The organism is Scandinavium sp. (assembly GCF_032012665.1).
Lineage (GTDB): Bacteria > Pseudomonadota > Gammaproteobacteria > Enterobacterales > Enterobacteriaceae > Scandinavium.
In genome coordinates this window covers 1-55364 of record NZ_DALZVG010000004.1, presented here as the reverse complement: position 1 = coordinate 55364, position 55364 = coordinate 1, and the positions used below count along the sequence as shown (strand labels likewise).

The 55364-nt window shown below is 54.9% G+C and carries 57 protein-coding genes, 2 tRNA genes, 1 other RNA gene and 1 other annotated feature (1 of these 61 running past the window's edge); of the genes, 37 read left to right on the top strand and 23 right to left on the bottom strand.

Features of this window, described 5'->3' with window-relative positions; genetic code table 11:
• From RTU33_RS05100 to pfkB, 3 genes are all read right to left on the bottom strand, one after another.
• Window positions 1-307 carry the beginning of a fructosamine kinase family protein gene (locus tag RTU33_RS05100; RefSeq protein ID WP_312625766.1) on the bottom strand. The gene continues 551 nt to the left of window position 1, outside the view, so the window shows 307 of its 858 coding nt (coding positions 1-307); it begins with the start codon at window positions 305-307; its stop codon lies beyond the left edge, outside the window.
• Window positions 308-393: 86 nt separating this feature from the next.
• Window positions 394-696: a type V toxin-antitoxin system endoribonuclease antitoxin GhoS gene (gene ghoS, locus RTU33_RS05095; protein WP_312625765.1), complete on the bottom strand. Its 303-nt coding sequence runs from the start codon at window positions 694-696 to the stop codon at window positions 394-396.
• Between the two features lie 90 nt (window positions 697-786).
• Complete coding sequence (gene pfkB / locus RTU33_RS05090; protein ID WP_312625763.1) at window positions 787-1719, bottom strand: 6-phosphofructokinase II; 933 nt, start codon at window positions 1717-1719, stop codon at window positions 787-789.
• A gap of 314 nt (window positions 1720-2033) precedes the next feature.
• On the opposite strand from pfkB, the gene RTU33_RS05085 reads away from it, so the two are divergent.
• Entirely contained in the window at window positions 2034-2792 is a 759-nt protein-coding gene (locus tag RTU33_RS05085) for a YdiY family protein (protein WP_312625761.1), read from the top strand.
• Window positions 2793-2832: 40 nt separating this feature from the next.
• Here RTU33_RS05085 and RTU33_RS05080 read toward each other — a convergent pair whose 3' ends face one another.
• On the bottom strand, window positions 2833-3363 hold the full coding sequence (locus RTU33_RS05080) for a DedA family protein (protein WP_312625760.1): 531 nt from the start codon (window positions 3361-3363) through the stop codon (window positions 2833-2835).
• A gap of 84 nt (window positions 3364-3447) precedes the next feature.
• Here RTU33_RS05080 and RTU33_RS05075 point away from each other — a divergent pair, with 84 nt between their 5' ends.
• Window positions 3448-4224, top strand: coding sequence for a 5-oxoprolinase subunit PxpA (locus RTU33_RS05075; RefSeq protein ID WP_312625759.1), 777 nt, complete (start codon window positions 3448-3450; stop codon window positions 4222-4224).
• A 111-nt stretch (window positions 4225-4335) separates the two neighbouring features.
• Here the strand turns inward: RTU33_RS05075 and RTU33_RS05070 are convergent, their stop codons facing one another.
• Window positions 4336-5058: an XRE family transcriptional regulator gene (locus RTU33_RS05070; protein ID WP_312625976.1), complete on the bottom strand. Its 723-nt coding sequence runs from the start codon at window positions 5056-5058 to the stop codon at window positions 4336-4338.
• 106 nt (window positions 5059-5164) lie between these two features.
• On the opposite strand from RTU33_RS05070, the gene RTU33_RS05065 reads away from it, so the two are divergent.
• From RTU33_RS05065 to selO, 15 genes are all read left to right on the top strand, one after another.
• Entirely contained in the window at window positions 5165-5362 is a 198-nt protein-coding gene (locus RTU33_RS05065; RefSeq protein ID WP_312625758.1) for a Cro/CI family transcriptional regulator, read from the top strand.
• Window positions 5363-5631: 269 nt separating this feature from the next.
• Window positions 5632-7560, top strand: a complete 1929-nt coding sequence (gene thrS, locus RTU33_RS05060; RefSeq protein WP_312625757.1) for a threonine--tRNA ligase — start codon at window positions 5632-5634, stop codon at window positions 7558-7560.
• Window positions 7561-7563: 3 nt separating this feature from the next.
• The gene (gene infC / locus RTU33_RS05055; protein WP_071777538.1) at window positions 7564-8106 is read left to right on the top strand and encodes a translation initiation factor IF-3; all 543 of its coding nucleotides are present in this window, start codon (window positions 7564-7566) and stop codon (window positions 8104-8106) included.
• A gap of 96 nt (window positions 8107-8202) precedes the next feature.
• Window positions 8203-8400, top strand: a complete 198-nt coding sequence (rpmI, locus tag RTU33_RS05050) for a 50S ribosomal protein L35 (RefSeq protein WP_003030583.1) — start codon at window positions 8203-8205, stop codon at window positions 8398-8400.
• A gap of 51 nt (window positions 8401-8451) precedes the next feature.
• A complete protein-coding gene (rplT, locus tag RTU33_RS05045) occupies window positions 8452-8808 on the top strand; it encodes a 50S ribosomal protein L20 (RefSeq protein WP_000124852.1) in 357 nt (118 codons plus the stop codon).
• A 130-nt stretch (window positions 8809-8938) separates the two neighbouring features.
• Window positions 8939-9062: a sequence feature (Phe leader region), on the top strand.
• Window positions 8944-8988, top strand: coding sequence for a pheST operon leader peptide PheM (gene pheM, locus RTU33_RS05040; protein WP_001386830.1), 45 nt, complete (start codon window positions 8944-8946; stop codon window positions 8986-8988). (Overlaps the previous feature by 45 nt.)
• Before the next feature lie 63 nt (window positions 9063-9125).
• Complete coding sequence (gene pheS, locus RTU33_RS05035) at window positions 9126-10109, top strand: phenylalanine--tRNA ligase subunit alpha (protein WP_312625754.1); 984 nt, start codon at window positions 9126-9128, stop codon at window positions 10107-10109.
• Between the two features lie 15 nt (window positions 10110-10124).
• Entirely contained in the window at window positions 10125-12512 is a 2388-nt protein-coding gene (gene pheT, locus RTU33_RS05030) for a phenylalanine--tRNA ligase subunit beta (protein ID WP_312625752.1), read from the top strand.
• A gap of 4 nt (window positions 12513-12516) precedes the next feature.
• A complete protein-coding gene (gene ihfA / locus RTU33_RS05025; protein WP_006820203.1) occupies window positions 12517-12816 on the top strand; it encodes an integration host factor subunit alpha in 300 nt (99 codons plus the stop codon).
• 101 nt (window positions 12817-12917) lie between these two features.
• Window positions 12918-13898 carry a vitamin B12 ABC transporter permease BtuC gene (gene btuC, locus RTU33_RS05020; protein ID WP_312625750.1) on the top strand — a complete coding sequence of 327 codons (981 nt, stop codon included), beginning with the start codon at window positions 12918-12920 and terminating at the stop codon, window positions 13896-13898.
• Window positions 13899-13926: 28 nt separating this feature from the next.
• A complete protein-coding gene (locus tag RTU33_RS05015) occupies window positions 13927-14478 on the top strand; it encodes a glutathione peroxidase (protein ID WP_312625749.1) in 552 nt (183 codons plus the stop codon).
• 1 nt (window position 14479) lies between these two features.
• Window positions 14480-15226 (top strand): vitamin B12 ABC transporter ATP-binding protein BtuD, encoded by a 747-nt coding sequence (btuD, locus tag RTU33_RS05010; RefSeq protein ID WP_312625748.1) that lies wholly within the window; start codon window positions 14480-14482, stop codon window positions 15224-15226.
• A gap of 77 nt (window positions 15227-15303) precedes the next feature.
• A complete protein-coding gene (locus tag RTU33_RS05005) occupies window positions 15304-15768 on the top strand; it encodes an NlpC/P60 family protein (RefSeq protein ID WP_312625747.1) in 465 nt (154 codons plus the stop codon).
• Window positions 15769-16045: 277 nt separating this feature from the next.
• Window positions 16046-16759, top strand: coding sequence for an EAL domain-containing protein (locus RTU33_RS05000; protein WP_312625746.1), 714 nt, complete (start codon window positions 16046-16048; stop codon window positions 16757-16759).
• A 61-nt stretch (window positions 16760-16820) separates the two neighbouring features.
• Window positions 16821-18263: a protein adenylyltransferase SelO gene (selO, locus tag RTU33_RS04995; RefSeq protein ID WP_312625745.1), complete on the top strand. Its 1443-nt coding sequence runs from the start codon at window positions 16821-16823 to the stop codon at window positions 18261-18263.
• Window positions 18264-18265: 2 nt separating this feature from the next.
• Here the strand turns inward: selO and RTU33_RS04990 are convergent, their stop codons facing one another.
• The 8 genes from RTU33_RS04990 to RTU33_RS04955 form a co-directional block, all read right to left on the bottom strand.
• A complete protein-coding gene (locus tag RTU33_RS04990; protein ID WP_312625743.1) occupies window positions 18266-19033 on the bottom strand; it encodes a heme ABC transporter ATP-binding protein in 768 nt (255 codons plus the stop codon).
• A complete protein-coding gene (locus RTU33_RS04985; RefSeq protein ID WP_312625741.1) occupies window positions 19026-20015 on the bottom strand; it encodes an iron ABC transporter permease in 990 nt (329 codons plus the stop codon). The genes RTU33_RS04990 and RTU33_RS04985 overlap by 8 nt, the downstream gene beginning before the upstream one ends.
• Entirely contained in the window at window positions 20015-20833 is an 819-nt protein-coding gene (locus RTU33_RS04980; RefSeq protein ID WP_312625740.1) for a hemin ABC transporter substrate-binding protein, read from the bottom strand. The genes RTU33_RS04985 and RTU33_RS04980 overlap by 1 nt, the downstream gene beginning before the upstream one ends.
• On the bottom strand, window positions 20830-21858 hold the full coding sequence (locus tag RTU33_RS04975) for a ChuX/HutX family heme-like substrate-binding protein (protein ID WP_312625739.1): 1029 nt from the start codon (window positions 21856-21858) through the stop codon (window positions 20830-20832). Before RTU33_RS04975 ends, RTU33_RS04980 begins: the two co-directional genes overlap by 4 nt.
• A 47-nt stretch (window positions 21859-21905) precedes the next feature.
• On the bottom strand, window positions 21906-23885 hold the full coding sequence (locus RTU33_RS04970; protein WP_312625738.1) for a TonB-dependent hemoglobin/transferrin/lactoferrin family receptor: 1980 nt from the start codon (window positions 23883-23885) through the stop codon (window positions 21906-21908).
• Window positions 23886-23966: 81 nt separating this feature from the next.
• Window positions 23967-24191 (bottom strand): hemin uptake protein HemP, encoded by a 225-nt coding sequence (gene hemP, locus RTU33_RS04965; protein ID WP_312625737.1) that lies wholly within the window; start codon window positions 24189-24191, stop codon window positions 23967-23969.
• A 190-nt stretch (window positions 24192-24381) separates the two neighbouring features.
• A complete protein-coding gene (gene aroH / locus RTU33_RS04960; protein ID WP_312625736.1) occupies window positions 24382-25428 on the bottom strand; it encodes a 3-deoxy-7-phosphoheptulonate synthase AroH in 1047 nt (348 codons plus the stop codon).
• Window positions 25429-25581: 153 nt separating this feature from the next.
• Complete coding sequence (locus RTU33_RS04955; protein WP_312625734.1) at window positions 25582-26415, bottom strand: pyruvate, water dikinase regulatory protein; 834 nt, start codon at window positions 26413-26415, stop codon at window positions 25582-25584.
• A gap of 339 nt (window positions 26416-26754) precedes the next feature.
• Here RTU33_RS04955 and ppsA point away from each other — a divergent pair, with 339 nt between their 5' ends.
• Complete coding sequence (gene ppsA, locus RTU33_RS04950) at window positions 26755-29124, top strand: phosphoenolpyruvate synthase (protein WP_312625732.1); 2370 nt, start codon at window positions 26755-26757, stop codon at window positions 29122-29124.
• 148 nt (window positions 29125-29272) lie between these two features.
• Here ppsA and rprA read toward each other — a convergent pair.
• Window positions 29273-29380: antisense sRNA RprA (gene rprA, locus RTU33_RS04945), an RNA gene on the bottom strand.
• A 193-nt stretch (window positions 29381-29573) separates the two neighbouring features.
• Entirely contained in the window at window positions 29574-30698 is a 1125-nt protein-coding gene (gene ydiK / locus RTU33_RS04940) for an AI-2E family transporter YdiK (RefSeq protein ID WP_312625731.1), read from the bottom strand.
• Between the two features lie 228 nt (window positions 30699-30926).
• Here ydiK and RTU33_RS04935 point away from each other — a divergent pair, with 228 nt between their 5' ends.
• From RTU33_RS04935 to RTU33_RS04890, 10 genes are all read left to right on the top strand, one after another.
• On the top strand, window positions 30927-33983 hold the full coding sequence (locus tag RTU33_RS04935; protein ID WP_312625730.1) for an FAD-binding and (Fe-S)-binding domain-containing protein: 3057 nt from the start codon (window positions 30927-30929) through the stop codon (window positions 33981-33983).
• Entirely contained in the window at window positions 33980-34390 is a 411-nt protein-coding gene (menI, locus tag RTU33_RS04930; RefSeq protein ID WP_312625729.1) for a 1,4-dihydroxy-2-naphthoyl-CoA hydrolase, read from the top strand. Before RTU33_RS04935 ends, menI begins: the two co-directional genes overlap by 4 nt.
• A gap of 419 nt (window positions 34391-34809) precedes the next feature.
• Entirely contained in the window at window positions 34810-35724 is a 915-nt protein-coding gene (gene lpxP, locus RTU33_RS04925; RefSeq protein ID WP_312625728.1) for a kdo(2)-lipid IV(A) palmitoleoyltransferase, read from the top strand.
• Window positions 35725-36057: 333 nt separating this feature from the next.
• On the top strand, window positions 36058-36432 hold the full coding sequence (sufA, locus tag RTU33_RS04920; RefSeq protein WP_312625727.1) for a Fe-S cluster assembly scaffold SufA: 375 nt from the start codon (window positions 36058-36060) through the stop codon (window positions 36430-36432).
• 2 nt (window positions 36433-36434) lie between these two features.
• A complete protein-coding gene (gene sufB, locus RTU33_RS04915) occupies window positions 36435-37922 on the top strand; it encodes a Fe-S cluster assembly protein SufB (protein ID WP_312625725.1) in 1488 nt (495 codons plus the stop codon).
• Between the two features lie 16 nt (window positions 37923-37938).
• Complete coding sequence (sufC, locus tag RTU33_RS04910; RefSeq protein ID WP_312625724.1) at window positions 37939-38685, top strand: Fe-S cluster assembly ATPase SufC; 747 nt, start codon at window positions 37939-37941, stop codon at window positions 38683-38685.
• A complete protein-coding gene (sufD, locus tag RTU33_RS04905) occupies window positions 38660-39931 on the top strand; it encodes a Fe-S cluster assembly protein SufD (RefSeq protein ID WP_312625723.1) in 1272 nt (423 codons plus the stop codon). Before sufC ends, sufD begins: the two co-directional genes overlap by 26 nt.
• Window positions 39928-41148, top strand: coding sequence for a cysteine desulfurase SufS (sufS, locus tag RTU33_RS04900; RefSeq protein ID WP_312625722.1), 1221 nt, complete (start codon window positions 39928-39930; stop codon window positions 41146-41148). Before sufD ends, sufS begins: the two co-directional genes overlap by 4 nt.
• A gap of 12 nt (window positions 41149-41160) precedes the next feature.
• On the top strand, window positions 41161-41577 hold the full coding sequence (gene sufE, locus RTU33_RS04895) for a cysteine desulfuration protein SufE (protein WP_312625721.1): 417 nt from the start codon (window positions 41161-41163) through the stop codon (window positions 41575-41577).
• Between the two features lie 102 nt (window positions 41578-41679).
• Window positions 41680-42684 (top strand): L,D-transpeptidase family protein, encoded by a 1005-nt coding sequence (locus tag RTU33_RS04890; protein ID WP_312625720.1) that lies wholly within the window; start codon window positions 41680-41682, stop codon window positions 42682-42684.
• Window positions 42685-42764: 80 nt separating this feature from the next.
• Here RTU33_RS04890 and lpp read toward each other — a convergent pair whose 3' ends face one another.
• Together lpp and pykF are read right to left on the bottom strand one after the other, a co-directional pair.
• Window positions 42765-43001: a murein lipoprotein Lpp gene (gene lpp / locus RTU33_RS04885; RefSeq protein ID WP_003029373.1), complete on the bottom strand. Its 237-nt coding sequence runs from the start codon at window positions 42999-43001 to the stop codon at window positions 42765-42767.
• 308 nt (window positions 43002-43309) lie between these two features.
• Window positions 43310-44722 carry a pyruvate kinase PykF gene (gene pykF, locus RTU33_RS04880; RefSeq protein ID WP_312625719.1) on the bottom strand — a complete coding sequence of 471 codons (1413 nt, stop codon included), beginning with the start codon at window positions 44720-44722 and terminating at the stop codon, window positions 43310-43312.
• A 417-nt stretch (window positions 44723-45139) separates the two neighbouring features.
• Between pykF and fumD the strand changes: the two genes are divergently transcribed.
• Window positions 45140-45352 carry a fumarate hydratase FumD gene (gene fumD, locus RTU33_RS04875; protein WP_312625718.1) on the top strand — a complete coding sequence of 71 codons (213 nt, stop codon included), beginning with the start codon at window positions 45140-45142 and terminating at the stop codon, window positions 45350-45352.
• Here fumD and RTU33_RS04870 read toward each other — a convergent pair.
• On the bottom strand, window positions 45315-46073 hold the full coding sequence (locus tag RTU33_RS04870; RefSeq protein WP_312625717.1) for an AraC family transcriptional regulator: 759 nt from the start codon (window positions 46071-46073) through the stop codon (window positions 45315-45317). The genes fumD and RTU33_RS04870 overlap by 38 nt on opposite strands.
• A 103-nt stretch (window positions 46074-46176) precedes the next feature.
• Here RTU33_RS04870 and RTU33_RS04865 point away from each other — a divergent pair, with 103 nt between their 5' ends.
• Window positions 46177-46566 (top strand): nuclear transport factor 2 family protein, encoded by a 390-nt coding sequence (locus tag RTU33_RS04865; protein WP_312625715.1) that lies wholly within the window; start codon window positions 46177-46179, stop codon window positions 46564-46566.
• Between the two features lie 156 nt (window positions 46567-46722).
• Window positions 46723-47448 (top strand): substrate-binding domain-containing protein, encoded by a 726-nt coding sequence (locus RTU33_RS04860; RefSeq protein ID WP_312625714.1) that lies wholly within the window; start codon window positions 46723-46725, stop codon window positions 47446-47448.
• Here RTU33_RS04860 and RTU33_RS04855 read toward each other — a convergent pair.
• From RTU33_RS04855 to RTU33_RS04845, 3 genes are read right to left on the bottom strand one after another with little or no spacing between them, the layout of a single operon-like run.
• Window positions 47428-48177, bottom strand: a complete 750-nt coding sequence (locus RTU33_RS04855) for an ABC transporter ATP-binding protein (protein ID WP_312625975.1) — start codon at window positions 48175-48177, stop codon at window positions 47428-47430. The two genes, RTU33_RS04860 and RTU33_RS04855, sit on opposite strands and share 21 nt — an antisense overlap.
• Entirely contained in the window at window positions 48177-49181 is a 1005-nt protein-coding gene (locus RTU33_RS04850) for an iron ABC transporter permease (protein ID WP_312625713.1), read from the bottom strand. The genes RTU33_RS04855 and RTU33_RS04850 overlap by 1 nt, the downstream gene beginning before the upstream one ends.
• Window positions 49171-50235, bottom strand: coding sequence for an ABC transporter substrate-binding protein (locus RTU33_RS04845; protein WP_312625712.1), 1065 nt, complete (start codon window positions 50233-50235; stop codon window positions 49171-49173). Before RTU33_RS04845 ends, RTU33_RS04850 begins: the two co-directional genes overlap by 11 nt.
• A 232-nt stretch (window positions 50236-50467) precedes the next feature.
• On the opposite strand from RTU33_RS04845, the gene RTU33_RS04840 reads away from it, so the two are divergent.
• From RTU33_RS04840 to RTU33_RS04815, 6 genes are all read left to right on the top strand, one after another.
• A complete protein-coding gene (locus RTU33_RS04840) occupies window positions 50468-51235 on the top strand; it encodes a basic amino acid ABC transporter substrate-binding protein (RefSeq protein WP_312625711.1) in 768 nt (255 codons plus the stop codon).
• Between the two features lie 62 nt (window positions 51236-51297).
• Window positions 51298-52062: an amino acid ABC transporter permease gene (locus RTU33_RS04835; protein ID WP_312625709.1), complete on the top strand. Its 765-nt coding sequence runs from the start codon at window positions 51298-51300 to the stop codon at window positions 52060-52062.
• On the top strand, window positions 52049-52771 hold the full coding sequence (locus RTU33_RS04830; protein ID WP_312625974.1) for an amino acid ABC transporter ATP-binding protein: 723 nt from the start codon (window positions 52049-52051) through the stop codon (window positions 52769-52771). The genes RTU33_RS04835 and RTU33_RS04830 overlap by 14 nt, the downstream gene beginning before the upstream one ends.
• An 88-nt stretch (window positions 52772-52859) precedes the next feature.
• Window positions 52860-53582, top strand: a complete 723-nt coding sequence (gene pgeF, locus RTU33_RS04825) for a peptidoglycan editing factor PgeF (RefSeq protein WP_312625707.1) — start codon at window positions 52860-52862, stop codon at window positions 53580-53582.
• Between the two features lie 200 nt (window positions 53583-53782).
• Window positions 53783-54442 carry a LuxR C-terminal-related transcriptional regulator gene (locus RTU33_RS04820; RefSeq protein ID WP_312625705.1) on the top strand — a complete coding sequence of 220 codons (660 nt, stop codon included), beginning with the start codon at window positions 53783-53785 and terminating at the stop codon, window positions 54440-54442.
• Window positions 54429-55037 carry a LuxR C-terminal-related transcriptional regulator gene (locus RTU33_RS04815; RefSeq protein WP_312625701.1) on the top strand — a complete coding sequence of 203 codons (609 nt, stop codon included), beginning with the start codon at window positions 54429-54431 and terminating at the stop codon, window positions 55035-55037. Before RTU33_RS04820 ends, RTU33_RS04815 begins: the two co-directional genes overlap by 14 nt.
• Before the next feature lie 102 nt (window positions 55038-55139).
• Here the strand turns inward: RTU33_RS04815 and RTU33_RS04810 are convergent.
• Window positions 55140-55216: transfer RNA gene (locus tag RTU33_RS04810), tRNA-Val, on the bottom strand.
• A 16-nt stretch (window positions 55217-55232) separates the two neighbouring features.
• A tRNA-Val gene (locus tag RTU33_RS04805) sits at window positions 55233-55309 on the bottom strand.
• Window positions 55310-55364: the final 55 nt, after the last annotated feature.

Genomic DNA, 55364 nt, shown 5'->3' with positions numbered 1-55364 from the left:
AGGCGTTGTGTGCATCAAGCGGGCGGGGCGGCAGAAACTCCATCACCACAAAGCTGTAATCACGGTCGCTGCCGACGGCGTACACCTCGGGTACGGCAACGGTCTCACTTCGGGAAAGCAGCTCAAGCTGATCGGCCTCCGCGGTGAAGATGGGCAGCATTTCCCGCTCATCGCATTTGACGAAATAATCCTGGCCGCTGATACGCAAATGCCATGCGGCGTGGATCTCACCGCCGGGCAGTTCGTTACGCAGCTCAATTTCGCCGTCTCCGTGCTCTTCCAACAGGCTACAGATCGCTTGCCACATGCTCTCTCTCCCCATGTTTTCTGCCAGATCATAAGGTTAGTGCAAAAATGCGGTGGAAAACTCGAACTGACGCACAACTGCGCGTTTTAACTCGCCGTATCGGTAGTACTGGACTGAAGCCATTGCTCAAACGTCGTCACGCTGACGTCGGGCTTTTGCTTGATAGCCGCCTCTGCAAGGGCGAGGGTCAGGGCCTGAACGTCATCTTCACTTTGCGGGCTGACCAGACCAAACGTGTTGGTGCCAAGGTCATGCACTTTGCCCTCATCGTCTGCCAGCGTCAGGGTAAATCCGGCGCGGGTCAGGTGATTATTGAGCTCGTTGATTTCGGTCAGCGCTTGTTCATGAAACTTTACCGCTACCACGTAACGCGTGATATCACCGCTCATCGGGAACCTCTTTGTTAAGCATGGAGTTTTGATAGCATAGCCGATTACTGCTATTTTTCGACTCCTGCCACGTGGGTGGCGGGAAAACGGCTAAGCCCGGCACAAATAGTCGTAAATAGTGCGGGTATTTTCCAGGGAGCATAAGCGGGTACCCTGGTTAAGCGTGGCGGCACTACCTGCAGCGACCCCAAAGCGGACCATTTCTCCAAGTGAAGCTTGTTCCGCCAGCTTTATCACCATCGCGCCCACCATGCTGTCGCCTGCGCCAACGGTGCTCTGGCTTTTGACCGGTGGGGGAACCACCTGCACGCAACCGGTGGCATCAACACCCAACGCCCCTTGCGGGCCAAGTGAAACCACGACGCGTTTTGCTTTTCCACTCTGAACAATCTCTTCAGCGGCTTTTCGTACGTCGTCTGGCAGCGTCAGTTCCCGTTGCACCAGGGCGCTCAGCTCTTTCTGATTAGGTTTAACCAGTTCGATGTTTCCGACATCGAGCGCGGCGCTGAGCGCTTCACCGGAGCTGTCTATTACGCAGCGAATCCCCTGCTGCTGTGCGGCGCGAATCAGGCCGACCAATGTTGTGACGCTGACACCCGGTGGCAGGCTGCCGCTGATGACCAGAAGCGTTCCCGCAGTAAGGCGTAAAACTTGCTGTTCAAGCAGGTGGAATTCCGGAGCGGAAAGCGCGGCACCGGGCATTACAAAGCGGTACTGCTCGCCGCTACTTTCTACATGAACGTGAAGATTCTGCCGCGTCCAGTCACTGGCCTGAACGGTTTGCACGGGGATGTTTTCCTCCGCAAGCAGGGAAATCAGATGCTCGCCGGTTGCGCCTCCTGCCGGAAAGAGGGCGGTGGCTTTCCCGCCCAGAAAGGTAATTGCGCGGGCGACGTTGATGCCCCCTCCGCCGGGTTCAAAGACGGGTGCGCTGCAGCGCAGCTTGCCTTCAGGATAGATTTGCGGGGTGACCGTGGCGCTATCAAGGGATGGCGCCAGAGTAAGCGTACAGATATTAACCATTCGATTACCTCCATTCATGAGCCTGTTGGGCCGTTTCCAGGATGGCCAAGGCTAAGCCTGGCACTTCGGGTGTGTAGAATAAAGTTCAACGATCTGATTTTTCGCATATTTACAATCGCAAATGACGCCTCAGCTATATGAAATAAAACGCCTTTTGAGATCCTTCTTATTCAAAAAATGAAATAAGAATTCATTGCTATGTTATTCACGCCTTTTTATAATTTGTTACCTTTCTTTGGACCGCAATCGTTGCTCCTCGCGAAAGTTTCCGGGACCGTAATGGTCTCTTTTTTTGTTGTACGGACTCTTAATAAATGAAGCTTTTCAAGACAGTACCCGCAGTAGTTGTGCTGGCGGGGGGCCTTTTTGCGTCGCTGCACGCGATGGCTGATAATACCGTTTTTACTGTCATGGATGACCCATCCACTGCGAAGAAACCGTTTGAAGGTAAAATTAACGGGGGTTATCTGGCGCAGTCTGGCAATACAAAAAGTTCTTCCCTGACCGCCGATTCCACGCTGACCTGGTATGGCGACACCACTGCCTGGTCGCTGTGGGGCAACGCCAGTAATACCTCTTCAAACGACGAGCGCTCTTCTGAAACCTATCAGGTCGGCGGGCGCTCTCGTTACAACATGACTGACTATGATTATCTGTTTGGTCAGGCAAGCTGGCTCACCGACCGCTTTAACGGCTACCGCCAGCGCGATGTGTTCACCGCCGGTTACGGTCGCCAGATCCTCAATGGACCGGTGCACAGCCTGCGTTTTGAATTCGGTCCAGGTGTGCGTTACGACGAGTACACCAACGGTGATACCAAAACTCAGCCGCTGGGTTACGCTTCTGGCACCTACGCCTGGCAGATGACGGACACCACCAAATTCACCCAGGGTCTGTCTGTGTTCGGCGCAGATGACACCACAATCAACTCAGAAACCGCGCTGGACGTTGCTATCAACGACAGCTTCGGCCTGAAAGTGGCTTACAATGTGACCTGGAACTCCGAACCGCCGTCATCGGCACCGGAGCACACCGATCGCCGCACAACGGTAACGCTGGGCTACAAGATGTAATGATGCAGGCCGGAGTAATCCGGCCTGGTTGTTTTCAGGCTCACGAAAACAGCGCGGCCAGCTTCGGTATCCCCAATGCGCCAGGCGCCAGAATACCAAAGGCCCACACTGCCGCTGATGCGGCATTCGCTAACTGGAATTTTCCGGAAGGCATTCTGCAAATCCCGGCGACGAGCGGCACAACGGCTCTTAATGGGCCAAAAAATCGTCCGATAAATACTCCCCATGATCCCCAGCGCTCGAAGAAAAGGTGTCCACGCTGTAGCAGCTGTGGCTTCCGCGATAGCGGCCAGAGCATTGTGATTCGATAGCTGTAGTGATACCCCAACCACCAGGATAGCCAGTCGCCAGCGAATGCACCCGCGGCAGCAGCCAGCCAGACCGGCATGAACCGCAGTTCGCTTTCACCAATCAACGCCCCGGTTGCCAGCAAAATCACCGTGGCGGGCAGAAGCAGAGAAATAAACGCCAGGGATTCGCCAAACGCGAGTAGCGCTATCACGCCCAGCGCAAGCTTTGGGTGAGAGCTGATAAAATCCGTCACGGTCTGAATCAGTGCCGTAAAGTCCATTTTGTCTCCTTCATGGTAAAACGGGTAAAACAGTGATACACCGAAAGAGATTAACGAAAGGCTAACGGCCAGGAGATTTGCATCATGTCGGTTGCGCCATGCATTGATTTAAATAGTGATTCAGGCGAAAGCTTCGGGCAGTGGACGATGGGCGATGACGCCGCGATTCTTCCGCTCATCAGCAGCGCCAACGTGGCCTGCGGATTTCATGCGGGTTCACCCGCGGGTATTTTCACGACGCTACGCGCGGCGCAACGGTTGGGTGTCGCCGTTGGGGCACATGTGTCGTATCCGGATCTGGTTGGGTTTGGGCGCCGCAACATGGATGTGGCCAGTGACGAACTGACGGCGGATGTCATTTACCAGATTGGCGCGTTACAGGGGCTGGCAACGGCGGCAGGCACACGGGTGAGTTACGTGAAACCCCATGGCGCTCTGTATAACACGATTGCGCATGATAAACGCCAGGCGATGGCGGTATTGGCCGCGATTCAGTCCGTTGATGCGTCTTTACCATTAGTCGCGTTGGCTGGCTCGGCGCTGATTGCGTGGGCGAGGGAAGCGGGCATTTGTACAGTGGCGGAGGCATTTGCGGATCGTGCCTACCATCAGGACGGCTCTCTGGTCTCGCGGCGTGAGACGGGGGCAGTGATTCATGACCCTGAGGTGGTCGCGCAGCGAGTGGTTCAGATGATTTTAGAAGGCGGTGTGACCTCTGTGGAAGGTGAGTTCGTTACAATCGAAGCACAGTCTGTATGTGTACATGGCGACAGCCCGGATTCGGTTGAAATGACGCGCTGTATCCGTCAGCGGCTGGAGGCTGAAGGTATCTCAGTCCGGGCTTTTATCCAGGCTGTATAGCATGCCGTGAACCGACCATCAGGCAAGCGCCAGCGGGTGATGCTCCACTCAAAATTGGGTATGTCTGCCAACCTGAAGATCGTTTGAGGGTTTCTGCGTGCACCAGCAGCGTTATGTCTGGAGTAGTCTGAGCCGGGTTTCCAGAGCCACACCAATCAGCCGACAATCGTCATCAATCGGCACCAGGGGCCATTGAGGATTGAGTCCGGCCAGGTACATTTGACCGCCGTCGACGATCAGCTTTTTAAATGTGACTTCGCTGGCTCCAGGAAGCGTGGCAAGTACCAGGCTGTTATTAACCGGCTCGCGACCGGTATCAAACAGTACAAAATAACCCTCCGGAACGCTCAGCCCCGTCGGGGCCGTCATCGAATTTCCCTCCATTTTTAGCCAGAAGGCTTCACCGAGAATCTCAATATCGGCGTCCAGCCAGAGCTCAACGTCCCGCGCATCATAGATTTCTGAAATCTCATGCCAGGCTGTCACCGGAAGAGTACGAAGAACAGGATATTTTTTACCGGGGGCAGAGTTAACTCGATATGGCGCAGTGGGATCGTTGACGCTCACCACGCCCATGCCAGCCAGCTCTTTTGCCAGGACTGGACTGAACGCTTCTACATCCACTTTCAGCAGTCGCGCAAAAACCGAGGCTACAGCCGGATTCAACGGATTACGTCCATTCAGATAATGACCTACGGCGCCCTGGGTAATATCCAGTTCATCAGCAATCGACTGCTGGGTGATTCCGAGCAGCTTTTTCTTTGCCTCATAAAGCGTTTTAAGGCGCCTGGCGGCATCTGCCTGGGCAGGGGTAAGCACTTTTTTCTTTTCCATATTCAAATAGTAATACCCAGGTTATTAAAATAAAAATACCGCCGGTATTGTTTATTTCAATACACATAGTATTGTTGCTTCGGGCCATGCCACGGAGGCACAGAACATGAAAATTTCCCTTGCTCAATACGTCAGCGAAGTCGGTCAGGCAAAAGCAGCAGCAGCCATTGGCGTTCATCAGACGGCGATCAGCAAAGCGGTTCGCATAGGGCGACAGATTTATATCCTCAAGCTGCCAGGCGGAGAGGTTAAGGCCGTTGAATATCGCGATTTTCCTCACCGCCGAAAGCCAATTGTCAGGTAGGTGGCCCGGGAACGCTTTTCTGCTCTGAAAGATGAATGCAACGTTATGGCGACATCAATTTACGCCATCCTTTAATAACCACACAATGACGTGTACCATGTACGTTCGTTATTAGCAGGCGAAGGCAGGCGTTACTGGTTTTGTCCATCCATGCGCTCGCGGTTTGCAGAGTGAAGCAAATAAAACCTTCTAACTTGTTGATATGAATAAACTAATCAATTTTGTATGTGCTCTTTCGTGTGGGGCACCACTGCAAATAAGGATATAAAATGCCTGTAATTACTCTTCCTGATGGCAGCCAACGCCATTTCGATCATGCTGTGACTCCAATGGATGTTGCCCTGGATATCGGTCCGGGTCTGGCGAAAGCTACTATTGCTGGTCGCGTAGACGGTGAGCTGGTTGACGCATCCGACCTCATTGAACAGGACGCTAAGCTTTCGCTCATCACCGCGAAGGACGAAGAGGGCCTGGAGATCATTCGCCACTCCTGTGCGCACCTGTTGGGGCACGCTATCAAGCAGCTGTGGCCGAACACCAAAATGGCTATTGGTCCGGTCATTGATAACGGCTTCTACTATGACGTTGATCTTGACCACACCCTGACCCAGGAAGATATCGACGCCCTCGAAAAGCGGATGCACGAGCTGGCGGAGAAAAACTACGATGTCATCAAGAAGAAAGTGAGCTGGCACGAAGCCCGCGACACCTTTGTGAAGCGCGGCGAGAGCTATAAAGTTTCCATCCTTGATGAAAATATCGCTCATGATGACAAGCCTGGCTTGTATCATCACGAAGAATACGTCGACATGTGCCGCGGTCCGCACGTGCCGAACATGCGTTTCTGTCATCACTTTAAGTTGATGAAAACTGCAGGCGCCTACTGGCGTGGCGACAGCAACAATAAGATGCTGCAGCGCATCTACGGCACCGCATGGGCCGATAAAAAAGCGCTGAATGCTTACCTGCAGCGCCTGGAAGAAGCGTCTAAGCGTGACCACCGTAAAATCGGCAAACAGCTCGACCTGTATCATATGCAGGAAGAAGCGCCGGGCATGGTGTTCTGGCATAACGACGGCTGGACTATCTTCCGTGAACTGGAAACTTTTGTGCGCTCTAAGCTGAAAGAGTACCAGTATCAGGAAGTAAAAGGCCCGTTCATGATGGACCGTGTGCTGTGGGAAAGAACCGGCCACTGGGACAACTACAAAGATGCGATGTTCACTACTTCATCCGAGAACCGTGAGTACTGCATCAAGCCGATGAACTGTCCGGGTCACGTACAGATCTTCAACCAGGGTCTGAAATCTTACCGCGATCTACCGCTGCGTATGGCGGAGTTCGGTAGCTGCCACCGTAACGAGCCGTCAGGCGCGCTGCATGGCCTGATGCGCGTCCGTGGCTTCACTCAGGATGATGCGCATATCTTCTGTACCGAAGAGCAGGTGCGTGATGAAGTTAACGCCTGTATTCGTATGGTCTACGATATGTACAGCACCTTTGGCTTCGAGAAAATCGTCGTCAAGCTGTCTACACGTCCTGAAAAACGTATTGGCAGCGATGAGATGTGGGATCGTGCGGAAGCCGATCTGGCCGTGGCTCTGGAAGAGAACAATATCCCGTTTGAGTATCAACTGGGTGAAGGTGCCTTCTACGGCCCGAAAATTGAATTTACCCTGTATGACTGCCTCGATCGTGCATGGCAGTGCGGAACGGTACAGCTGGACTTCTCCCTGCCGCAGCGTCTGAACGCCTCTTACGTAGGCGAAAGCAACGAGCGTCAGGTGCCGGTGATGATTCACCGCGCCATTCTGGGTTCTATCGAACGCTTCATCGGTATTCTGACCGAAGAGTTCGCCGGATTCTTCCCAACATGGCTTGCACCGGTGCAGGTGGTGGTAATGAATATCACTGATTCACAGTCTGAATACGTTAACGAATTGACGCGTAAACTACAAAATGCGGGCATTCGAGTAAAAGCAGACTTGAGAAATGAGAAGATTGGCTTTAAAATCCGCGAGCACACTTTACGTCGTGTCCCTTATATGCTGGTTTGTGGCGACAAAGAGGTTGAAGCAGGCAAAGTTGCCGTGCGCACCCGTCGTGGCAAAGACCTTGGGAGCATGGGCGTAGAGGAAGTGATTGAGAAGCTGCTACTGGAAATTCGTAGCCGCAGTCTTCAACAACTGGAGGAATAAGGTATTAAAGGCGGAAAACGAGTTCAAACGGCACGTCCGAATCGTATCAATGGCGAGATTCGCGCCCAGGAAGTTCGCTTAACGGGTCTCGAAGGCGAACAGCTGGGTATTGTGAGTCTGAGAGAAGCTATCGAGAAAGCTGAAGAAGCTGGCGTCGATTTAGTTGAAATCAGCCCTAACGCCGAGCCGCCAGTTTGTCGTATCATGGACTACGGCAAGTTCCTTTATGAGAAGAGTAAGTCTACGAAGGAACAGAAGAAGAAACAAAAAGTTATCCAGGTTAAGGAAATTAAGTTCCGTCCTGGTACCGATGATGGCGATTATCAGGTAAAACTCCGCAGCCTGATTCGCTTTCTTGAAGATGGCGATAAGGCCAAAATCACGCTGCGTTTCCGCGGTCGTGAGATGGCCCACCAACAGATTGGTATGGAAGTGCTGACGCGCGTCCGTGACGATCTGAGTGAACTGGCAGTAGTCGAATCCTTCCCAACGAAGATCGAAGGCCGCCAGATGATCATGGTGCTCGCTCCTAAGAAGAAACAGTAAGGCCTTCAAGTAACAATCGCTGTGGGGCTTTCGGGCCTCACAGATTTTGTTCGCCTACGTTTCGTTTATTAACAATGCGAAGTGGAAGTTATTAAAATGCCAAAAATTAAGACCGTACGCGGTGCTGCTAAGCGCTTCAAAAAAACCGGTGGTGGTGGATTTAAGCGTAAGCACGCAAACCTGCGTCATATTCTGACCAAAAAATCGACTAAGCGTAAACGTCACCTGCGTCCAAAAGGCCTTGTTTCTAAAGGCGATCTGGGTCTGGTAATCGCGTGCCTGCCGTACGCATAAGCCGTTAACGTTTAATTTTTTCATTAAGAATATAGATACAGGAGAGCACATATGGCTCGCGTAAAACGTGGTGTAATTGCACGTGCACGTCACAAGAAAATTTTGAAACAAGCTAAAGGCTACTACGGTGCGCGTTCACGCGTTTACCGCGTTGCCTTCCAGGCTGTTATCAAAGCAGGTCAGTACGCTTACCGTGACCGTCGTCAGCGTAAGCGTCAGTTCCGTCAACTGTGGATTGCGCGTATCAACGCAGCAGCACGTCAGAACGGTATTTCTTACAGCAAATTCATCAACGGCCTGAAAAAAGCCTCTGTTGAAATCGACCGTAAGATCCTGGCTGACATCGCCGTATTCGACAAAGTAGCGTTCACCGCTCTGGTCGAAAAAGCGAAATCAGCACTGGCATAAGCCAGTTGAAGAGGGAGGCTTGCCTCCCTCTTTTCGTTTTAGATTGACCTGTAACACCAGCAATACGTTGACTTTTCAGGGTGAAGACTTTTCAATAAGCACTTCACAGACCTTTTCAGACAAGGTAACGCAAGCATGAATGCTGCTATTTTCCGCTTCTTTTTTTACTTTAGCACCTGACTTCAGGAGGCTAGCGCGTGAAAGACGAAACGGAAAACAGCGCCAGAAAGCCTCCCCAGGGAGGCTTTTTTCGTATATAGATTTCAAGTTATTACGTCCGCAAACGGGTGTTTGCATAGACATTATTGAGGAAAACCATGTCACATCTCGCAGAGCTGGTTGCCAGTGCAAAGGCAGCCATTAACGACTCGCACGATGTCGCCGCACTGGATAATGTGCGCGTCGAATATCTGGGCAAGAAAGGGCACCTGACCCTTCAGATGACAACCCTGCGTGAACTGCCGGCGGAAGAGCGCCCGGCCGCGGGTGCCGTTATCAATGAAGCGAAGGAGCAGGTCCAGCAGGCGTTAAACGAGCGTAAAGCTGCCCTGGAAGGCGCAGCACTGAACGCCCGCCTTGCCGCTGAAACCATCGATGTTTCACTGCCGGGTCGTCGCATTGAAACCGGCGGTCTGCACCCGGTCACCCGCACCATCGATCGTATTGAAAGTTTCTTCGGTGAGCTCGGCTTTACCGTGGCGACTGGCCCGGAAATCGAAGATGACTACCATAACTTCGATGCGCTGAATATTCCTGGCCACCACCCGGCACGTGCTGACCACGACACTTTCTGGTTTGATGCTACCCGTCTGCTGCGTACCCAGACTTCCGGCGTGCAAATCCGTACCATGAAAAACCAGCAGCCGCCTATCCGTATTATCGCGCCGGGCCGCGTCTATCGTAACGATTACGATCAGACGCATACCCCAATGTTCCATCAGATGGAAGGTCTGATCGTTGATACCAACATCAGCTTCACCAACCTGAAAGGCACGCTGCACGATTTCCTGCGTAACTTCTTTGAGGAAGATTTGCAGATTCGCTTTCGCCCTTCCTACTTCCCGTTCACCGAACCTTCTGCGGAAGTGGACGTGATGGGTAAAAACGGCAAATGGCTGGAAGTGCTGGGCTGCGGCATGGTGCATCCGAACGTGCTGCGCAACGTTGGCATCGATCCGGAAGTCTACTCCGGTTTTGCCTTCGGTATGGGCATGGAACGTCTGACGATGCTGCGCTATGGCGTGACCGATCTGCGTGCGTTCTTCGAAAACGATCTGCGTTTCCTCAAACAGTTTAAATAAGGGCAGGACAGAACAATGAAATTCAGTGAACTGTGGTTACGCGAATGGGTTAACCCGGCGATTGACAGCGAAGCACTGTCGGGCCAAATCACCATGGCAGGCCTGGAAGTTGACGGCGTTGAGCCGGTCGCTGGCGTGTTCAACGGCGTTGTTGTCGGGGAAGTGGTCGAGTGCGGCCAGCACCCGAATGCGGACAAACTGCGCGTCACCAAAATTAACGTCGGTGGCGATCGCCTGCTGGACATCGTTTGCGGCGCGCCAAACTGCCGTCAGGGCCTGAAAGTAGCCGTGGCGACTATCGGTGCGGTGCTGCCGGGCGATTTCAAAATCAAAGCGGCGAAGCTGCGCGGTGAACCTTCTGAAGGGATGCTGTGCTCCTTCTCTGAGCTGGGTATTTCCGACGATCACAGCGGTATTATTGAGCTGCCTGCTGATGCCCCGCTGGGAACCGACATCCGCGAATACCTGAAGCTTGACGACAACACCATCGAAATCAGCGTGACCCCAAACCGCGCTGATTGTCTGGGCATCATCGGCGTGGCTCGTGACGTTGCGGTACTGAACAAGCAGCCGCTGAACGTGCCGGAAATGGCGCCTGTTGCTGCCACCATCAGCGATACTTTCCCAATCAAGGTTGAAGCCACCGAAGCTTGTCCGCGCTACCTTGGCCGAGTGGTCAAAGGCATCGATGTGAAAGCCGCCACGCCGCTGTGGATGAAAGAGAAGCTGCGCCGCTGTGGCATTCGTTCCATCGACGCCGTCGTGGACGTGACCAACTACGTTCTGCTGGAGCTGGGTCAGCCGATGCATGCGTTTGACCTCGATCGTATCGAGGGCGGCATTGTTGTGCGCATGGCGGAAGAGGGGGAAACCCTGGTTCTGCTGGACGGTAGCGAAGCCAAACTGAATGCCGATACCCTGGTGATTGCAGACCATAACAAAGCGCTGGCTATGGGCGGCATCTTTGGTGGTGAGCATTCCGGCGTGAATGGCGAAACGCAGAATGTCTTGCTGGAATGCGCCTTTTTCAATCCGCTGTCCATCACCGGTCGCGCACGTCGTCACGGACTGCACACGGATGCTTCTCACCGCTATGAGCGCGGCGTGGATCCGGCACTGCAATACAAAGCGATGGAACGTGCCACGCGTCTGCTGATTGATATCTGCGGCGGCGAAGCGGGTCCGGTTATCGACGTTACCAACGAAGCCACTCTGCCGAAGCGTGCCACCATCACTCTGCGCCGCAGTAAGCTGGATCGTCTGATTGGTCACCACATTGCCGACGAACAGGTGAGCGACATTCTGCGCCGTCTGGGCTGTGAAGTGATCGAAGGTCAGGACGAATGGCAGGCCGTTGCGCCAAGCTGGCGTTTCGATATGGAAATCGAAGAAGATCTGGTTGAAGAAGTCGCGCGCATCTACGGCTACAACAATATCCCGGATGCGCCAGTGCAGGCGGGTCTGATCATGGGATCTCACAAGGAAGCGAACCTGTCACTCAAGCGTGTGAAAACCATGCTTAATGACAAAGGCTACCAGGAAGTGATCACCTACAGCTTCGTCGACCCGAAAGTTCAGCAGCTGATTCACCCTGGTGAAGAGGCGCTGATTTTGCCAAGCCCAATCTCAAGCGAAATGTCCGCCATGCGTTTGTCGCTGTGGACAGGTCTTCTTGGCACCGTGGTCTACAACCAGAACCGTCAGCAGAGCCGCGTGCGCATTTTCGAAAGCGGACTGCGCTTTGTGCCTGATACGCAAGCTCCGCTGGGCATTCGTCAGGACGTTATGCTGAGCGGCGTTATTTGCGGTAACCGCTACGAAGAGCACTGGAACCTGGCGAAAGAGACAGTTGATTTCTATGATTTAAAAGGCGATCTCGAATCCGTACTGGATCTGACCGGTAAATTGGGTGATATCCAGTTCAGGGTCGAAGCGAATCCGGCACTGCATCCGGGCCAGTCTGCGGCGATTTATCTGAAAGGCGAACGCATTGGTTTCATTGGGGTTGTTCATCCGGAGCTGGAACGTAAGCTGGATCTGAACGGTCGCACGATGGTGTTCGAGCTGGAGTGGAACAAGCTCGCAGACCGCGTGGTGCCTCAGGCGAAGGAGATTTCTCGCTTCCCGGCAAACCGTCGTGATATCGCGGTGGTGGTGGTAGAAAACGTCCCGGCAGCCGATATTCTCGCAGAGTGTAAGAAAGTTGGCGTAAATCATGTAGTTGGCGTAAACTTGTTTGACGTGTACCGCGGTAAGGGTGTGGCGGAGGGGCACAAGAGCCTCGCCATCAGCCTGATCCTTCAGGATACCAGCCGTACACTCGAAGAAGAGGATATTGCCGCTACCGTTGCCAAATGCGTAGAGGCATTAAAAGAGCGATTCCAGGCATCATTGAGGGATTGAACCTATGGCGCTTACAAAAGCTGAAATGTCAGAATATCTGTTTGATAAGCTTGGGCTTAGCAAACGGGATGCCAAGGAACTGGTAGAGCTGTTTTTCGAAGAGATCCGTCGCGCTCTTGAAAACGGTGAGCAGGTAAAACTCTCCGGTTTTGGTAATTTCGATTTGCGCGATAAAAATCAACGCCCCGGGCGCAACCCGAAGACGGGCGAAGATATTCCCATTACAGCCCGGCGCGTGGTGACCTTCAGACCCGGACAGAAGTTGAAAAGCCGTGTCGAAAACGCTTCGCCCAAAGCAGAATAATTTCTGATTAACCAAAAAGGCCGCTTTTGCGGCCTTTTTTCTTTCCTGTTATTTGAAGAGACAATAAAATCAGCCACTTCACCTCACGATTTCAGGACACCATGCAACCACTTGCCCAACGCCAGCACCAACGAAACCAGCGATGGCTGGGAGGATTTCTGTTGCTGTTGCTGACGGCGATTTTCGTCAGCCTGTGCGCGGGCGAACAGTGGATAGCGCCGGGCGAATGGTTTACGGCGCGTGGTGAGCTGTTTGTCTGGCAGATTCGCCTGCCGCGTACGGTTGCTGTGGTGCTTGTCGGCGCATCTCTGGCGGTCTCCGGGGCAATCATGCAGGCGTTGTTTGACAATCCGCTGGCAGAACCTGGGCTGCTTGGCGTCTCCAATGGGGCTGGCATCGGGCTGATCGCGGCCGTCTTGCTGGGTAAAGGTCTGTTGCCGGGCTGGGCGCTGGGGCTGTGTGCGATTGCCGGGGCGCTGATTATCACGGTTATCCTGCTACGTTTTGCTCGTCGACATTTGTCTACCAGCCGCCTGCTGCTGGCGGGTGTCGCGCTTGGCATTATTTGCAGTGCCGCAATGACCTGGGCGGTCTATTTCTCAACCTCCTTTGACCTGCGCCAATTGGTGTACTGGATGATGGGCGGCTTTGGTGGCGTTGACTGGCATCAGGGCTGGCTGATGGTGGCGCTGCTGCCGGTGCTGACCTGGATTTGCCTGCAGTCACGACCGCTAAATTTGCTGTCGCTGGGCGAAACGTCAGCCCGCCAGCTTGGCCTACCGCTCTGGCTCTGGCGTCGTCTGTTGGTGCTGGCCACGGGGTGGCTGGTGGGCGTTAGCGTGGCGCTGTCCGGGGCCATCGGCTTTATCGGGCTTGTGGTTCCGCATATTCTGCGCTTATGCGGCCTGAGCGATCACCGCGTCCTGCTGCCTGCCTGCGTGCTGGCAGGCGGTTCGGCGCTGTTGTTCGCCGATATTGTGGCGCGCCTGGCGCTGGCCTCGGCAGAGCTGCCGATTGGCGTCGTTACCGCAACCCTCGGCGCACCTGTTTTTATCTGGCTATTATTAAGGGCTGGCCGCTGAGCGCCGGCCGATAACCAAAGAGGACGCTATGCAAGACACTATTCTCAACACAACGGTCACCACTATCGACGGTGAAAACATCAGTCTGGAAAAATACAAAGGTAACGTGCTGCTGGTGGTTAACGTCGCCTCCCAGTGCGGACTCACGCCGCAGTATGAGCAACTGGAAAATATCCAGGAAGCGTGGGGCAAACAGGGCTTCGACGTGCTCGGCTTCCCGTGTAACCAGTTCCTGGGTCAGGAGCCGGGCAGCGAGGAGGAGATCAAAACCTTCTGCAGCACGACCTACGGTGTGACGTTCCCGATGTTCAGCAAAATTGATGTTAACGGCGAGCACCGTCATCCGCTGTACCAGAAGCTCACGGCTGCTGCGCCTGTTGCCGTTGCCCCGGAAAGCAGCGGCTTCTACGAGCGCATGGCAAGCAAAGGGCGTGCGCCTAAAGTGCAGGGCGATATCCTGTGGAACTTCGAAAAGTTTCTGATTGGTCGTGACGGCGAAGTGATTCAGCGCTTCTCCCCGGACATGACGCCGGAAGATCCGATTGTGATGGAAGCTATCAAGCTGGCGCTGGCGAAATAACATGCCGCTGATGCAGCTGCAGGAAGTGGAGGAGGCTGGTCGGCTGCGCCTGCTTAACGCGGAAGTCCGACAAGGAGAGTTAGTTCACCTTGTCGGGCCGAACGGAGCCGGGAAGAGCACGCTGCTGGCGAGAATGGCGGGTCTGACGAGTGGGAAAGGGCAGATTGCCCTGAATGGGCAATGTCTGTCAGACTGGCCCGCGGCGGAGCTGGCCCGACATCGTGCGTATCTCACACAGCATCAGACACCACCTTTTGCCATGCCTGTATGGCACTACCTGACGCTGCATCAGCCTGATAAAACGCGGCACGCTTTGCAACAGGAGATTGCTGAGCAGCTGGGGCTGGAAGACAAACTCGAACGGCCGGTAAATCATCTCTCTGGCGGCGAGTGGCAGCGTGTTCGCCTGGCGGCGGTAGTGCTGCAAATCCATCCAAAGGGGAACCCGCAGGGGCAGCTTTTGTTGCTGGATGAGCCAATGAATAGCCTGGATGTGGCGCAGCAGGCGGCTCTGGACAGGCTGCTGGCAGAGCTGAGAGCGGCTGGCGTCACGATTGTCATGAGTAGCCATGACCTTAACCACACTTTGCGCTTTGCGAGCAATACGTGGCTGATGCGGCGTGGGGCATTGATCGCCAGCGGTGATACGGCGCACGTTTTGACGATCGAAAATCTGGCGGCTGCGTATGATATGCCGTTTAAAATGCTGCATGCGGATGGCGTTCAGATGCTGGTTTCTGCGCTGTAACAGGAAGGTTGCTTGCAACTTTGCAAATTCGCGGGCTAAATTATTTCTATAAAAAAATAGCAGAGGAACGCCAGGTTATGCGTCTCTTATTTATTTTCGTGGCCGCATTAATTTTAGCAGGGTGCAGTAGCCATCGTGCGCCGCCACCAAATCCAAGGCTTTCTGATTCCATTACCGTTATCGCTAACCTTAACGACCAGCTTGCAAACTGGCGCGGCACGCCTTATCGCTATGGTGGTTCCGGCCGCGGTGGCGTTGACTGTTCCGCCTTCGTGATGATGACATTCCGCGATAAATTCGATTTACAGCTTCCGCGTGATACCGAGCGGCAGTCGCAAATCGGCACCGAAATAGATAAAGACGACTTATTACCGGGCGATTTGGTGTTCTTCAATACCGGCTCCGGCGGCAGCGGGCTGCATGTCGGCATCTATGACACCGACAATCAATTCATCCACGCGTCCACCAGCCAGGGCGTCACCCGCTCATCGCTGGATAATGTCTACTGGCGAAAGCACTTCTGGCAAGCCAGACGAATTTAACCGGAAAATCAAAAAGGGCTATGGCCCTTTTTTTCTGGGTAAATTAAAAAGTATGCCTTTTTCGAAATAATTACCGTTTCTCATTTTCCCTGCGTAATGGAGCGCCGGATTGTGCGGCTGCCCGAATATGGATTACAATCATTCGAATGATAACGCAAAGGAATGCCTGAGTTACAAAGGAACGAATGAAATTAATCTTTTTAAAATCAAAGATTTTGTTTTCTACTGGGAACACACAGCAACGACCAGGGATGTCCCTTGAGACGAGGGGGACGCAATGATAGTGACACTGGACAAAGCATGGAAGACAGAGTTGTTATTCCTCCCTGCGAAAAATGGGGAAGGGAAACTGATCGGGCTTGAAATAATCGCTAACTTTGTTGGTTCAGACGATAATGTTCGCACGCCCACGTCTCTGGTAACCTCACGCCTGAATGGCGAACAGGAAGTCGCACTGTTTCGTGAAAAACTGGCATTGCTCGAAAACTGTCAGATCTTTTTTATTCAGCAGCAGTTAATCGCCTGGATTAATATTACCCCTGCTATTTCTGATGCATTGTTAACACAAAAAACGCTGGCCGAAGAAGCCGGACGATTTTCTTTTCTTGAACTGACCGTCGAGGAAAACTTTCCTGGGTTGAACACGCTGGATAAAGTTCACCCTCTCGTTCAGCTGGCGAATCTTTTTCCCCTGGTGCTGGCCAATTTTGGTGCCGGCGATGCCTCATCGCATGCCGTATTTTCCGGATTGTTTAAACGCGTAGTGCTCGATAAAAACTTTATTCAGCAGCAGGCGCTATTATTATCCTTCGATCCCTTTATGCGGGCGATAACGGCCCAGCTGGCATCCTCATGCCAGTCAATGATGGCCGCTGGCGTTGATAACCCGCAGATCCTGGAACGTCTGTTACCCTGGGGTTTCAGTGCTTTCGTTGGGGCTATATGGCCTGCGGTGGAAATGGCCTCGCTCACGCGCCTGATGCAGGAATAACCCTGCATCCCGCCCGTATTTATCTCTTCCCACAGGCACTACACTACAGACAGGAGGATCTATGACCCTGTCTTTTACCCATCACTGGCGCGATGAGCTGCCAGGTTTTTATACCGAACTGTCACCGACGCCGCTCACCAATGCCCGTCTTATCTGGCATAACGCACCGCTGGCTGAAAGCCTTGCGCTACCCGGCTCATTATTCAGCCCGGAAAACGGTTCTGGCGTCTGGGGCGGTGAAGCGCTGCTGCCTGGCATGCTTCCACTGGCACAGGTTTACAGCGGCCATCAGTTTGGCGTCTGGGCCGGGCAGCTCGGCGACGGGCGCGGCATCTTACTCGGCGAGCAGCAGCTGGCCGACGGGCGTCGCTATGACTGGCATCTGAAAGGCGCAGGCCTGACGCCGTATTCCCGAATGGGCGATGGGCGTGCCGTACTGCGTTCCACGCTGCGTGAAAGCCTGGCTTCAGAGGCAATGTTCGCGCTGGGCATTCCCACTACGCGTGCGCTGTCGGTGGTCACCAGCGATACGCCCGTTTACCGCGAAACAGTTGAGCAGGGTGCCATGCTGATGCGTCTGGCGGAAAGCCATCTGCGGTTCGGGCATTTTGAACACTTCTATTATCGCCGGCAGCCGGAAAAAGTTCGTGAACTGGCGGATTACGCCATTCGCCATCACTGGGCAAATCTTGAGGGCGAAGCTGACGTGTACAGCCTCTGGTTCCGTGACGTTGTCACCAAAACGGCGCAGATGATTGCCCGCTGGCAGGCCGTCGGCTTCTGCCATGGGGTCATGAACACCGACAACATGTCACTTCTCGGGCTGACGATGGACTACGGCCCGTTCGGCTTCCTCGACGATTATCAGCCCAATTTTATCTGCAATCACTCGGATCCTCAGGGCCGCTACAGCTATGATAATCAGCCTGCTGCGGCGCTGTGGAATCTCCAGCGGCTGGCTCAGTCGCTTTCTCCGTTCATCGCAGTGGACACGCTCAACGATGCGCTTGACGGCTATCAGGAAGCGCTGCTGGTGGAGTACGGCAAGCTGATGCGCCGCAAGCTGGGATTTTTCACCGAGCAGAAAGGGGACAATGAGCTGTTAAATTCGTTGTTCAGCCAGATGGCGCGCGAGGGCAGCGATTACACGCGCACCTTCCGTATGCTGAGTGAAACCGAACAGCACAGTGCGGCATCGCCTCTGAGGGATGAGTTTATCGACCGGGCCGGATTTGATGCCTGGTTCAGCGGCTATCGCGCCCGGCTTCAGGATGAACAGGTGGATGACGTTACGCGCCAGCAAAGCATGAAGCAGATGAACCCGGCAATTGTCCTGCGTAACTGGCTCGCGCAGCGGGCGATAGAGCAAGCAGAACGCGGTGAGTACGAGGAGTTTGCGCGTCTGCATGAGGTATTGCGCGATCCGTTTGCCGATCGTCATGATGATTACGCCAGCCGCCCACCCGAATGGGGCAAGCGGCTGGAAGTCAGCTGTTCAAGCTGAGGCTAGGGGGCAAGAAACACCTGCGGTGCAGATGCGTCGGGATGCTCTCCGATGCGCACCTCGGCGCCATACCAGCGGCTCAGCGTCTGCGCTTGCAGCACCTGCCGGGCGTTCCCCTGGGCGACGATCTCTCCCTGGTGCAATAGCACCAGCCTGTCGGCCCACAGCGCCGCCAGGTTGAGGTCGTGCAGCACGGCGCACACATGCAGCTGCCCGGCGCGGGTCAGCTTTTTCAGCAGACGCAGCAAATGCTGCTGATGATACAGATCCAGCGCCGAAGTGGGTTCGTCCAGAAACAACCAGCCCTGCGGCGCGTCATCAACCCATAGCTGCGCCAGAACGCGTGCCAGCTGTACGCGCTGCTGTTCGCCTCCTGAAAGGGCATTGTATTTCCGTCCCGACAGCGGCAAACAGCCTGTCAATGCCATCACTTCGCGAACGATCCTGTGGCTGCCGGTCTGTTCCCACGGCGCGCGGCCCATCGCCACTACATCTTCTACCGGCCAGTCGAAGCCGAGCTGGGTCTGCTGGCGCATTACGGCGCGGTGGCGGGACAAAGCCTGCGGCGACCACTCAGCCAGCGTTTTCCCTTTCAGAGAACATGTCCCGCTGTCCGGCGGCAAATAGCCGGTCAGCGCGCGCAGCAGCGTCGATTTTCCCGCGCCATTGGGGCCGATCAAAGCCACCAGTTCACCGGGCGCGAGCGTCAGGCTGATATTGCGTAAGACAGGGGAATAGCCGAGGTTTGCGGCCTGTAAACAGTCAGACATGCTGGCCTCCCCGACGGAAAATCATCCATAAAAACCACGGTGCGCCAAGCAGGCTCGTCAATAACCCTACCGGCATTTCTGCGGGGGCTACCAGCGTGCGGGCAACCGTATCCGCCACCAGCAACAGAATTGCGCCCACCAGCACGGAGCCGGGAATAACCGCCCGGTGATCTGCCCCGAGCCACATGCGCAGCAGGTGCGGCACCACCAGCCCGATAAAGCCAATCACGCCGCTGACCGCCACTGCACTCGCCACCAGCAGGGCGCTACACATCAGCAGACGGCGCTGGACTTGCTTCACGTTCACGCCGAGGTAGTGCGCTTCTTCGTCACCAAGCTGCAGCAAATTCAGCTGTTTCGCCAGCCGCCAGATGATGGCCACCGTCGGCAGCATCAGGGACGCCGTGGCAAGCAGCGTCGACCACTGCGCCTGGCCAAGACTGCCCATCCCCCAGAGTGAGAGCTGGCGCAGCTGCGCATCGTTGCTGAGCCACGACAGGACGCCCACGGCGGCTCCGCAGAGCGCATTGATGGCGATGCCGACCAGCAGCAGGCGCGAAAGCGCGTTGTCGTGGCGCTGGCTAAGCACAAAAATGACCATCGTTACTGCCAGGCTGCCGAGGAAGGCCGCCAGCATGGGGGCGTAGAGCATCAGTACCATCGGGAGAGAGAAGGGCAACACCACCCACAGCGCTACGGCCAGAGCCGCTCCGCTGCTGATCCCAAGCAGGCCAGGATCGGCCAGCGGATTGCGAAAAAGGCCTTGCATCACGCAGCCTGCCAGCGCCAGTGAGCCGCCGACGGTCAACGCCAGCAGCACGCGCGGCAGGCGAATGGTGAACCAGATCTGTCGCAGCGTGCCGTCACCGTGCCAGAGCACGTCAAGCGGCAGCTTCATCGCGCCAAAAGTGGTTGCCGCGAGCGTCAGGAGCGTTAACAGCCCGAGCAACGACCATAGCGAACGGGAAACCCACGGTATCATCAGGGCGTCTGCTCCGCTTTGTTGCGTAGCTGACGGAGCGCGTCCGGCGTACGAATGCTGAAGCCCAGCAGCGCCATATCATCAACCAACAGCACCTGTTTATTGCGCCCGGCGGGCGTTTGCGCGAGCCCCGGTAGCTTCCATAATCCGGCTTCACCACCCATGCTCTGTACGCCATCGGCAGAGATCACCACCAAATCCGGCTGGCTGGCAATCACGCCTTCCTGTGAAAGAGGCTGATAGCGATTGAAGCCCTGCATCGCATTTTGCAGGCCTGCCGCACGAATGGCCGCATCGGCCCCGGTTTGCTGCCCGGCTGCCATTGCGGTCATACCGCCATGGCTCAGGATAAACAGCACGCGCTTGTTCAGCGGGGTTTTTGGCAAGGTCGCTAATGCCTGTTTCATGCTGAGGCGGAGGTTTTTACCTTCGGTTTCTTTATGCAGCGCGGCGGCGACGATCCTGATTTTGTCGTCAATTATCGTCACGTCATTGCTGCCAGGAACGGTGATGACGGTAACGCCGTTTTGTTCAACCTGACTCAGCGCCAGCGACGGCTGTGCCTGAATGCTTGCCAGCACCGTGGTAGGGTGCGTGGCGAGAATGCCCTCCGCGTTCAGCTGCCGCAGGTAGCCGACATCCGGAAGCCTTAACGCTTCCGGAGGCCACATGCTCGTGCTGTCACGGGCAACGAGAGCGCTTTGCGCCCCCAGTGCATAGACAATCTCCGTCACGTCGCCACCAAGCGTCACCACTTTTTGTGCCGCCGCACCGGTAAACAGAGGCAGGGCGGCGATTAACGCGACGACGACTTTCATGCAGCCAGCCCTCTGGCGGTCAGCGCTTCCACTTGAGTGCGCCATTGGGTCTGCTCCGGCTCACCTTCGGTGCGCTGGCCGTAAAGCTGCGCAATCTGCGTGCCGTCGGCGGCAAACAGCTCGAGGCTGGTTACGTGCCCGTCGGCAGTCGGTTTGCGGGTGACCCAGGTTTCCGCAATGGTGTCTTCGCGCAGATGCAGGGTAAACGCCGGATTGAAGATATTCAGCCAGCCCTTCATCGGCACCACTTTCTCGATAGCGCCGGTGAAAATCTGCACGCAGCCGCGGTTGCCAACGAAGATCATGATTTCGTTGGCGTCCTGGTGGGCATTTGCCAGCAGGCGCGCAACGGCATCGTTGTCGACCTGGCAGGCCAGATCGTCACCTACAAGGCGGAAGGCCTGCTGGCGGCTGAGGTTATGGCGCTTCAGCAGGGTGAAGAACTGATGGACGTCAGTCATCGCGCGCCATTCGGCATCCAGCGCTTTGCCGTCGACGGTTATGTCAGCCATGGGTGCATCAGCGGCTTTCAGCTCAAGAGCAGGATTTTCCGCGTGAATGAAACGGGTCAGAATGTCGGCCCATGCGCTCATGTCGGTGGTATCGGTGGTGTAAACCTTCAGTAGCGCATCACCCTGATGGTCGAAAAATTGAATACTCTGGCGTTCGCCGCGAGCGCTGGCTTCGTTGATATGAAACACGCTCGCCCACTGATTGAGGAACAGGCGCAGATCCAGCGCTCGTGGGTTCAGCACCAGTCCGGCGTGGCCGCTCAGATGCTGGTTGGTAAAGGTACCGACCTGCTCATGAACCGCGTATTCATTACGACAGATGCATTTCACATCGCCCGCAGACTCCAGCGCCGCCAGAACGTCACGGCTTTCCCCCTGCAGGCGCCAGGCGTCGTGACCCACGCGCGCCCAGGTCAGTTCGGCCTCGCTGATGTGCATCATTGCGGCGATATCACGAGCGTACTTGCCCGGGTTTTCTTCTTTTAGCGCCAGCCAGCGTGTGTAGTGATTCATTGTCTCTTCCTTCCAGATAAAGGCCCCGCTGAACCGGGGCAGGGTGATTACCACTGATAGCTTACGAAAATCTTGCCGTTCTGACCGTCCTGCGGAATGCCCTGTGGCGAGTAGTACTCTTTGTCGAAGGCGTTGCCGAACACCAGCGTCGTGGTCAGGCCGCTGAAGGCCTGCTGGCCTTTATAGCTGACATAGAAGTCATTGACGCCATACCCCGCCTGAGGCGTAGCGCTGATGCTTTTCGTATTGTCAGCGAAGGTGCCAATCCAGCCCACGGAGAAGCCGGATTGCGCCAGCGGCACGTCCAGACGGGAGGTAACGGTGTCCGGGTTAATGGACGTCAGCCACTCGTCGGTATCGGTATCCTTTCCGCGTGTGCGGTTGTAGGCCACGTCGAGGCTGAACAGGTCGGTGGTGTATTTGCTCATCACGTCCCAGCCCCAGATTTTGGCATTGGGGACGTTGACGGAGGTCGTGGTTGCCGCCGCGAAATCCACAGAGGTGGTGATGTAATCCTTCGCGTTGGTATCGAAGTAGCTTGCCTTGAACTCAAGGCCGTCGTTCGCCATCAGCAGATCGTCAAAGCGCAGACCGAAACCGTATTCCTGCGTTTCGTTGGTTTCCGGACGCAGGTTCGGGTTAGGGACCCAGTAGTTGGTGTAGAAGCTGCCAATCGAGAAGTGTTTGGCATCGTTATACATTTCGCCCATGGTCGGCGCGCGGAAGGCCTGCGCGTAAGAGCCAAACAGCATCAGCCAGTCGGTTGGGCTGACGGTCAGGCCTGCGCGAGAGGACCACTTATCGGCATCAACGTCGTCATAACCTTTGCTGCTGCCACGATAGTTGTCATAGCGCGTGCCGCCAAGGATCGTCACCGGCAGATCGCGAAGGGTGATTTCATCCTGCAGCCAGCCGGAGCTGAAATTGATGCGGGCGTCCGGGAAGCCGGTGGTCGTACCGCCAGGATTTTGCTCCTGACGATAGTACTCGCCACCATAGGTCAGAAGGTGAGAGGCAAAGCTGTCTGTAAACAGACGAGTGCGGTTTTCCACTTTGCCGCCTTTGGTGGTTTGCTTGCGGAATTCACCTGTGTCATCGAGGTTTTGCGCATTGATACGAACTTCGGACCAGTAGCCTTTGACGTCGGCGTTAAGCCAGTCATTGCCTTCTGGCGCGAGGGTGTAAGTCACCTGGGCGTCACGCTGGATGGTCGAGCGGTCGGTCATCGGGTTGCTGCCGCTGGAGGCGTCCGGCGTCTGAGGGTTTTTTGGCTCCTGGGCGGCGTTGTTGTAATAACGCAGGGAGCCGCTCAGTTTCTGTGCCGGGTCGATTTTCCAGCTGCCTTTGGCAAGGAAGTTGCTGATGCTTTCATCGTTCGGTGCGGTGAATCCGTCGCTTTGTTTCAGATCGCCACGATCGCGGCTGGACCAGGAGACGATCCCGTCCAGCGTATCGGTACGACCGAAGGCGCTGGCACCCATGCCGAGGCTGCTGTCGCCGGTCCCGCCCGTGCCGAATACGCGATAGCCGCTGTTCTGATCCGCATTCAGCAAATCAGCTGCGTCAACCGTATCGTAAGAAATTACACCACCTAATGCGCCGCTGCCGTACAGCAAGGCCGCCGGGCCGCGCACGACTTCGATTCGTTTAATCAGGGCAGGATCGAGAAAGGTGCTGTTGAGGTGGCCGGTGTCAGTGCCCTGACGAATGCCATCGACCAGCACCAGCACGCCGCGGCGATCGTAGCCGCGCAGGTTAACGTCCTGACCGTTAGTGCGGCCCGTTCCGTCAACGGTGAGGCCAGGAACCTGGCGCAGCATGTCAGCGGCGCTGCTCGCCGTCTGTCCTTCAGGGGTGTCGGCATCAACCACGGTTACCATCATCGGGGCTTCAAACGCGCTGCGCTCATTGCCGGTGGCGGTGACGGTCATTTGTTCAGGAGCGGCAAACGCCGGATGGGTGATCGCGCCGAAAACAGCGAGGGCGACCAGGGTTGGGCGCAGTGATGCGGAATGCAGGTGTAGCATGCAACTCTCCATAGGAAGTGAAAAGCGCTGGCTGCCTCGGCATTGTGTCCTGGGTGGCTGGCGAAAAGTTATGTGGCGAAATTATTTTGTCAGGATCAGCTTTCCGGCATGGGTCTGGCGCAGCAGGTAGTGCTGGCCGTCATGCTCGATAATGACCCGGCCTTCCGGGCCCAGCAGGTTTTTGCTGCTGATTCGGCGATCGTTGGGCTGCGGGTGCGGTTTAGGCGGTGTGCCGTCCGTTGCGGTGAGCTTATCCAGGGATGTCATAGTGTTAAAAATAGTTATCAATGTAACAATGATAATCATTATCAACAAATCAAAAGGCTCAGCAACCCTTTTTGTGAAAAATAGGTGAATGGATCAAAAAAGAGAGGTTACGCAAGGGATTACGGATTTTGTATTGCCGGGCTGTACTGCGGTTGCCCGGCCTGGAGGCGTTTTAGGATGGGTTGACGTTTGTAGGTCAGGTAAGCATAGCGCCACCTGACGACAAAAATTAAAAACGGGTATCAACCGCCGCAGCCAGTTTTTCCAGCAAAAGCTCACTGTCTTCCCAGCTCAGGCAAGGATCGGTAATCGACTGACCGTACACCAGAGGCTGCCCTGAAACGATTTTTTGCGTGCCTTCGCGCAGGAAGCTTTCTGCCATGATCCCGGCAATGGCCGTCGAACCGTTGCAGATCTGCTGGCAGATATCGTCACATACCTCCAGCTGACGGCGGTGCTGCTTCTGGCAGTTGCCGTGACTGAAATCGACCACCAGATGCTCCGGCAAATCGAACTCGTGCAGCGTATCGCAGGCGGTGGCGATATCTGCCGCATGATAGTTCGGTTTTTTGCCGCCGCGCATGATGATGTGCCCGTACGGGTTGCCGCTGGTCTGGTAAATCGTCATCTGACCGTTTTTATCCGGCGAGAGGAACATATGGCTGGCGCGTGCGGCACGGATGGCATCGACTGCGATACGCGTATTGCCGTCGGTGCCATTTTTGAATCCAACCGGACAGGAGAGCGCCGAGGCCATTTCACGGTGGATTTGGCTTTCGGTGGTGCGCGCACCAATCGCACCCCAACTGATGAGATCGGCGATAAACTGACCGGTCACCATATCAAGAAATTCGGTCGCCGTTGGTACGCCAAGCTCGTTAACCTGCAGCAGCAGCTTGCGTGCCTGTTCGATGCCGTGATTCACGCGGTAGCTGCCGTTGAGGTCCGGATCGGAAATCAGGCCTTTCCAGCCCACCACGGTGCGCGGTTTTTCAAAATAGGTGCGCATGACGATTTCGAGGCGTGACTGGTGCTTTTCTCGCAGGGCCTGCAAACGACGGGCATAGTCCATCGCTGCATCCAGGTCGTGAATCGAGCAGGGGCCGATCACGACTAACAGGCGTTTATCTTCGCCGTTGAGTATTTTTTCGATTCGACGGCGGGAAGCGGTCACATGGTTCGCGACTTCAGCGGATACAGGATGGCGCTGTGCCAGTTCGGCAGGCGTGACCAGGCTGTCGATGCGCGCCGAACGCAGTTCATCAGTTTTGTTCATTGGGACTCTCAGAATTGGGTTACTTTCGCGGCCGAAGTGCCGGAAGTGATGCGCATCACGATAAACCAATCCCTGTTTTATTCAAGGCAGAATGTGACGCACATCTAATTACGCGGCTAATATTATCGCATTTTGCTACTTTGTACTAGTGTATTAGTACATGCGGCGGCTGAGTCCCATAATGTCGAGGATTTTGGTGGCGATCTCTTCCACCGAGTAGTTGGTGCTGTTGAGCCACGGAATCTGGTTCTTGCGGTACAGCGCTTCAACCTCGGTGACCTCCATCCGACACTGGCGCATCGAGGCGTAGCGGCTGTTTTCGCGGCGCTCTTCGCGAATGGCGGCAAGGCGTTCAGGGTTGATGGTGAGCCCAAACAGCTTGTGCTGCAAAGGCTTCAGCGCAGCAGGCAGCACGAGGTTATCCATATCGTCGGCGATGAAAGGATAGTTGGCGGCGCGAATGCCAAACTGCATCGCCAGATAGAGGCTGGTGGGGGTTTTGCCACAGCGCGATACACCGAGCAAAATCACCTGCGCCTGATCGAGATTGCGCAGCGAAATGCCGTCATCATGCGCTAACGTGTAGTCAATGGCGGCGATTCGGGCATCATATTTCGCGAGGTTGCCCGATGTCAGACCATGGGTACGATGGGCAACGGGCGTCGGGTCCAGCTTGAGCTCCTGCTGCAGCGGTGCCACCAGCGCCTGCACGATGTCCTGGCAGAAGCCTTCACTTTGCAAAATGATGGTGCGGATTTCCGGTAGCACGATGGAGTAGAACACCAGCGGGCGCACGCCTGACTGCTGGTAAATAGCGTCTATTTGCTCTTTGACCGCCTTCGCCCGACTTTCGGTTTCGACAAACGGCAGGGTGATGCTGTTCACCGACACCGGAAACTGCGACATCACGGCGTGGCCGAGGACCTCGGCAGTGATGGCGGTGCCGTCAGAAATGTAAAAAACCTGGCGATCGACATTATTATCCATTTTGACCATCCGGTAAAAGTGAGTTAATTCGCTGAAGCATCTGTTTATTTTAATCACAAGTGCCTCAGGCGTGTCTCATAAATAATAATGAAAGTATGTTTTTATTTTTAGTGAAATGGGGTGTTCATTTTTATAAATCCGGGTTATAGACCGCTATTTTATGTGGGATTTTAAATGAATCATAGAGTTACATTGCTGGGGGGATCTGTCCGAAAAACAGGAAAAATTAATTTGCTTGAACGATTCACCGTTTTTTCAACACGGTTAATTATGGCAGGATAATTAACGACGCCAGTGATGTTTCTGGCACTTTTCTTAATTAATGAAAGGATTGTTTCGATGTCTGACAATGCTCTGGTGCTCTGGTACAACCAACTCGGCATGAATGATGTAGACAGCGTCGGAGGTAAAAATGCCTCCCTGGGTGAAATGATTACTAATCTGTCCGATTTGGGCGTTTCGGTGCCTAACGGTTTTGCCACTACGGCCTGGGCTTTCAATCAGTTTCTTGACCAGAGCGGTGTGAACCAGCGGATTTATCAACTGCTGGATGAAACCGACATTGACGACGTGACCGCACTGGCGAAAGCCGGGGCGCAGATCCGTCAGTGGATCATCGACACTCCTTTTACCCCGGAACTGGAAAAAGCCGTTCATCAGGCCTATGACCAGCTTTCATCCGACGATGCAGAAGCGTCATTTGCCGTGCGCTCCTCCGCCACCGCGGAAGATATGCCTGATGCCTCCTTCGCCGGACAGCAGGAAACTTTCCTTAACGTTCAGGGTTACGATGCTGTACTGGTTGCCATCAAGCACGTATTTGCCTCTCTGTTTAACGATCGCGCCATCTCCTACCGCGTGCATCAGGGCTATGATCATCGTGGCGTAGCGCTCTCGGCTGGCGTGCAGCGTATGGTACGTTCTGACCTTGCCTCCTCCGGTGTGATGTTCTCCATCGACACTGAATCCGGATTCGATCAGGTGGTGTTTATCACCTCCGCTTTTGGCCTTGGCGAAATGGTGGTGCAGGGCGCGGTGAACCCGGATGAATTCTACGTTCACAAACCGACTCTTGCGGCAAATCGCCCGGCGATTGTGCGTCGCACGATGGGCTCGAAAAAAATTCGCATGGTCTATGCGCCAACCCAGGAGCACGGCAAGCAGGTTCGCATTGAAGATGTGCCGCAGGCCGACCGCGATCGTTTCTCTTTGACCGACGCGGAAGTGCAGGAACTGGCGAAGCAGGCGGTACAGATCGAAAAACACTACGGCCGTCCGATGGATATCGAATGGGCGAAAGACGGGCATACCGGCAAGCTGTTTATCGTGCAGGCTCGCCCCGAAACCGTACGCTCCCGTGGCCAGGTAATGGAGCGCTATACGCTGCATTCCCAGGGCAAAATCATTGCTGAAGGCCGCGCTATCGGCCATCGCATTGGTGCGGGCCCGGTGAAAGTGATCCACGATATCAGCGAAATGAACCGCATTGAGCCGGGCGATGTGCTGGTGACCGACATGACCGATCCGGACTGGGAACCGATCATGAAGAAAGCCGCGGCCATCGTCACGAACCGTGGCGGCCGTACCTGCCATGCGGCGATTATCGCCCGCGAGCTCGGCATTCCGGCGGTGGTTGGCTGTGGCGATGCCACTGAGCGCATGAAGGACGATGAGAAAGTGACGGTCTCTTGCGCTGAAGGTGATACCGGCTACGTCTACGCCGAAATGCTCGACTTCAGCGTGAAAAGCTCAAGCGTTGACACCATGCCGGATCTGCCGCTGAAAATCATGATGAACGTCGGCAACCCGGATCGCGCCTTTGACTTCGCCTGCCTGCCGAACGAAGGCGTGGGGCTGGCGCGTCTGGAATTTATCATCAACCGCATGATTGGCGTTCACCCGCGCGCGCTGCTGGAGTTCGACGACCAGGACGCGAAGCTGCAAAACGAAATCCGCGAAATGATGAAAGGCTACGATTCGCCGAAAGAGTTCTACGTTGGTCGTCTGACCGAAGGGATCGCTACCCTGGGCGCGGCATTTTATCCAAAACGCGTGATTGTGCGCCTCTCGGACTTCAAGTCCAATGAATACGCCAACCTCGTCGGCGGTGAGCGCTACGAACCGGAAGAAGAGAACCCGATGCTCGGCTTCCGCGGTGCGGGACGCTACGTGGCTGACAGCTTCCGCGACTGCTTCGCGCTGGAGTGTGACGCCGTTAAGCGCGTGCGTAACGAAATGGGCCTCACTAACGTGGAGATTATGATCCCGTTTGTGCGTACCGTTGACCAGGCGAAAGCGGTCATTGACGAGCTTGCGCGTCAGGGACTCAAGCGCGGCGAGAACGGCCTGAAGGTGATCATGATGTGCGAGATCCCATCCAATGCGCTGCTGGCGGAGCAGTTCCTTGAGCACTTCGACGGTTTCTCTATCGGCTCGAACGACATGACTCAGCTGACGCTTGGTCTGGATCGCGACTCCGGCGTGGTTTCTGAGCTGTTCGATGAACGCAACGAGGCGGTGAAAGCGCTATTGTCGATGTCGATTCGCGCAGCGAAGAAGCAGGGCAAGTACGTGGGCATCTGCGGTCAGGGTCCGTCGGACCACGAAGATTTTGCCGCCTGGCTGATGGAGGAGGGCATCGACAGTCTGTCCCTGAACCCTGACACGGTCGTGCAGACCTGGCTCAGCCTCGCTGAACTGAAGAAGTAATATCCCCAATCTATCCCCAATCCCCGGCTTGCCGGGGATTTTTTTGCCTGCTGCTCAGCGATTGTTCCTTACGCCAGCCTGCAACGCACGTAGCTCTCCGTGGGCCCGGTACGCAAATCACCGCTGGGCAATGAACGCTGAAATTTGGATAAAAAAAAGCCCATCGTGGGAGATGGGCAAAGACTACACACAGCAATTCGTTGTTTCACTCAGGGGATTTCCATGCTTATAAATCAAGGTGTTGATTTATAACCGTGACCTAATAGTAGGCATGGACAATTTTTGCGTCGATCGGATTGCTCTTAATCGTTAAAAAAAGGTAAAGAATTTGCGAGCAGGATACGGCCAATGTGCGCGGATTAAAGCTGAATAGCGCCGCTGCAGGGGATCAACAATAAGTAATGCTTAAGTATTGGGCCCGGCATAGCGTTTCTGCCGGGCCAGAGTAATCAGCTATCCAGCTTTTCGTGGCTGGATTCGAGAACCTCGAGTTCCTCAAGTACTTCTTCAGGATCGTTTGACGGCGGCGATACTTCGCGCACCCAGGCGTCAAACAGTCGCCAGGAGACGGCGAGCAGCACCGGGCCGATAAACAGGCCAATCATGCCGAAGGCAATCAACCCACCGATAACGCCGGTGAGGATCAGCACCATGGGCAAATCGGCGCCCATACGAATCAGCAGCGGTCGGATAAAGTTATCCATCGTGCCGACAACGCAGCTCCACACCAGCAGCACGGTGCCCCAGGTAGTATCACCGGTCCAGTAGAGCCAGATGATGCAGGGGATGAGCACGATCAGCGGACCAAGCTGTACCAGGCAAGAGAAAATCATCACCACGGTCAGCAGCGTCGCGTAAGGTACGCCGGAAATGGCGAGGCCAATACCGCCCAGCACCGCCTGCACCAGCGCCGTGACGACCACGCCCAGCGCGACGGCCCGGATGGCCTGGCCTGCCAGCAACACCGCGGCATCGCCGCGTTTGGCTGCCAGACGCGTGGCGAAATAGCGAACGCCCCAGGCGACTTTTTCACCCTGCCAGTACAACAACGCGCTGAACAGCAGCATCAGACCGCAGTGCATCATAAAGCGACCAATGTGTGCGGCCTGGCCCACGAACCAGGTGGTGGTGGTGCCAATATACGGACGTACTTTTGCCATAATGGCGGTGCCGCCCATGTCCAGCAGGCTGTGCCAGCCGGAGTAAAGCTTCGCGCCTACCAGCGGAATACTGTTAAGCCAGGTAAGATCCGGCAGCGTCAGATTGCCGGAGGAGATGGCATGAACCAGCGGCGTGCTACCGTCAACCAGGCTGTTAATCAGCAACGCAATCGGAATGACGAACAGTAAAAACAGCAGCAGAGTCATGACCAGCACCGCCAGTGAACGGCGGCCGAACAGGATGCGCTGAAGCTTAATCAGCACCGGCCAGGTGGCAATCACAATGGTTGCCGCCCAGGCAAATCCAAGCACAAAGGGCCGCACTATCCACAAACACGCCACAATCATAAGCGTTAAAAACAGCACCGACAGCAGGATCTGCGGTATATCACGGGGCCGATGAAGGGTTGTCATACGTTTTGTACCTTTAAAAATGCACCCGATTGGGCGCAGAGGATAAATCCGTTTACTGATAATAATATCAACAATTTCGCGAACATGATCGCCATGAAATCCGATAAGCGTATAAGTAAAAAATGTGATACAACGATGAGGCGACACGCAAACGATAAAACAGAAACTAAAGCGTTGTTCAACACACCATCATCTTCAACACAACATAGTCAGGCAGGGTCGAGCGTCATGATCCCACAAATTTCTCAGGCACCCGGCGAAGTCCCGCTGGTGCTGAATTTTTTGCAGGCACTGGAGCAGCAAGGATTTACCGGCGACACCGCCACGCGTTATGCCGACAGGCTGACGATGGCGACGGATAACAGCATTTATCAGCTTCTCCCCGATGCGGTCGTTTTCCCTCGTTCCACCGCCGATGTGGCGCTTCTGTCGCGCATTGCTGACGAAGAGCGCTTTCGAACGCTGGTGTTCACCCCGCGCGGTGGCGGCACAGGCACCAACGGCCAGGCCCTGAATCAGGGCATTATTATCGATTTATCCCGCTATATGAACCGCATCATTGAGATCAACCCTGAAGAGGGATGGGTGCGCGTTGAAGCCGGGGTCATCAAAGATCAGCTTAATCAATTCCTCAAACCTTACGGCTATTTCTTTGCGCCGGAGCTGTCAACCAGCAACCGCGCCACGCTTGGCGGGATGATCAACACTGATGCTTCCGGGCAGGGCTCGCTGGTGTATGGCAAAACGTCTGACCACGTGCTTGGCGTCCGAGCCGTCCTGCTGGGTGGCGATATTCTTGATACTCAGCCAGTGCCGGCGATGCTGGCAGAAACGCTGGCAAAAGAGCAGTCGGCGAGCGGTCGGATTTACCGCACCGTCTATGAGCGCTGCAAAGAAAACCGCCAGCTGATTATCGATAACTTCCCCAAACTGAACCGCTTTCTGACCGGTTACGATCTGCGTCATGTGTTCAACGATGAGATGACCGAGTTTGACCTCACGCGCGTGCTCACCGGTTCTGAAGGCACGCTGGCGTTCATTACCGAAGCGCGGCTGGACATCACACGACTGCCGAAAGTGCGTCGACTGGTGAACGTGAAGTATGACTCTTTCGATTCCGCGCTGCGCAACGCGCCGTTCATGGTGGAGGCTCGTGCGCTGTCGGTGGAAACCGTCGATTCCAAAGTGCTGAATCTGGCGCGGGAAGATATCGTCTGGCACTCGGTGAGTGAACTGATTACGGACGTGCCGGACAAAGAGATGCTTGGCCTGAACATCGTGGAATTTGCGGGCGATGATGAGGCGCTGATTGCGGGTCAGGTGAGTTCGCTGTGCCAGCGGCTGGATGCGTTGATAACCGCGGGCGAGGGCGGCGTAATCGGCTGGCAGCTTTGTGACGATCTGGACGGCATTGAACGCATCTACGCGATGCGTAAAAAAGCCGTGGGGCTGCTTGGCAATGCTAAAGGGGCTGCGAAGCCTATCCCGTTTGCCGAAGACACCTGCGTGCCGCCGGAGCATCTGGCTGATTACATCGTTGAGTTTCGTGCGCTGCTCGACGGCCACGGCCTGAGCTACGGTATGTTCGGCCACGTTGATGCCGGGGTGTTACACGTTCGCCCTGCGCTGGATATGTGCGATCCGCAGCAGGAAATCTTGATGAAGCAGATTTCCGATCAGGTTGTGGCGCTGACGGCCAAATACGGCGGCCTGCTGTGGGGTGAGCACGGCAAAGGCTTCCGCGCAGAATACAGTCCGGCGTTCTTTGGTGACGTACTCTACGGTGAGCTGCGCAAAGTGAAGGCCGCGTTTGACCCTGACAATCGCCTCAATCCTGGGAAAATTTGCCCCCCTGAAGGTCTTGACGCGCCGATGATGAAAGTGGATGCCGTGAAGCGCGGCACCTATGATCGCCAGATCCCGATTGCGGTTCGCTCGTCCTGGCGCGGCGCTATGGAGTGTAACGGCAACGGCCTGTGCTTCAATTTCGACGCTAAAAGTCCAATGTGCCCGTCGATGAAAATCACCAGCAACCGTATGCATTCGCCAAAAGGTCGGGCGACGCTGGTACGAGAATGGCTGCGCCTGCTGGCCGATCGCGGTGTCGATCCGCTCAGGCTTGAGAAAGCCTTACCGGAAACACGCGCGAGCCTGCGCTCGCTGATTGAACGCACGCGCAACAGCTGGCATGCGAAGAAAGGCGAGTATGATTTTTCTCATGAAGTGAAAGAGGCAATGTCCGGCTGCCTGGCCTGTAAAGCCTGTTCCACCCAGTGCCCGATTAAAATCGACGTTCCGGATTTCCGCTCGCGCTTCCTTCAGCTCTATCACACCCGTTATTTACGCCCGCTGCGCGATCATGTTGTGGCGACAGTTGAAAGTTACGCACCGCTGATGGCTCGCGCACCTAAAACCTTCAACTTTTTCATCAGCCAGCCGTGGGTGAAAAATCTGTCGAAAAAGCATATCGGCATGGTGGATCTGCCGTTATTGTCCGTGCCGTCGCTTCAGCAGCAGATGGTAGGGCACCGTTCGGCGAACATGACGCTTGAGCAGCTGGAGGCACTGAGTCCGGAGCAAAAAGCGAAAACGGTGCTGGTGGTGCAGGATCCGTTTACCAGTTATTACGACGCGCAGGTGGTGGCTGATTTTATTCGGCTGGTGGAGCGCGTGGGCTATCAGCCCGTCGTGCTGCCTTTCTCACCGAACGGCAAGGCGCAGCATATTAAAGGCTTCCTGATGCGCTTTGCGAAAACTGCACAGAAAACGGCGGACTTTCTCAACCGTATGGCGCAGCTTGGCATGCCGATGGTTGGCGTCGATCCAGCGCTGGTGCTCTGCTATCGCGATGAATACAAACAGGTATTGGGAGAAAGTCGCGGTGAATTCCAGGTGCAGCTGGTACACGAATGGCTACCGGAGGCGCTGAAAAACACTGAAACCCGCGACGTCGGCGGTGAGGCATGGTATCTGTTCGGGCACTGCACTGAAGTGACGGCTTTACCGATGGCACCGAAACAGTGGGCGTCGATTTTTGCGCGTTTTGGGGCAAAACTGGAAAGCGTCAGCGTCGGCTGCTGCGGCATGGCGGGCACCTACGGCCATGAAGTCACCAACTACGCCAATTCGCTGGGAATATACGAACTATCATGGCAGCAGGCGATGCAGCGTCTGCCGCGTAACCGCTGTCTGGCAACGGGCTACTCCTGCCGCAGTCAGGTGAAGCGCATAGAAGGCAGCGGCGTTCGCCATCCGTTGCAGGCATTACTGGAGATTATCGGATGATCTGGAAACGACAAGCCACTCTTGATGCGCTTAACGCGATGGGTGAGGGCAATATGGTGGGTCTGCTGGATATTCGCTTTGAGCGACTGACCGGCGACACGCTGGAGGCAACGATGCCGGTAGATCACCGCACGTACCAGCCTTTTGGCCTGCTGCACGGTGGTGCATCCGTGGTGTTGGCAGAAACACTGGGTTCGGTGGCGGGGTATCTCTGTACCGAAGGTGATGAAAAAGTCGTGGGCGTGGAGGTCAACGCCAATCATATTCGTTCCGTCCGTAGCGGGCGCGTGCGAGGCGTGTGCAAAGCGCTTCACGCCGGGCGTCGTCATCAGGTCTGGCAGATAGAGATTTTCGATGAGCAGGATAGATTGTGCTGCACGTCGAGGCTGACCACCGCGGTGGTTTAGAATAACTGAACAATAAAGAAGCGCCCAATCTTCCGAATTGTGGCGCTTTTCTTCACTGTTTCTGCCAAATTGTCTTATTTAACAGCACGCCGGGAATTAATTATCGTTTCTGCGGTAATAAATGGTGCTATCACATCGGATTGCTCCCGATTTATTCGTGATCACCTAAGGTAAGCTTCAGATTAATTCACTATCTTTTTTTCGACAGATGTAGCATTCTTGATTGCGAAATCTCCCCTGCCCGCAGACCAGCCTTTCTGGCTATAACAATGGACTCAAGGGTCGCGCAGGTTTTTAGACGTTCAAGTTAAAATGGTTTTTAACTCACGTGAAGTTTCACCACGTATCGCTTAATGATTGATGAATTGCTTCGTTTTTTCCTTACGCGCTACAGGTATACACGTACACAGGAATCAACGATGGCAAAAGCCTTCGACACATCTTTGCTGCACCCTCGTAACTGGTTGACCTGGTTTGGTTTAGGCGTGCTGTGGCTGATGGTCCAACTCCCTTATCCTCTGCTTTATATTCTCGGTTCTTCATTAGGGCGCGCCTCTCGTCCTTTTCTGAAAAGAAGAGAAAAGATAGCGTCAAGAAATATTACGCTTTGTTTTCCGGATATGAATGATTGTGAAAAAGAGAAATTAATCGAACAGAATTTTATTTCTCTCGGAATGGGCTTAATTGAAACGGGGATGGCCTGGTTCTGGAGCGATGCGCGGGTAAAAAAATGGTTTGACGTGGAAGGTTATGAACACCTGGCCAAAGCGCTGGAAGATAACAAAGGCGTGATGGTGGTCGGGGTACATTTCATGTCGCTGGAGCTCGGCGGCAGGGCAATGGGTCTTTGCCGTCCAATGATGGCGACATACCGACCGCACAACAGCAAGATGATGGAGTGGGTGCAAACCAAAGGTCGTCTGCGTTCGAACAAAGCGATGATCGACCGCCGCAACCTGCGCGGGCTGGTTAGCGCGTTAAAAAGTGGTGAAGCCGTCTGGTTCGCGCCAGACCAGGATTACGGCCCGAAAGGCAGCACCTTCGCACCTTTCTTCAACGTTTCTCAGGCCGCGACCACTAACGGTACCTTCGTGCTTTCCCGCTTGTCAGGTTCGCGCATGCTGACCGTTACCATGGTGCGTAAAGCCTCAAACCGGGGCTACAGCCTGCATATCAGCAAAACCATGTCGGACTATCCGGTCGAAGATGAATTCCAGGCTGCGAGCTACATGAATAAGGTCATCGAGAAAGAGATTCTGCGCGCGCCGGAGCAGTATCTCTGGGTGCATCGTCGCTTTAAAACGCGTCCGGCAGGTCAGGCCTCGCTGTACTGATACGACTCAAAGCGCTAAAGCCTCGAGTGAATCATCCACGAGGCTTTTTCATTTTTCCGATCGCCGCAAATCCTATCTCATAAATAGATATTTTCGATACATCTTTTCTTTACCGCCTTTTCTGCGAACTTCTTCTGCTAAAGCATCTATTTTTCAATGCATTGAACAATTTCAGGTGTGACTGTTCACCTTGCGCATAGGGTCTATGCTTAGTGAAAGCGCCTTAAAAGGTCGTTTCCGCTGAAAGCCCCTGCTGACAAGGGGTTGAAGTGATAATCATTATCACTACCATAGAGGGATGCCCTGGTGGCTTTAACTCAATAAGGTGGACCTATGGAATTGCATTCAGAAACCTTCAATCCTGCCGATTTTGCCTGGCGTGGCATCAGCATGACGCCGGAGGCCGCGGCGCACGTTCGGGAGCTGGCAGACAAACAGCACGTGCTGGGGATTCGACTCGGAGTCAAAACGTCAGGCTGTGCAGGCTTTGCGTACGTGCTGGATACCGTGAGCGAACCTAAACCCGACGATCTGCTGTTTGAGTCCGACGGCGCGAAGCTGTGGGTGCCGCTTCAGGCGATGCCGTTTATCGACGGAACGGAGGTCGACTATGTGCGCGAAGGCCTGAATCAGATCTTTAAGTTTCATAACCCGAAAGCGCAGCACGAGTGCGGCTGTGGCGAAAGTTTTGGGGTGCAGGCGGAGTAATTATGTCACGTAATACTGAAGCAACTGACGATGTCAAAATGTGGAGCGGTGGGCAGCTCAATTATAAAGAAGGGTTCTTCACCCAACTGCAAACCGATGAGCTGGCAAAAGGAATCAGCGAGGATGTGGTGCGCGCCATCTCGGCGAAGCGCAATGAGCCGGAGTGGATGCTGGAATTTCGCCTGAACGCTTATAAAGCGTGGGTAGAGATGGAAGAGCCGCACTGGCTTAAGGCCCATTACGACAAGCTCAACTACCAGGATTACAGCTATTACTCCGCACCTTCGTGCGGAAACTGCGACGAGACCTGCGCGTCTGAACCCGGCGCGGTGCAGCAAACCGGGGCGAACGCCTTTTTGAGCCAGGAAGTAGAAGAAGCCTTCAATCAGCTTGGGGTGCCGGTGCGCGAAGGTCGCGAAGTGGCGGTCGATGCGATTTTTGACTCCGTATCCGTCGCGACGACCTACCGTGAAAAGCTGGCGGAGCAGGGCATCATTTTTTGCTCCTTCGGCGAAGCCATCCACGATCATCCTGAGCTGGTGCAGAAATACCTCGGTACCGTGGTCCCCGGTAACGACAATTTCTTTGCCGCGCTGAACGCGGCGGTTGCCTCTGACGGCACCTTCATCTATGTGCCCAAAGGCGTCCGCTGCCCGATGGAGCTTTCCACCTACTTCCGCATTAATGCCGAAAAAACCGGCCAGTTCGAGCGCACCATTCTGGTTGCGGATGAGGGCAGCTATGTCAGCTATATCGAAGGGTGTTCGGCCCCGGTACGAGACAGTTACCAGCTCCACGCTGCGGTGGTGGAAGTGATCATCCACAAAGATGCTGAAGTGAAATATTCGACGGTGCAGAACTGGTTCCCGGGCGATAACAACACCGGCGGCATCCTGAACTTCGTTACCAAGCGTGCGCTGTGCGAAGGCGAGAACAGCAAAATGTCGTGGACGCAGTCGGAAACCGGATCGGCAATCACCTGGAAATACCCAAGCTGCATTCTGCGCGGCGATAACTCCATCGGGGAATTCTTCTCCGTCGCGCTGACCAGCGGGTATCAGCAGGCCGACACCGGCACCAAAATGATCCACATCGGTAAGAACACGAAATCGACGATCATCTCCAAAGGGATCTCTGCCGGGCACAGCCAGAACAGCTATCGCGGCCTGGTGAAAATCATGCCGACCGCCACCAACGCACGTAATTTTACCCAGTGCGATTCGATGCTGATTGGGCCGGACAGCGGGGCGCACACCTTCCCGTACGTGGAGTGTCGCAACAATACCGCGCAGCTTGAACACGAGGCGACGACTTCGCGCATCGGGGAAGATCAGCTGTTCTACTGTTTACAGCGCGGCATCAGCGAAGACGATGCTATCTCGATGATTGTGAACGGTTTCTGTAAGGACGTTTTCTCAGAACTGCCGCTGGAGTTTGCGGTTGAAGCGCAAAAACTGCTGGCGATAAGCCTCGAACACAGCGTTGGTTAAGGATTAAGGGACACACATGTTAAGCATTAAAGATTTGCAGGTTGCGGTAGAAGACAAAGAGATCCTGCGCGGGCTGAACCTTGAGATTCGCCCGGGTGAAGTGCATGCCATTATGGGGCCGAACGGCTCCGGGAAGAGTACGCTTTCCGCGACGCTTGCCGGGCGCGAAGATTATGAAGTCACCGGTGGGTCAGTGGCGTTTAAGGGCAAAGATTTGCTCGAGCTGGCGCCGGAAGATCGTGCGGGCGAAGGTATTTTTATGGCGTTCCAGTATCCGGTGGAAATTCCGGGCGTCAGTAACCAGTTTTTCCTGCAAACGGCGCTCAACGCCGTGCGTGAATATCGTGGCCAGGAAACGCTCGACCGTTTTGATTTTCAGGATCTGATGGAAGAGAAAATTAAACTGCTGAAGATGCCGGAAGATTTGCTGACCCGTTCGGTCAACGTTGGCTTCTCCGGCGGCGAGAAGAAGCGGAACGATATTCTCCAGATGGCGGTGCTGGAGCCAGAGCTGTGCATTCTTGATGAATCGGATTCCGGTCTTGATATCGACGCCCTGAAAATCGTCTCCGACGGCGTGAACGCGCTGCGCGATGGCAAGCGGGCGTTTATTATCGTCACCCACTACCAGCGTATCCTGGACTACATCAAGCCGGACTTTGTCCATGTGCTGTATCAGGGGCGAATTGTGAAGTCCGGCGATTTTACGCTGGTGAAACAGCTGGAGGAGCAGGGCTATGGCTGGCTTACCGAACAGCAGTAACGCGCTACAGCAGTGGCATCATCTTTTTGAAGCCCGTGGCGAGGCGCGCACGCCGCATTCGGAGCAGCATCTGCAACAGATGCTGCGGCTTGGACTGCCGACGCGCAAGCAGGAAAACTGGAAGTACACGCCGCTCGACGGCCTGCTGAACAGCCAGTTTGTTAACTCTGAAGCGACGATCAACGAAGCTCAGCGTGATGCGCTGGCGCTGCCCGTTGCGGCGCTGCGGCTGGTGTTCGTCAATGGACAATACAGCGAAGCGCTGAGCGACAGTCTGGACGGCACCGGTTTCCGGATTGTTGTCGACAATGTGCGCGAAGCGCTGCCAGCACCCGTTCAGCCTGAAGTATTCCTGCATCTTACCGAAAGCCTGGCACACACAGTGACGCATATTCAGGTGGCGCGAAACCAGCGTCCGACGAAGCCGCTGCTGCTGATGCACCTGACTCAGGGCGTGGCGGGTGAGGAGATGAATACCTCGCACTACCGGCATCATCTGGAGCTGGCGCAGGGTGCGGAAGCGACGGTGATGGAGCATTACGTCAGCCTGAACGACGCACGGCACTTTACCGGCTCGCGGTTGACGATGCAGGTGGCGGACAATGCGCATCTCCACCATATTAAGCTCGCGTTTGAGAATCCTGTCTGCTACCACTTTGCGCACAACGATATTCAGCTGGGCCAGGATGCCAGCGCCGTTAGCCACAGTTTCCTGCTGGGCGGTGCGGTGTTGCGCCACAATACCAGCACGCAGCTGAAGGGTGAAAACACCACGCTTCGCATCAACAGCCTGGCGATGCCGGTGAAAAAGGAAGTGTGTGACACCCGCACCTGGCTCGAGCATAACAAAGGCTTCTGCAACAGCCGCCAGCTGCATAAAACCATCGTCAGCGATAAAGGCCGGGCTGTGTTCAACGGGCTAATTAACGTGGCTCAGCACGCCATTAAAACCGACGGGCAGATGACTAATAACAACCTGCTGCTCGGGCGGCTGGCGGAAGTGGATACCAAACCGCAGCTCGAAATCTATGCCGATGACGTGAAGTGCAGCCATGGCGCGACGATTGGTCGTATCGACGACGAACAGCTGTTTTATCTGCGTTCGCGCGGGATTTCGCAGCAGGCCGCGCAGCAGATGATCATTTATGCATTTGCCGCCGAGCTGACGGAAGCTATCGACGATGAAATCCTCAGGCATGAAATACTGGCGCGCATCGGCCAGCGTCTACCGGGAGGCGGGGTATGACATTTTCAATTGATCGGGTGCGCGCAGATTTTCCGCTGCTTGCCCGGGAGGTTAACGGCCAGCCGCTGGCTTATCTCGACAGTGCGGCCAGCGCGCAAAAGCCCAATGCGGTAATTGATGCTGAAGCAGAATTTTATCGCCACGGTTATGCGGCGGTGCATCGGGGGATCCACACTTTAAGCGCTGAAGCGACAGCGCGAATGGAGCAGGTGCGCCAGCAGGCGGCCACTTTCCTCAATGCCCGTTCAGCTGAAGAGCTGGTGTTTGTGCGGGGCACCACCGAAGGCATTAACCTGGTGGCGAACAGCTGGGGCGGCAGCAACGTCGGCAAGGGCGATAACATCGTCATCAGCCAGATGGAGCATCACGCCAACATCGTACCGTGGCAAATGCTGTGCCAGCGCACCGGAGCCGAGCTGCGGGTGATTCCGCTGAATGCGGATGGCACATTGCAGCTGGATGCCGTACCGGGCCTGTTTGACGCCCGGACTAAGCTTCTCGCAATCACTCAGGTATCGAACGTACTGGGTACGGAAAACCCGGTGCAGGCGCTGATCGAACTGGCACATCAGCACGGTGCGAAAGTGCTGGTGGATGGTGCGCAGGCGGTGATGCATCACACCGTAGACGTGCAGGCGCTGGACTGTGATTTCTACGTTTTCTCAGCGCATAAGCTATATGGTCCGACGGGCATTGGCGTGCTGTATACCAAAGAAGACATTTTGCAGGATATGCCGCCGTGGGAAGGCGGCGGTTCGATGATCGCTACCGTCAGCCTGACCGAGGGAACCACCTGGGCTAAGGCTCCCTGGCGCTTTGAGGCGGGCACGCCGAATACGGGGGGAATAATCGCATTTGGTGCAGCGCTGGACTATGTCTCCCACCTTGGGCTTGAGAGCATCGCTGAATACGAGCAAACCCTGATGCACTACGCGCTGGCTGAGCTGGCGACAGTGCCGGATCTGACGCTCTATGGTCCTGCGAACAGGCTCGGCGTTATCGCGTTTAATCTCGGAAAGCACCATGCCTACGACGTCGGCAGTTTCCTCGATAACTATGGCGTGGCGGTCCGCACCGGGCATCACTGCGCAATGCCGTTGATGGCGTATTATAACGTTCCGGCGATGTGTCGTGCTTCGCTGGCAATGTACAACACCGTTGAAGAGGTGGATCGTCTGGTGGCAGGATTAAAACGCATTCACCGTTTGCTGGGCTGACAGGGAGGCTCCATGGCCGCATTACCGGATAAAGACAAGCTGTTGCGCAACTTCACGCGCTGCGCTAACTGGGAAGAAAAATATCTCTACATTATTGAGCTTGGTCAGCGCTTACCACCGCTTAACAATGAAGCCCATACGCCTGACAACCTGATTCAGGGCTGCCAGAGTCAGGTCTGGATAGTGATGACGCGCAACGCGGAAGGGCGTATTGAACTGCAGGGTGACAGCGACGCCGCTATCGTTAAGGGGCTGATTGCTGTCGTGTTTATTCTTTATGACCAGATGACGGCTCAGGACATTATTGCCTTTGATGTGCGTCCCTGGTTTGAACAAATGGCGCTCACCCAACACCTCACGCCCTCGCGTTCGCAGGGGCTCGAAGCCATGATCCGCGCAATTCGCGCGCAGGCGCTCAGTTTTAGCTAAACTAAAAGTACAGCTTTCATTCTGTTACGCGAGGTGGTGTTTCCGCCTCGCGGGTGGCTCAGCTTTCTGACGGCCTGTCAGTGAATAAAAGGGAAACTCAGTATGAAACGCGCGTCCTTACTCACTCTTATGCTTTTAGGTGCTCTCGGCGCATCTCAGGCCGCCAGAGCGGTCGAATATACCTTACCGGCAAACGGTAGCCGTCTGGTGGGGCAGAATCAGACCTATACGGTGCAGGCGGGGGATAACAGCCTGCAAACTATCGCCCGGCGTTTTGACACGGCGGCGATGATCCTGCTTGAAGCCAATAATACCGTTGCACCTGTACCACAGCCGGGAACGCAAATGCTGATTCCGCTTCAGCTCCTGCTGCCGGACGTGCCGCGGGAAGGGATTGTGGTGAACCTGGCTGAGCTGCGGCTTTACTATTTCCCACCGGATGGCAATACGGTGCAGGTCTATCCGTTAGGCATCGGGCAACTGGGTCTTGAAACGCCTGAGATGACGACCCGTGTGGGCCAGAAAATCCCGAATCCGACCTGGACGCCAACCGCGGGGATTCGTCAACGCTCGCTGGAAAAAGGCATTACGCTGCCGCCCGTGGTCCCGGCCGGGCCGAATAACCCGCTTGGCCGCTTTGCGCTGCGTTTAGCCTACGGCAACGGTGAGTATCTTATTCACGGCACTAACGCGCAGAACAGCGTCGGCCTGCGGGTAAGCTCTGGCTGTATGCGGATGTTTACCGATGATATCAAAGCGCTGTTTGCGCAGGTACGTGTCGGTACGCCAGTCAGGGTTATCAATCAGCCGGTGAAATACTCAATCGAACCGAACGGCATGCGCTACATGGAAGTGCATCGTCCGATGACCCAAAGTGAAACGCAGAATCCGCAGACCATTGCTTACGTCCTGCCGGAAGGCTATGCGCAGTTTGCTAATGATAAAGGCACGGATAAGGCTGTAGCGGAAAAAGCGATGCATCGGCGTATGGGGGTTCCGGTAGCCGTTTCTGCCGGAGCGACGCCTGACGTCAGCGGTGCGAATCCGGTGCAGTCCGTATTGAACGGAACGCCTTCATCGGCGACGGAAACTCAGGTAACGCAGTAGAGAATAAACAGAGAAGGGAATAACAGGCAAAAAAATGGCGCACAATGTGCGCCATTTTTACAACACAGCTACAAATACTATTACTTACGGTATTTGGTAGCAGCGTTGTCCAGGCGCTGGTTAGCGCGTGCTGCGTCGTCTTTAGCAGCCTGAACGTCGGAACGCATTGCGTTCACGTCGTTGCTCAGCTGGTCAACTTTAGCGTTCAGAGTCTGAACGTCAGAAGACAGCTGATCGATTTTAGCATTGCTGGAGCAACCTGCCAGCAGAGTAGAACCCAGGATTACCGCGCCCAGTACCAGTTTAGTACGATTCATTATTAATACCCTCTAGATTGAGTTAATCTCCATGTAGCGTTACAAGTATTACACAAACTTTTTTATGTTGAGAATATTTTTTTGATGAGAAGACGCTTATTTTTGATCGTTCGCTCAAAGAAGCATCGAAGTGGGCCTGAAGGGGCAAAAATGCTGTGAAAACAGCGCAGTTTAATCGGATTCATCTTAAATAATCTTAAGTTAAATAGTGAATTCCGATTTGATTTTTAAAACGACTCACGGCAAACAAGAATAAAAAAAGCGCCACGAAGGCGCTTTTTTAACATATCTGAACTTAAGTGAAATAATTACAGGACGTGAACAGATGCTGTGTTGGTGGTACCGCTTGGTACCAGAGCACCGGAAACCATCACTACCACGTCACCTTTCTGCGCCAGGCCACTCTGCACAGCAACTTCTTTGCCCAGACGGTAGAAATCATCGGTAGAGGAGATCTCTTTCACCAGCTGCGCGGTAACGCCTTTAGACAGTACCAGCTGACGGGCGGTCAGTTCATTGGTGGTCAGCGCCAGAATGGTCGCGTCCGGGAAGTATTTACGGATAGCGCGAGCAGATTTACCACCCTGAGTCGCCACGACGATCAGCGGAGCTTCCAGTTTCTCAGCTGTTTCTACTGCACCACGGCACACGGCTTCGGTGATGCGCAGCTTGCGGCTGTCGTTGTTGAAGTCCAGACGGCTGGTCATCACGCGGTCAGTACGCTCACAGATGGTTGCCATGATGGTAACGGCTTCCAGCGGGTATTTACCTTTTGCGGATTCGCCGGAAAGCATCACAGCATCGGTGCCGTCGAGGATGGCGTTCGCTACGTCACCGGCTTCTGCGCGGGTTGGACGTGGGTTTTTGATCATGGAATCCAGCATCTGAGTCGCGGTGATAACGACCTTACGTGCGCGGATACATTTTTCGATGATCATCTTCTGCGCGAAGATAACTTCTTCAACCGGGATTTCAACGCCCATGTCGCCACGAGCAACCATAATGCCGTCAGACGCTTCGAGGATTTCGTCGAAGTTGTTCAGGCCTTCCTGGTTTTCGATTTTGGAGATGATCTGGATGTGCTCGCCGCCGTGTGCTTTCAGGTGCTCACGAATTTCCAGCACGTCGGAACGCTTACGGATGAAGGAAGCAGCAACGAAGTCAACGCCTTGCTCGCAGCCGAAGATCAGATCCTGTTTGTCTTTCTCAGCCAGTGCTGGCAGCGCGATGGACACGCCCGGCAGGTTAACGCCTTTGTTTTCGCCCAGGTCGCCGTTGTTCAGCACTTTACAGATAACTTTATTGCCTTCGATGGCGGTTACTTCCATGCCGATCAGGCCGTCGTCAACCAGAATGGTGTTGCCGACGCTCAGATCGCTGGTGAAGCCTTCGTAGGTCACAGCAACGGTTTCGCTGTTGCCGACAACGGTTTTGTCCGTGGTGAAAGTGAAGGTCTGACCTGCTTTCAGGGAGACGTCGTTGCCGCCTTCCAGCTTAATAGTACGAATTTCCGGACCTTTGGTGTCCAGCAGGATAGCGGCTTTCTTGCCGGTTTTGCTCATCACGTTGCGCAGGTTCTGGATGCGCTGGCCGTGTTCGGCGTAGTCACCGTGAGAGAAGTTCAGACGCATAACGTTCATGCCAGCGTCCAGCATTTTGGTCAGCATCTCTTCGGATTCGGTTTTTGGACCGATGGTGCAAACAATTTTGGTCTTTTTCATGACAGTCTTAGTCTTTAAGTTGAGAAGGATAGGGGAATCTGTGTTCGTGGGCGCACTGCCACGACGTCAAGCCTGTGTTACGAAAGTTGCTATGCCACGAGTTAAGAATAGGTGACATCAAAAAAGCGTGCAGAGGAAAGTGAGCCTGGTTTACAGCTACGTGGGAAGGATGACATTTTGGGTTGTTTTTTATGCAGTCCAATGCGCTGAAACCATTCAAGAAAGAATCGGGGCGCATTATACGAGGTTACGGGTAAAAAAGAAAATGAAAACGCCGTTTCAGAACAAGACGATAGCGCTTAACAAAATCCCTACGCTTTGATCTTTTCGTTGTAACACAATCCGGCGCGAAAAGGGCACCGATTCGCGCTATTATCTCTAATGATTTGAAAATTAATGCGTTATCAGGAGCGGGAAATGGGCAATCAAAGTAAAGATGAAGCGCTGTACCAGGAGATGTGCCGCGTGGTGGGGAAAGTCGTCCTCGAAATGCGCGATCTTGGTCAGGAGCCAAAGCATATCGTGATCGCCGGCGTGCTGCGTACCTCGCTTGCCAATCAGAAAATCAAACGCGCTGAGCTGACCCGCGAAGCTATGGAGCGAGTGATAGCGGCGTTGGCGGGTCAGTAAACGTTCTTTCCTGCATGCGGCCGGGCGTCACCCCAAAGCGCAGTCGGAATGCCGCAATAAAAGCGCTGGTATTATCATAACCACAGCGCCAGGCCACTTCACCTACGGGAAGACCTTTATCCAACAGCGAAAGTGACGTAATCAGCCGGGACTGCTGCCGCCATTGGCTGAAGCGCATCCCTGTTTCCTGCGAGAAAAGACGGCTGAGCGTGCGAGGGCTAATCCCCCATTGCTGCGCCAGCTCGGGCTGAGAAAGGCGACAGCCTTCGGGGTTGAGTAGCATATCTGCAATGTTACGCAACCGCCTGTCCGTCGGGAGCGGCAGATGCAGCGGTAAAGTGGGCGTCAGCGCAAGCTCATCGAACAGCAGCGTCATCAGGTGCGAATGATAGTTTTCAGGCTGTGCAGGAGCAGGCGAAGCCAGTCGCAAAAGCAGGGCCCTCAGGAAATCGTTTGCTGCGAAAACTGCGGCAGTGGCAGGAAAATTTGCGCCATCAAGATAAAAGCTCATCCCTTTAACCGACGACGGTACGCGAGCAGCATGGTCTGTACCCGGCGGAAACCAGCCCAGCGTGCCGGGCATTACCGCCCATTGTTGCTCACGCGTTTCCACAAGAATCATTCCCCGTTCAACCACATAAAGCTGAGCTTCAGGATGCTGATGCCAGGGCGTGTTGTGCGCGTGCTGATGCTGAAGCGGCTGGGTATGAAAGCGGATCACAATGGCTGATTATCCGTATTGAATGGCTGAATGTGGATATTATACCTGCCACAGAGCGCAGTATCCTTGTTTTCATCAAACACGGAAAACCCGGAGACCTAAGATGACGGCAACACAGCGTATTGAACAGGCCCTGCTGCAAATAGTTTGCCAACCAGAGCATGATGAATCCCGGATTGCAGACTACTTTTCGCCCCATTATGCGCAGTGGGTTGATGGGAAAATGCTGGACTACGCCGGATTTGTGCAGCATATGGCGGTGGTGAAAGCGGCGACAAGCCGCATCCATATTGACATACAGGCCATTGCCGAAAACGGCAATGAAGTGTTGACCCATCATCGGGTGAGCGTCGTCAAACCCGACAGAAGTGAGGCGGTAATAGATGTATTTGCACGCTTCACCCTCTGCGAGGGAATGATCGTCCGCTGTCAGGAGCTGACCTGGCCGCTCAGCGGCGCGAAAGAAGACCGGGATTTAGGGAGCCGACGCTAGATCAGACAATCCCGCTTTGGTGCGCCACCCGTTGCGGATTGCCAATGAGTTGGAGACGGGGTAAAAGCTGAGGCCATTGAGGTGTAACGCCGGGTAAGGCTGGCATTCCCGGCTGCGGGAGTTAAGATACGCCTTTGATGGATTTGAGGTTTTCATATGAGCATGCCACTGCATATTCTTGCCGCCGGAAGCCTGAAGCGGGCGTTTATTCCTTTATGTCAGCAGTTCAGCGCGTCAACCGGTATCCCCGCCAGGGTTGATTTTGGCCCGGCAGGTCTGCTGCGTGAACGCATAGAGGCCGGAGAGCGCTGCGATTTATTTGCATCGGCTAATACACTGCATCCGCAAACGCTGCTAAACAGCGGAAGAGCGCAGGCGGTAGAGACGTTTGCGTTCAATCGCCTCAATCTGACGGCACGAAAAACGACACAGACCGAAAATGCCGACTGGCTGGCGCTGCTGACGAACACGGCGTTGCGTCTGGGCACCTCAACGCCCGGCTGCGATCCGTCCGGGGATTACACCTGGCAGTTGTTCACGCGGCTTGAAGCTCGTTACCCGTCGCTGACGCTAAAAGCCAGGGCGAAAATGCTGGTTGGCGGGAGGGAATCCCTTACTGTTCCGACAGGCGAAATGGCCAGCGCGTGGCTGATTCGTCAAAACCTCACCGATCTGTTTATCGGCTACGCGCATTATGCGCAGGCGCTGGAAAAAACTGACGATCTGCGTATCCTCGCGATCCCGGACGAATTCCAGACGCGCTGCGAGTACCAGCTGGCGCTGATGAATGCGGACGCTGAACCATTGGCGCAGTTCATCGTCGGCCCTGACGGACAGGCATTTTTGCGTCAGGCAGGTTTTCTAACGCTCGATGGCGAATAAAGGTGCTACCACCTGGCGCGGATAATCCTCCAGCGTCAGGGTGCGAACCGGTACGCCGTAGGCGTCCAGCAGATGTTCTTCCGTTACGATTTCCGCCGTTTCCCCGGCCAGCCATTCGCCGTCTGGCAATAGCAGCAGCGTATGGCTTGCTACCTGCAATGCATGCGTCGGATCGTGAGTGGTGAAAATGACGCTGCGCTGCTGGCGATGCGCCAGATGGCTGATGAGCTGCAACACCACCTGCTGGTTTGACAGATCGAGCGCGGAGCAGGGCTCATCGAGCAAAATATTCTGGCTGCCGCTGACCAGCGCGCGGGCGATCATCACCAGCTGCTGCTGGCCGCCGGAAAGTGCACCAAACGTCCTGCCCGCCAGTGAACCGATACTGAGCTGTTCCAGGGCAAACATGACCTGCCGCTTATCTTCCACCGTTGGCTGAGAAAAGAGCCCAACGTGACGGGCGCGGCCCATCAGTACGATATCCTGAACCTGCCAGGCAAAGGCCGGATGGAACGACTGCGGGACGATGCTCACTCCACCTTCCACCGTCAGATTGCCACCCAGCGCCGGCAGAGCCCCGGTAAACGTCTCCAGCAACGTGCTTTTCCCGCGCCCGTTAGCACCAAGCACGGCCCAGATATCTCCGGGCTGGCAGGTAAAACTCAGCGGTGAAAATAGCGGGCTACCGTGGCCGTACAGCAGTTCGCTGACGGATAAAGAGGCGGCGATCATCGTGCACTCCTGCGGTTGCTGTAGATGAGCAAAAAGGTGAAGACCGGCGCGCCAACCAGTGCGGTGATGATGCCGATAGGGATTTCTGCGGCGGTCAGCGTGCGGGCCAGGTCGTCTGCCGCCACCATAAACGCGCCACCGAGCCAGAAGGCGGTCGGCAGCAGGCGACGATGATCGGCCCCCACGAATAATCGCGCCAGATGCGGGATCACCAGCCCGGTCCAGGCAATGCTGCCGCTGACGGCGACCTGAGCGGCGACCAGCAACGCGCAGCAAATCAGCACGACCCGCCGTAATGGCCTGACCGACACGCCAAGCGCGCGGGCATCCTTCTCATCCAGCGACAGCAGATTGATGCGCCAGCGCAGGGCGAACAAAACGCCACCGGTGAGCAGGACCGGTGCCACGATCAGTGAGATTTTATGCCAGTTGGCGGTCGCGAAGCTGCCGAGCAGCCAGAAGACGATATTTGGCAGGACTTCTTCGGTATCCGCCATGTACTGCATCAGGCTCACCAGCGCGGCGAAAAAACCGCTGAGAATAATGCCGGAGAGGATCAGCACCAGCGTGCTTTCACGCCCCTGGAGCGTGGCTATCAGATACACCAGCCCGAGCGCCGTGAGGCCGAAACCAAAGGTAGAGCTCATCATCAGCAAGGGGCTCAGCCCCAGAAGGATCGCCAGCGTGCCGCCGAAAGCGGCTCCGGACGTCACGCCGATAATGTGCGGATCAACCAGCGGATTGCGAAACACGCCCTGCAAAGTGGCGCCACTGAGCCCCAGCGCGGCGCCGCACATAAATGCCATCACTACGCGCGGCAGACGTACCGACCAGACGATCTGACTGGCGATGTCCGGTTGTTGCTGGGAATGAAGCAGGCGTGAAATCACTTTGCTCAACGGCAGGTGATACTGACCGAGACAGAGGGAAATCAATGCCAGCAGCAGCGTGAGGAGGATCAGCGCAGATTGCAGGCCGCGAAAGCGGGCTTCACTGAGCATCCGCTTTCCAGTTCACGCGATAAAAGCGCTGATAGTAATCCTGTGCCTGTTTATCCACATCGACGGTGTTGTAGCGTTCCGGATAGAGCTTTTTCGCCATCCACAGTTCGCCAATCGCCAGCGCTTCGGGCATTGGATAGCCCCACGCTTTGGCGTATTCCGGCATAAGCCAGACACGATGATTTTTGACGGCATCAATGGCCTGCCACTGTGGATCGCTTTCAATCTGTTTCACTACCTGCGGATAGCGGTCCTGTACGAAAATCACCTGAGGATTCCACTGCAAAACCTGCTCCAGTGAAACCTGGCGCGCGCCTTTCACCGTGGCTGCCGCGACGTTCAGCGCTCCGGCATGCTCCATCATCAGGCCGGTATATTTTCCGGAGCCGTAGGTGTTAAGGTCCGGGTTCGCCATATAGACGCGGACTTTTTTATCCTGCGGAATATCTGCCACCGGGGCATTGGCTTTTGCCCGCGCGGTGAAGGTGTAGTTAATCAGCTGTTCGGCTTCTTTTGGACGTTCCACCACGTCACCGATCAGGCGAATCCCCTGTTTCAGTCCGTCGTTGTAGGCCTGCTCTTCGTTCGCCATCGTCGGGTTCATTTTGTTCTTTTCGCCAGCAGCGTCTTCACGCAGAGAAACGGCCACCACCGGAATACCGGCATTCTGAATCTGCTGAATCATTTCTGTCGGGGCGTAGTTTGCGACAAAAACTACCTGCGGATGCAGCGCCAGCAGGCTCTCGATATTGGCCTGGGTCAGATCGCCGGGCATCGGCAGGGTAGCTATCTTCGGCATAAAGCGGGCGAACTGCGGGCCAAGCTGTTTCTTCCAACTGCTCAGTACGCCAACCACGTCATCCTGAGCATTGAGCTGCACCAGAAGGTTCAGCGTCTGATGCTGAAGCACCACCACGCGATTGACATGATCGGGCAGCGTGACCTGGCGACCCAGCTGGTCGGTAACGGTGCGATCGGCGTGCGCCACATTGACGGTGAATAGCGTGCCAAAGGCAAGGGCAGTACAAAGAGAAAGGCGGTGTAGTCTGGACATAAATGTGCTCTGAGAAGGGAAATAATCGCTATGCATTAAATTATATAGCGATGCGGAGTGCAAACCTTTCGGGCCGAATACCCCTTCTGGATCAACAGAACATAACGATTTGTCGGTGATGGCAGAAAAAGCTGAACCATAATTACCCGGCGTTATTACCCGCTGCGCATGTTGCATAAGGCCAATAACTTATGTATTTTTATGCAAATTAAATGCATAAAAAGGTAATGATATGATCGGTAAATGGATGAAAGCCTGCTGCCTCACGGCGGCCCTCGCGGTCAGCGCACACGCGGCAGCAGAAACCTATGTAGTGGGCGCGGGCGGAACCTATCGCCCGTTTGAGTTTGAAAATAATCAGAAGCAGCTGGAAGGTTTTGATATCGATCTGATTAAGGCCATCGCGAAAGCCGAAAATTTCGATATCAAACTGGTCAATACGCCGTGGGAGGGGATTTTCGCGACCCTGAACTCCGGCGATCGCGACATCATCATTTCTGGTATTACCATCACCGACAAGCGTAAGCAGATGGTCGATTTCTCGGCACCGTACTTCCCGGCAGAACAGTCCATTGTGGTGCCAAAGGATTCGAAAGTGGGCTCGCTGGCAGACCTGAAAGATCAGAAAGTCGGCGTCGTAAATTCCAGTACCGGCGATATCGTGGTATCTGACGTGCTCGGCAAAAACAGTACCGCCATCAAACGCTTCGACAATACGCCGCTGATGTTGCAGGAGCTGTTTGAAGACGGCGTGAGCGCGGCGGTGGGCGACGTCGGCGTGGTGAAGTACTACATCAAACAGCACCCGGAGAAACAGTTCAAACTGGTGCCGGACGCTAAATTCGAGCGCCAGTATTTTGGTATCGCAGTGGCTAAAGGCAACGCTGAGCTGCTCAACAAGCTGAACGCCGGGCTGAAGAAAATCGTTGCCGACGGCACCTACGCGAAAATCTATCAGACCTGGTTTGATGCCGACGTACCTGCGTTACCGGCGCAGTAATCATTCGTAATGTTACGGCGATCGCCTCTGTGGACGGTCGCCGTTTTTTTCAGGGATAAACTATGACGGGATTCCGTTGGGAAATTATTGAGGAGTATGGCCCGCTGTTCGTGGATGGCGCGATAATGACCCTCAAATGCACCATTATCTGCGTGATCCTCGGCACGCTGTGGGGGCTGACGCTCGGGCTTGGGCGAATGGCGAAAGCAGAGCATGGACCGTGGAAATATGTGCTTCGCTACCTGGTGCAGTTTCCGGTGCGCTTTTACGTCAGCGCATTTCGTGGCACGCCGCTGTTTGTGCAGATCATGGTGGTGCACTTTGCGCTGGTGCCGTTGTTCATCAACCCGCGTGATGGGTTACTGGTGACAAGCGGCGTGATGAGCAGCGATTTTGCCCGCGAGCTGCGCTCGAACTACGGCGCATTTTTGTCATGTATCGTCGCCATTACGCTCAATGCGGGCGCTTATGTTTCCGAAATTTTCCGTGCGGGCATCCAGTCGATCGATAAAGGACAGATGGAAGCCTCACGCGCGCTCGGTATGCCGTGGTGGAAAACCATGCGCAAGGTGATCCTCCCGCAGGCTTTCCGCCGCATCCTGCCGCCGCTGGGTAATAACGCAATTGCCATCGTCAAAGATTCCTCGCTGGCTTCGGCGATAGGGCTTGCCGATCTGGCCTACGCCGCGCGTACGGTGTCGGGGGCCTATGCCACCTACTGGGAACCCTACCTGACCATTTCCCTGGTGTACTGGGTCATAACGTTCGTGCTGGCGCAGCTGGTTAACCGTCTGGAAAAGAGGTTTGGCAAAAGTGATTCACATTAAAAATCTGCATAAGCATTTCGGTGACAGCCACGTGCTCCGCGGCATCGACTGCGAGATTCAACCGCAGGAAGTGGTCTGCGTGATAGGCCCGTCCGGCTCCGGGAAAAGCACATTTCTTCGCTGCATGAACGCGCTGGAAAGCGTAACGGAAGGCGAAGTGGTGGTGAACGGTTTTGCCGTGCACGATAAGAGCACCGATCTCAATAAGCTGCGTGAAAGCGTGGGCATGGTCTTCCAGCGTTTTAACCTGTTCCCGCACATGACGGTGCTGGAAAATCTGCTGATGGCGCCGATGTCGCTGCGCGGCATGACGCGCAATGATGCGATTATCTTTGCCGAAGAGCTGCTGGCAAAGGTCGGACTCAGCGATAAACGCGATGCCTGGCCATCGAGCCTTTCAGGCGGGCAGCAGCAGCGGGTGGCAATTGCCCGTGCGCTGGCGATGCGACCCTCAATCATGCTCTTTGATGAGCCGACTTCCGCGCTCGACCCTGAACTGGTGGGCGATGTACTTGAAGTGATGAAGAATTTGGCCAGGGAAGGGATGACGATGGTCATCGTGACCCACGAGATGGGGTTTGCCCGAGAAGTGGCTGACAGGGTGATTTTTATTGACCAGGGCATTATTCAGGAGCAGGGCACGCCGGAACGGATTTTCAGCGCGCCGCAAAACCCACGTACGGCGGCTTTCCTCAGTAAGGTACTGTAAGTAAACGTGTCCAGCGATGCCAGCTGACTTGTCGGAATGGCATCGCTGGATTACGCTTTAACGCTCACCTCTCAGCAAATTGATCTTTATGGCCTGGTTCTCACGCTTACTGGCGGACATCCCCGGCATTCGCCATGCCTTCCTCGACGTTCACGAATCTGCCGTTTTCGACAAATCCCGACTGGTGGATATCAAACAGGTTCACGGGGCTAATATTCTTCATTTGACTGAAACGCCTGCACAAAGACCGCAGGTGGACGGAGTACTGACTTCCCTCACTGGCAAGTCGATCGGTATCGTGACTGCCGACTGTATACCCGTGCTGATGGCGTCCCGGGACGGGCGTTGGATTGCCGGGCTGCATGCCGGATGGCGCGGGGCAGCGCAAGGCATTTTGCAGGAAAGCGTCAGGCGATTCAGTGCCCATGGCGTTGCTGCTGAAGATATTTTAGTGGCCACCGGGCCACATATTCGTGCCTGTTGTTATGAAGTCTCTGGCGCGTTTCGTCAGACGTTGCTGGAAACGCCTGCGGGCTATCTGGTGCGTGACTATGCTGAGCAATTATTCTCTTCATGGCCGAAAACCCCCAATCCGAACAGCCCGGCAGCACGTGAAGAGAACAGCCTGTGGTTTGACTTATTGGCATTTTGCCAACTGCAGTTGCTGGATGCTGGCATAAGCAGAAAACATATCGATTGTCTGGCAGCCTGTACTTACTGTCATCCTGAGATACTGGGTTCTTACCGGCGGCGGACTCATCAACCTGCAACCAAAACGCAGCAGATCTCATGGATTGAGCGTATTGGCTAATTGCAGGCAGAGCAGCGGCCCTGTTTCAGCTTGAGAAGAAGCCTGATACCACTCTGCTAATTAATTAAAATTTAACGACAATATTTCTCAGGATTTGTTTTTCAGAATTTTCGAGCCCGATATTAGACTATTTCATCTGTTTTAAATGACGCTGTTTATATTATTCTGTGTGCGGTAATCATTTTCTGAACATGGAATGTATGAATCAAGGAAGAAAAATTCGGCCCACGCTCTATCTCTTTGAGCCACGTATGTTGCTGCGTTCCGTTATCAGCAGCGTTCTCGAGCAGCAACGCTGCAACTTTCATTCATCGCAGACGCTGGCTTATTTAATGGAAAATGTCTGTGGCGATAAGGCAAATAGCAAAATAATACTCGCGGGCGTTGCTGGTGCGGGGCCTGCTTTACCCGATCTGCTGCGGTTTATCCGCAATGCTAAATCATTAAAAATAAAAACCGTCCTCTGGGTTCCTGCCGGATATCCGTGGATGTTCAGAGTGTTGCGCGCTTTACATGCGGTAAAGGTGCTGTCGGAAGAAAATGTTGTTGATGAACTTATACCGATGCTCAACGCTATTGATGGCGTAAATCCTTTGTTGAGCAGAAATGCTGAGTCGCCTGCTCGCTCCCGCCGTATTACGCTCACCGAACTTGAGATTTTGCTGCAATTTGCCGCCGGACTGTCGTCTAAAGAAATGGCCGATTCCCGTCAATGTAGCTACAAAACGATTTTTTCGTGGAAGCATAATATCTGTGAGGCATTAAATATCGACACTCACGCTCAATGGCTGGAAATGCTGACTGAGATTGTGCAACTATCTTCATTGTATCAGGCAGAAGAACATTATGGCGCATTATAATATTTTATCCCTTTCTCAACCCTCTCTTTGGTATATGGGCCTTGAGCAGGGCTTTATGCAGCTGGCACGGACTAACCCCGGCTGGACGTTTTCAATGACCAGCAAAGCGGTGGAGAGCGACTCAAAGCCAAATCTTTATCTGCTGGATTTGACCACTGAACAAGAGGGGGTCCCGGAGTCTGTTCACCTTTCAGGCACGCGAGTACTGGCGTTGGTGCATGCGTCACAGCGCCGGATGATAAAAACGCTGCTCCAGACAAGCCGCTGTTCGGTTCTCTGTGTGGATGAATACCACTGTAATTTCCGCGAGATTGTGGAGGCCAGCGCACGAAATAAGCGCTTCCTGAGCCCGCTTATTCGCGAAATTTCGCGCCTGGCACCTGCACCTGCAAGCACGGTGGCTCTGACCGAGACGGAAAGCAAGATCCTCGACTATATCCGCGAAGGGAAAAATGGAGTGGAAATATCCCAGGCTCTGTTCCGTAGTCAGAAGACTATCAGCAGCCACAAGCGCAATATTATGCGCAAGTTCGGCGTCAGAAACGACCTGGCGCTCAGGCAAAAATTACGGCTTCTGTCTGAGGAAGCAGCATAAGCCTTAAATCGTCAACACTGCGAAGTTTTTATTGGCGTTAGATCAGGAGCAAACGGAACTGAAAGGGCAAAAATCCAGGGAGAGAAGAGATGTCATACAGAATGGTGCGTCCGAGTGGACTCGAACCACCGACCCCCACCATGTCAAGGTGGTGCTCTAACCAACTGAGCTACGGACGCACATAGAGAAAAGCAATGGTGCGTTCAATTGGACTCGAACCAACGACCCCCACCATGTCAAGGTGGTGCTCTAACCAACTGAGCTATGAACGCAATGGTGCGTCCGAGTGGACTCGAACCACCGACCCCCACCATGTCAAGGTGGTGC

Excerpts from the sequence above, each read along its gene's own strand:
- sufA (WP_312625727.1), top strand. The coding sequence starts at position 36,058 with ATGGAATTGCATTCAGAAACCTTCAATCCTGCCGATTTTGCCTGGCGT.
- menI (WP_312625729.1), top strand. The coding sequence starts at position 33,980 with ATGATCTGGAAACGACAAGCCACTCTTGATGCGCTTAACGCGATGGGT.
- pheT (WP_312625752.1), top strand. The coding sequence starts at position 10,125 with ATGAAATTCAGTGAACTGTGGTTACGCGAATGGGTTAACCCGGCGATT.
- rplT (WP_000124852.1), top strand. The coding sequence starts at position 8,452 with ATGGCTCGCGTAAAACGTGGTGTAATTGCACGTGCACGTCACAAGAAA.
- btuC (WP_312625750.1), top strand. The coding sequence starts at position 12,918 with ATGCAACCACTTGCCCAACGCCAGCACCAACGAAACCAGCGATGGCTG.
- RTU33_RS04820 (WP_312625705.1), top strand. The coding sequence starts at position 53,783 with ATGAATCAAGGAAGAAAAATTCGGCCCACGCTCTATCTCTTTGAGCCA.
- pgeF (WP_312625707.1), top strand. The coding sequence starts at position 52,860 with ATGGCCTGGTTCTCACGCTTACTGGCGGACATCCCCGGCATTCGCCAT.
- RTU33_RS04840 (WP_312625711.1), top strand. The coding sequence starts at position 50,468 with ATGATCGGTAAATGGATGAAAGCCTGCTGCCTCACGGCGGCCCTCGCG.
- RTU33_RS04990 (WP_312625743.1), bottom strand. The coding sequence starts at position 19,033 with ATGTCTGACTGTTTACAGGCCGCAAACCTCGGCTATTCCCCTGTCTTA.
- RTU33_RS04865 (WP_312625715.1), top strand. The coding sequence starts at position 46,177 with ATGACGGCAACACAGCGTATTGAACAGGCCCTGCTGCAAATAGTTTGC.
- btuD (WP_312625748.1), top strand. The coding sequence starts at position 14,480 with ATGCCGCTGATGCAGCTGCAGGAAGTGGAGGAGGCTGGTCGGCTGCGC.
- thrS (WP_312625757.1), top strand. The coding sequence starts at position 5,632 with ATGCCTGTAATTACTCTTCCTGATGGCAGCCAACGCCATTTCGATCAT.
- sufS (WP_312625722.1), top strand. The coding sequence starts at position 39,928 with ATGACATTTTCAATTGATCGGGTGCGCGCAGATTTTCCGCTGCTTGCC.
- RTU33_RS05000 (WP_312625746.1), top strand. The coding sequence starts at position 16,046 with ATGATAGTGACACTGGACAAAGCATGGAAGACAGAGTTGTTATTCCTC.
- ppsA (WP_312625732.1), top strand. The coding sequence starts at position 26,755 with ATGTCTGACAATGCTCTGGTGCTCTGGTACAACCAACTCGGCATGAAT.
- sufE (WP_312625721.1), top strand. The coding sequence starts at position 41,161 with ATGGCCGCATTACCGGATAAAGACAAGCTGTTGCGCAACTTCACGCGC.
- lpxP (WP_312625728.1), top strand. The coding sequence starts at position 34,810 with ATGGCAAAAGCCTTCGACACATCTTTGCTGCACCCTCGTAACTGGTTG.
- RTU33_RS04860 (WP_312625714.1), top strand. The coding sequence starts at position 46,723 with ATGAGCATGCCACTGCATATTCTTGCCGCCGGAAGCCTGAAGCGGGCG.
- lpp (WP_003029373.1), bottom strand. The coding sequence starts at position 43,001 with ATGAATCGTACTAAACTGGTACTGGGCGCGGTAATCCTGGGTTCTACT.
- sufC (WP_312625724.1), top strand. The coding sequence starts at position 37,939 with ATGTTAAGCATTAAAGATTTGCAGGTTGCGGTAGAAGACAAAGAGATC.
- RTU33_RS04970 (WP_312625738.1), bottom strand. The coding sequence starts at position 23,885 with ATGCTACACCTGCATTCCGCATCACTGCGCCCAACCCTGGTCGCCCTC.
- ydiK (WP_312625731.1), bottom strand. The coding sequence starts at position 30,698 with ATGACAACCCTTCATCGGCCCCGTGATATACCGCAGATCCTGCTGTCG.
- RTU33_RS04980 (WP_312625740.1), bottom strand. The coding sequence starts at position 20,833 with ATGAAAGTCGTCGTCGCGTTAATCGCCGCCCTGCCTCTGTTTACCGGT.
- pykF (WP_312625719.1), bottom strand. The coding sequence starts at position 44,722 with ATGAAAAAGACCAAAATTGTTTGCACCATCGGTCCAAAAACCGAATCC.
- RTU33_RS04935 (WP_312625730.1), top strand. The coding sequence starts at position 30,927 with ATGATCCCACAAATTTCTCAGGCACCCGGCGAAGTCCCGCTGGTGCTG.
- RTU33_RS05070 (WP_312625976.1), bottom strand. The coding sequence starts at position 5,058 with ATGGAAAAGAAAAAAGTGCTTACCCCTGCCCAGGCAGATGCCGCCAGG.
- pfkB (WP_312625763.1), bottom strand. The coding sequence starts at position 1,719 with ATGGTTAATATCTGTACGCTTACTCTGGCGCCATCCCTTGATAGCGCC.
- ihfA (WP_006820203.1), top strand. The coding sequence starts at position 12,517 with ATGGCGCTTACAAAAGCTGAAATGTCAGAATATCTGTTTGATAAGCTT.
- selO (WP_312625745.1), top strand. The coding sequence starts at position 16,821 with ATGACCCTGTCTTTTACCCATCACTGGCGCGATGAGCTGCCAGGTTTT.
- pheS (WP_312625754.1), top strand. The coding sequence starts at position 9,126 with ATGTCACATCTCGCAGAGCTGGTTGCCAGTGCAAAGGCAGCCATTAAC.
- RTU33_RS05085 (WP_312625761.1), top strand. The coding sequence starts at position 2,034 with ATGAAGCTTTTCAAGACAGTACCCGCAGTAGTTGTGCTGGCGGGGGGC.
- RTU33_RS05015 (WP_312625749.1), top strand. The coding sequence starts at position 13,927 with ATGCAAGACACTATTCTCAACACAACGGTCACCACTATCGACGGTGAA.
- RTU33_RS04845 (WP_312625712.1), bottom strand. The coding sequence starts at position 50,235 with ATGTCCAGACTACACCGCCTTTCTCTTTGTACTGCCCTTGCCTTTGGC.
- RTU33_RS05075 (WP_312625759.1), top strand. The coding sequence starts at position 3,448 with ATGTCGGTTGCGCCATGCATTGATTTAAATAGTGATTCAGGCGAAAGC.
- RTU33_RS05005 (WP_312625747.1), top strand. The coding sequence starts at position 15,304 with ATGCGTCTCTTATTTATTTTCGTGGCCGCATTAATTTTAGCAGGGTGC.
- RTU33_RS04890 (WP_312625720.1), top strand. The coding sequence starts at position 41,680 with ATGAAACGCGCGTCCTTACTCACTCTTATGCTTTTAGGTGCTCTCGGC.
- RTU33_RS04955 (WP_312625734.1), bottom strand. The coding sequence starts at position 26,415 with ATGGATAATAATGTCGATCGCCAGGTTTTTTACATTTCTGACGGCACC.
- RTU33_RS04835 (WP_312625709.1), top strand. The coding sequence starts at position 51,298 with ATGACGGGATTCCGTTGGGAAATTATTGAGGAGTATGGCCCGCTGTTC.
- hemP (WP_312625737.1), bottom strand. The coding sequence starts at position 24,191 with ATGATTATCATTGTTACATTGATAACTATTTTTAACACTATGACATCC.
- fumD (WP_312625718.1), top strand. The coding sequence starts at position 45,140 with ATGGGCAATCAAAGTAAAGATGAAGCGCTGTACCAGGAGATGTGCCGC.
- RTU33_RS05065 (WP_312625758.1), top strand. The coding sequence starts at position 5,165 with ATGAAAATTTCCCTTGCTCAATACGTCAGCGAAGTCGGTCAGGCAAAA.
- sufD (WP_312625723.1), top strand. The coding sequence starts at position 38,660 with ATGGCTGGCTTACCGAACAGCAGTAACGCGCTACAGCAGTGGCATCAT.
- RTU33_RS04815 (WP_312625701.1), top strand. The coding sequence starts at position 54,429 with ATGGCGCATTATAATATTTTATCCCTTTCTCAACCCTCTCTTTGGTAT.
- sufB (WP_312625725.1), top strand. The coding sequence starts at position 36,435 with ATGTCACGTAATACTGAAGCAACTGACGATGTCAAAATGTGGAGCGGT.
- RTU33_RS04985 (WP_312625741.1), bottom strand. The coding sequence starts at position 20,015 with ATGATACCGTGGGTTTCCCGTTCGCTATGGTCGTTGCTCGGGCTGTTA.
- RTU33_RS04975 (WP_312625739.1), bottom strand. The coding sequence starts at position 21,858 with ATGAATCACTACACACGCTGGCTGGCGCTAAAAGAAGAAAACCCGGGC.
- RTU33_RS04850 (WP_312625713.1), bottom strand. The coding sequence starts at position 49,181 with ATGCTCAGTGAAGCCCGCTTTCGCGGCCTGCAATCTGCGCTGATCCTC.
- RTU33_RS05080 (WP_312625760.1), bottom strand. The coding sequence starts at position 3,363 with ATGGACTTTACGGCACTGATTCAGACCGTGACGGATTTTATCAGCTCT.
- ghoS (WP_312625765.1), bottom strand. The coding sequence starts at position 696 with ATGAGCGGTGATATCACGCGTTACGTGGTAGCGGTAAAGTTTCATGAA.
- aroH (WP_312625736.1), bottom strand. The coding sequence starts at position 25,428 with ATGAACAAAACTGATGAACTGCGTTCGGCGCGCATCGACAGCCTGGTC.
- rpmI (WP_003030583.1), top strand. The coding sequence starts at position 8,203 with ATGCCAAAAATTAAGACCGTACGCGGTGCTGCTAAGCGCTTCAAAAAA.